Raw genomic sequence first — 57,671 nt, 5'->3', positions numbered from 1 at the left:
CTGGACCTATGCAGTAGGGAAGATTAGCCCAGAGGCTCAGCAGCTGATGGATGTGACTAAGGAATGTCTCTATCGTGGAATTGCGGCTGCTAAGGTTGGCAATCGTATTGGTGACATTGGCGCAGCTATTCAGGAATACGCTGAAAGTCATGGCTATGGCGTTGTGCGAGATTTGGTGGGGCATGGTGTTGGCCCAACCATGCATGAGGAGCCTATGGTGCCGCATTATGGTCGAGCAGGACGCGGCTTGCGCTTGCGTGAGGGAATGGTTCTGACTATCGAGCCCATGATCAATACAGGTACCTGGGAAATTGATACGGACTTTGAGACCGGCTGGGCACACAAAACACTGGATGGCGGCCTGTCCTGTCAGTATGAGCATCAGTTTGTCATTACAAAAGATGGACCTGTCATTCTGACCAGCCAGGGAGAAGAAGGGACTTATTAGAAATCAAAGGCTGGGCAGTTGTCTCAGCTTTTTTGAAGGAGAAGAGAGTGAAGAAATTTTTTGCCAAGATTCGCAACAATCAGTTTTTAAGAGCATTTTTCCGTTTTTATAAAGAGGCAGATAGTGAGCTGACCAGCGTTGCAGTTGCTTATTATTGGCTGATTTCCGTTTTTCCTTTGCTCTTGATTGTCGTCAATATTCTGCCTTATTTCCATATTCCAATTGCGGATTTTCTGACAGCCATCAAGGACATGCTGCCAGAGACTTTATATGATGTTGTAGCAAAAGTCATGCGTGAAGTGCTGACCCAGCCTTCGACTGGCCTGCTGAGCTTCTCAGTCTTGTCGGCTCTTTGGACTTTTTCCAAGTCCATGAATTTCCTACAGATTGCCTTTAACAAAGCCTATGGGGTAGCCAAGAGCCGGGGGCTGATTTCTCATCGCGTCATGAGTCTATTTGTGAGTCTTGGTCTGCAGATTCTCTTTGCCTTGGCCCTCTTTCTGACCATGTTTGGCCATATGTCGCTGGATTTCCTCCGTACTTACTGGAAGCTAGATAGCCAGCTCTATCAGCACTTGCAGCATTTTACCGAGCCCCTGATTTACGCCTCACTCTTTGCGGTTTTGGTTATGCTCTATTATTTTCTTCCTAATGTGAAAATCAGCAAGAAACGCTATGTTCTGCCCGGAAGCGCCTTCGTGCTCTTAACTATTCTGTCTTTGCTGAATATCTTTTCTGTCTACATGGATAATTATTTAAATCACCTGGTTGATGTTCGCTTTTTCAGCTCTATCATTATGGTTGTGATGATGTTTTGGTTTATCATAATTGCTAAAATTTTGATTGTTGGCGCAGTGCTTAATGCCAGTATCCAGAGCTGCTGTGAGTCAGGATTTCAAGTTGAAAGCACAGGCCGCTTTACTTTCAAGAAGAAGGTGTAGATGAAGAAGACTGATGTTGTTTTAGAGTGGAGAAGGATAAATAAGCATGAAAAGTAAAAAAATAACTAAATGGGAGAGTATTGTGATCGCTCTAGTCTTGATTCTAGGATTTGTAGGCTATTATATCTGGGATAATTGTCAAAAGGTACAGTTTCAAGAAAATTATGGTCAATACACCTACTATGTGCCTGAGTATAGACCGAATTATAAATTTTTTGAAGGGGAAAAAGCCATCTTTTATAATTGGGAAGTTGTAAAGTCTGAGGAACAAAGGGAAATGACTGCAGTCGAGTCAGAAGCTGTTCCTAATTATGATAGTATAATGACATTTGGTCATGGTTATTTTGTGAATAGTTATATGAAGTTGAAGAATAATCCAAAACAAAGTTTATATGATTTTAATCGGAATATACCAGAAAAAGGAGAATATTGGAGGTTAGCTGTTTATAAGCTGGTGGGAGAAAAACTAGAAAGAAAAGAATTTGATGTTTTTAAGATGGTGCGTTCTTTTGATGATAATCTTGTTCCTTCTGAAATAGAATCAACCGGAATTTGGATAGATATTTCTCATCAAAAGAAGTATGTTCGAATCCTCCTCCATCCTAAACATTCTAAAAAAGATGAAGATTATAAGGTTCACTTTATTGATTTGGACGAAGGTAAGATTTTACCAGCTAATGAGGTGAAAACGGAAGGTGTATCTAACCAAAACAATTTTGTTTCTTATACGAGTTTTCATGATAATCTAATTAAAAAGGGGGTAATTGTGTCCTATATTGATGCCGGTCTGAGTGAGGACTACCCTCCAGAAAACCTCAAAAAAACAGTTCTTGCTAAAAACTATCCAGATTTATATAAAATCATTCAAGGATATGGTGGACAGGTTACATTCCTAAATGAAACAACAGATGTAGCGTTAGTTAAAAAAGTTGCTGAACTCTTCTTTCCGCCAGGGACTAATGTATTTGAGAACGTGACTATCCCAGCTAAATATTCAGTAGATGGGCAGGAACATGTCATTAATTCAGCGGAAGAATTACAAAAATACTATAAGGAAGAAAACTAGAAAAAGATATTTTTGTCAAATTTAAAGAGGTTTATCCTCTTTTTTCTTTTTAGTTGATTTTATTGCATTTGCAATAAAATATGATATAATAGATTCAAATAAAAATTAAAGGAGGGAATATGTCAGTATTGCGGGAAATTGGGATTATTGCCCGAGCTTTGGATTCTATTGCTAATATTGAGTTCCGTGATATAGAGCTGGCACGGGGACAATATCTTTATCTGGTGCGAATCGCGGAGAATCCGGGAATCATCCAAGAGGAGCTGTCGGAGCTGCTCAAGGTGGATCGCTCAACGGTTGCTCGTTCTGTTAAGAAGCTAGAGGCCAAGGGCTTGGTTCAGCAGAAGGCAGCCAAGGACAACAAGAAGAACAAGGAATGGTTTGTGACGGAAAAAGGGGAAAAACTTTATCCTTTTATCCTAGCGGAGAACGACTACTCTGAGGAGACATCCCTGCGGGGCTTTTCTCAGGCGGAAGTTCAAGCCTTGGAGAAAATGCTGGTACGAGTGCGTGAAAACATCACAGGTGACTGGGAAGCAGTCAAAAAAGGACAAAAAAGAAACTATTAAGATTGAAGAGGTACATCATGAAAGTTACAGTTGAACATGAATTTTGGCGAGTATTTCCGGAAGCTCAGATTAGTGTTTTAGTGGTCAAGGGGCTGGATAATAGTGTGGATGAAAGTAAGGACCCATATTTCAAATCCCTGCTGGATAAGGGAGCGAAGCGAGCTGATGACTTTATCCCAGACGAGAACTTCACTCAAAATGAAGTCATTCAGGAGTGGCGGCAGGCCTTCAGCCAATTCAAGACCAAGAAAGGAGCGCGTTCCTCTATCGAAGCTCTGCTCAAGCGGGTCAGTCAGGGGCGTGAATTTCATCCAATCAATCCTTTGGTCGATATCTACAACAGTGTCTCGCTGTCTTATGCGGTTCCATGTGGCGGTGAGGATTTGGATAAGATTGTCGGAGGTCTTTATTTAGGTAAAGCCAAGGGTGGGGAATCCTTTTTCCCGCTGGGTGCTGAGAGTGACGCACCGGCACTTCCAGAAGAAATCATCTACTATGATGAAGAAGGGGCTGTCTGCCGTTGCCTTAACTGGCGAGAAGCCCAGCGAACTATGCTGACCGAGGAGACCAAGAATGCCATCTTGGTTATCGAGTCCATCAACGAAGAGCAGGCCGTGCGTGCTCAAGCAGCTATGATAGAGCTTCAGACTCTGATTGAGGACTATTTTGGTGTCAAAGGTGAAATCACCCATCTGACGCTTGATAATCCAAGCTTGGAAATTTAGGAATAAAAAAATCTGGATCAGAATTATCTGGTCCAGATTTGCTTTTATAGGGTGAAATAGACTGATTTGTTGTTATTTCTCCTTGTTTTTAAAGACAAAAATCTTACTAAAGACATAGTTGAGAACGATGATCAGTACTTGAGCAATGAAAGTTTCGATGGTATTGACCATTTTGATATTGTTATTGACAAACTGGCCTATGATCTGCGGGAAGCTAGTGACAAAGATAAAAGTCAATAGTAAATTTAAGCCCATAGTAGCCAAACGTGCAGTGAAAAATTTGATAAGTCTAGAAGGCCAGCCACTCCTTGCTTGCTTGAAAACGATAGTATCGTTGGTTACAAAGGCAAAAAGAATGCCAAGAATATCACCTATTATCGTAGCCAGTAGTTCATTTCCCGTCAATTCATAGCAGAGCATCCGACTGACAACGGATACGACAGTTGTTGCCACACCAAAGAAAAGATAGGACAGAACCTCATTGTCAAAGAATTTTTTGATTAAAGTTTTCATAAAGATAGTCTATCATATTTCTAGGATTTATGCTATACTAGTTGGGTTGCCAAATCTGTGGGGGAATCAACGAATGATGCTCCTCTTATGTGACGCAACCCTTGGCGCTTAGCTTCTTTCGCCAAGCATATTACACGCGGTAAAGCCGCTAAAGGAGAAAACATGAAACAAGAAAAACTGACAGTTCGTGATTTGGCTCAGATTGCCATTGTTGCTGCTATTTATGTAGCTCTTACGATTACGCCCCCTTTAAATGCTATAAGCTATGGTGCTTACCAGTTCAGAATTTCTGAAATGATGAACTTTATGGCCTTTTATAATCGGAAATATATCATGGGTGTGACCATTGGCTGTATGATTGCCAATCTCTATAGTTTTGGAATCGTTGATGTCTTTGTCGGTGGTGGGTCCACCTTGGTCTTCCTGTCACTGGGTGTCTATCTTTTCAGTCGCTATAAGAATCAATATCTGATTAAAGGCTTGATTCGTTTGGATCATTTCTATTTTGCAGTATTCTTTTCTATCTCAATGGTGACCATTGCTGCAGAATTGCACTTCTTGCAAGGCCTGCCATTCTTCCTGACTTGGTTTACAACGGCCATTGGAGAATTTGCCTCTTTGATTGCTGGAGCTATCCTTATTAACCAGATCGCAAAAAGTATTGATTTGACAAAATAAGACAGCAGAGAGCGGAATTTCCGCTCTTTTTATATCCTCTTGTTTTTTAGGAAGAATTCGGAACAAATAGAGGAAGATTTTGTGTATTTGTGATAAAATAGAAGTATGAAAGAAAGAATGTCAGAATTAGTAGAATTGCTCAACCGATATGCCCATGAGTATTATACGGCAGACAGGCCAAGTGTATCGGATAGCGAGTATGACAGACTCTATCGTGAGTTAGTGGAGTTAGAAGAAAAGTACTCAACCGATATCCTGCCTGACAGTCCGACACATCGGGTGGGAGGGAAGATTTTAGAAGGATTTGAAAAATATCCACACCAGTATCCTCTCTTTAGTTTGCAGGATGCTTTTTCACGTGAAGAATTACTAGCCTTTGACCAGCGGGTTCGCAAGGAATTTCCACAAGTTTCTTATCTTTGTGAACTCAAGATTGATGGGCTCTCTATTTCCCTGACCTATGAAAATGGAATCTTGGTAGCAGGAGCGACTCGGGGGGATGGTTCTGTTGGTGAAAACATTACTGAAAATCTCAAGCGAGTCAAGGATATTCCACTGACTTTGAAAGAACCGCTGGACATTACGGTTCGCGGAGAGTGCTATATGCCCAAGGCATCCTTTGATGCGGTCAATCAGCTGCGACAGGAAAATGGTGAGCCTGAGTTTGCCAATCCACGTAATGCAGCAGCGGGAACCTTGCGCCAGCTGGACACAGCAGTTGTGGCTAAGCGCAATCTAGCGACTTTCCTATACCAAGAAGCCAGTCCTACTCAGGTTGGCAGCCAAGAAGAGGTCTTAAACAAGCTGGCAGATTTGGACTTCTCAGTCAATCCTACTCATATTCTGGCGGACTCTATTGAATCAGTTTGGGAGTTTATCGAAAAGATCGCTGAGGAGCGGGATAGCCTGCCTTATGAAATTGACGGTATTGTCATCAAGGTTAATGACTTGGCGGTGCAAGAGGAGCTTGGCTTTACTGTCAAGGCACCTAAGTGGGCTATCGCCTATAAGTTTCCGGCTGAGGAAAAGGAAGCCCAGCTTCTGTCTGTTGACTGGACAGTGGGGCGGACGGGAGTGGTGACTCCGACAGCCAATCTGACGCCAGTGCAGCTAGCGGGAACGACTGTCAGCCGAGCAACCTTGCACAATGTGGACTATATTGCAGAGAAGGATATTCGTCAGAAAGACACCGTTATCGTCTATAAGGCGGGGGATATTATTCCTGCTGTCTTGCGAGTGGTTGAGTCCAAGCGGGTGTCAGAAGAGACTTTGGAAGTGCCAAGCCATTGTCCAAGCTGCGAGAGTGAGCTAGTGCACTTTGAAGACGAAGTGGCTCTGCGCTGCATTAACCCGCTCTGTCCAGCCCAGATCAAGGAGGGCTTGATTCACTTTGCTAGCCGGGATGCCATGAACATTACCGGTCTTGGTCCAGCAGTGGTAGAGAAGCTCTTTGCTCAAAATCTAGTCAAGGATGTGGCTGGAATCTATCGGCTAACGATAGAAAATTTACTAGAACTAGAGAACTTTAAGGAAAAATCAGCAAATAAGTTGTATACTGCTATTCAAGCTTCCAAGAAAAACTCAGCTGAACGCCTCTTGTTTGGCTTGGGGATTCGCCATGTGGGAAGCAAGGCCAGTCGGATTTTGCTGGAGAAATTCCATGATATTCCTAGGTTGTCTCAGGCCAGCCAAGAAGAGATTGCGGCTATCGACAGTCTTGGGACGGTGATTGCCCAAAGCCTGCATACCTATTTTGAGCAGGAAGGCTCTCAGATTCTTTTGGCGGAACTGCAGGAAGCAGGTGTGAATCTGGACTATCTGGGACAAAAGGCAGCGGCTGATGCAGCCCTATCAGGTATGACGGTTGTTTTGACTGGTAAATTACAAAAATTGACACGCAATCAAGCTAAAGAAAAATTGCAGAGTCTAGGTGCTAATGTTTCTGGATCTGTTTCTAAAAAAACGGATCTGATAGTAGCTGGCCAAGATGCTGGCAGCAAGCTTGCCAAGGCTCAGGAGTTGGGAATTGAAATTCGGGATGAAGATTGGCTTGATAGCTTATGAGGCTGAAGTATGAAGGAAAAGATTAAACGAGCACGATTGATTTATAACCCGACTTCGGGACAGGAAATTATTAAGAAAAATATTGCGGAAGTGCTGGATGTTTTGGAGGATGTGGGCTATGAAACCAGCGCCTACCAAACCACTCCGGCCCCCCTTTCTGCTCAAAAAGAAGCTGAAAGAGCAGCAAAAGCAGGATTTGATTTGATTATTGCGGCAGGCGGCGACGGTACCATCAATGAGGTAGTTAATGGTGTGGCGAATCTGGATGAACGGCCTAAACTGGCCTTTATTCCAACTGGCACAACCAACGATTATGCGCGTGCTCTCAAGATTCCCATGGGAGACCCAGTAGCGGCGGCTCGCATTATCGAAAAGAATCAGACCATTAAGATGGATATTGGCCGGGCCTATGGTAACAAGTATTTTATCAATATTGCAGCGGCTGGAACCTTGACAGAGCTGACTTATAGCGTACCTAGCGAGGTCAAATCTCGCCTAGGCTACTTTGCTTATGTCGCAGAAGGAGCCAAAAAACTCCCTCGCTCTAAGTTCCGCAAGGTCCGTATCAAGCACGACCACGGTGTCTTTGAAGGGAAGATTTCGCTTATGTTTGCGGCTTTGACCAATTCTATCGGTGGTTTTGAAAAGCTAGCGCCAGACACTAAATTAGACGATGGAAATTTTACCTTGATTTTGGTCAAGACAGCCAATCTCTTTGACATGCTGAGTCTGATGATGCAGGCTATCAATGGCGGTCAGCACGTTGGCGATATCAATGTAGAATACCTCAAAACAAGCAAGCTGCAGCTGGAAGTTTTAGATAAAAAAGGTCCATTTATGCTAAATTTGGATGGAGAATACGGCGGCGATACGCCTGTTGAACTGGAAGTGCTGCACGGTCATTTGGAATTTTTTGCCAATATTGATGAAATCAGTCAGACAGCCCTTTCAATAGAATAATTTTAGATAAGAGATGAAAGAACATGCTAGACTATAAAGTCTTAGTCCATTATCACAATCCGACTGGGGATTATTTCTCCTATGATATGTGGCAGTGGCAAATAAACCAATGGGGAAAGGAAGTAGCTTTTTCCAAACTTGATTATTTTGGTATTCAGGGGGAATTATCATTTCAAACCTGGGAGCCCTTAGATCATGCTCATGTGATAATCAAACGTTCAGACTGGTCTAGCCAGTCCTGTGACTATCATATTGATCTGTTACCTCCTCATCTGGTTACGGAAATTTGGCTGATTGAGGGAGATACGCAGGTTTATTATTCCCTGCAGGCTGCAACGACAAGTCACCAGTATTCACGCCGGCGTCCGCATAACTTTGATATGGCCTTGAGAACAGACTACTTTGATGAATGCTGGGGCTATCAAGGCTGGTTGGGACACCGTCAGACGGACGGCGCACACACTTTCAAAGTTTGGGCACCGACAGCTAGGAAGGTAGAACTAGTAGTCTATGAATCGGCTGACAATCAAGCTCCTGTTTATAAAATTTTCCCAATGAAAAAAGGAGACCGATATTCTCACGACCATAAGGAAAACACCATCGGTGTCTGGTCAGTTGAAATAGCAGAAGACTTGACCGGCAAAACTTATCACTACCATGTTAGCTTTGAATACCGAAATTTTTATACTCGAGATCCTTATACCATTGCGACCAGTCCAGATGGCAAACGCTCAGCGATTCTTGGAGCGGATGAGACAGAGGTAGCTGGTTTTCAGGTCCGACAAGGCAAAGAAGCTTTCTGGCGCTTGGATAATCCAAATCAAGCAGTGATTTATGAGATGCACATTCGGGATTTGACCAAGTCGGAAACTTCTGGCGTGGATAGTCAGATGCGCGGGACCTTCTTGGGAGCCTGTCAAAAAGGCACTACCAATCATCAAGGGCAAAAGACAGGCTTTGACTATATCAGTGATTTAGGCGTTAATGTCGTCCAGCTTCAGCCTGTGTCTGATCGTCAAAAGGACTATGATGAAAATGGAGAGCTAATCTACAACTGGGGCTATGACCCACAGAACTATCATGCTCCGGAGACTAGCTTTTCGAGCAATCCTGCTGACCCAGCGCAGGCCATCCGTGATTTGAAAACGATGATTCAGGCCTACCATGATGCGGGGATTTCTGTGACACTGGATGTTGTCTACAATCACATCTACTCGACCTATGATTCTGCTTTTCAGGCTACAGTACCGGATTATTACTATCGGATGAATCCTAACGGCTCTTTCCAAAATGGAACTGGAGTGGGGAGTGAGACGGCCAGCGAGCACGAAATGTTTCGCAAGTTTATGATTGACTCTCTGCTTTACTGGGTGAAGGAGTTTAATGTAGATGGCTTCCGCTTCGACCTGATGGGAATTCATGACGTAGAAACGATGAATGCTATCCGCCAAGCCATGGATGAGGTGGACCCGCGAATCCTGCTCTATGGAGAAGGCTGGGATATGGGGACGGGCCTGAGACCAGAAGACAAGGCTAAGAAGGACAATGCTTATCAGTTACCGCGAATTGGATTTTTCAATGATACAGAGCGGGATGCGGTCAAAGGAGCCGAGGTTTACGGCGGCATCAAGGCTGGCTTTGTCAGTGGTCAGGCGACGGAGGATATTGTCGCTAAGTCTATCCTTGGCAGCAGTGAGCTAGGCAGCTATCTCAGTCCTGATCAAGTTCTTAACTACGTGGAGGCTCACGACAATTTCAATTTACATGATTTGCTTGCGGAGCTGCATCCCGACGATGATGTTCTGACTCGCACCAAGCGGATTGAGCTGGCAACTGCCATGAACCTGCTCATGCAGGGTATGGCTTTCATGGAGGTCGGACAGGAATTTTCTCGTACTAAGCTTGTAGCTACGGGGGAAGACGACCAAGTCCTGCATAGCGATCGCGAAAGGGCTATGAACAGCTACAATGCGCCAGATCCAGTCAATCAGGTGAATTGGGATATTTTGCAGGACCATCAAGAGAGTATTGATTTTATCAAGAACATCATTCGCCTCAAGACAAGCTGCAAAGCCTTTTCTTATCAGACCTATGAAGATATTTATAAGCATGTCTTTGTCCAATCAGCAGAGCAGGGCAGTGGCTTGATTATCTTTGAAATCAAGGATGACAAGCACTATCAAGTCATTTTTAATGCCAGCGGCCTGCCTTACTATCTGCCGAATGCAGATAAGCTGCGCCTCGTAGTTGGCAATAGCCGTCATAAGAAGCCTTTCTATGTTGAAAATCTGACGGTTTCTGTTTTTGAAGTTATTCAATAAGTTATTAGCTACATGAAAAGCGGCTCTTTGTCAACTGTAGTGGGTTGATGAAAAGTTATAATCTGGAGAGGACTAAATCAGTCCTCTCCTTTTTGATATTCAAAGCGATGAGGATTCTAGTTTTAAAGTTTTCAAAGTTCCGAAATCCGAAAGCATTTCGCTCATTCCTACAGTGGTTTTACCCACTACAGAAATTATAGAGCTACTTTTTCTACCACTTACTTAGGAAATCTTACCACTTACCGAAAAGGGGTAGATTTGCTATTGTCCATTTGTTAGGATAAGGGTGCAAAGGGGAAAATACATCTTAAGGAGGATATCATGAAACCATCATTTTTGAAAAGCGCTGTGGCGCTGGTAACATGTGGCTTGGTGGCTTTTGGAGCAGCGCAAGTTCGAGCTGACCAGCAAAAATTGCCGTCGGGCACGCCTTATGACCAAATCGGTCAGAAAATTGAAAATTTCCACAAGGAACACGAAAAAACAGTCAGTCTGCTCCCTTTGCTTGGTCGCTCTGGCAACACCTGACTTGTGAGCTTATTTTGTCTACCATGCTGCTACTTTTCTTCTTTATCCAAAGCGTCTTAAAACTTAGTAGCTCACAAAGCGACCGTGTTTGGTTTTCTATGGGCTTTGCGGCAATAGGTGCTAGCCTTCTGATTAGCTTGATTGCCCCATTTTTCATGCGCTCCAAATTCCAAGTGAGCAAGAGTAAAAAGGTCTTGACCTACTTAACCAGCAGCGCTTCGCTTATTACAATACTCAATCTCCTCTACTGGTCTCTTTATCAGTGGTGGACGCTCTATTAAAAGAAAGGAAAACGATGACTCATTCTCAAAAAATCGAAACGATGATCCGAAATGGCTCCGACCAGCTCTACACCATCTGCTACCCCAATCCTGACAAGGAAACGATTATCCTGCTGCACGGTGGACCGGGAACGCCTGATGACTTCAAGCTCTTTATCCCTAAGCTCGAAAAAGATTATCAACTGATTGTCTTTCACCAGCGGGGAACGAGGAAATCGCCCTGTCCGAGTGGCGACTACAGCATGGAGGCCTACATTGCAGACATCAACACAATCGCCGACCACTTCAATGTAGATAAATTTCACCTTTTGGGGCATTCCTGGGGTGGATTGTACGCGCAAATCTACGCCAGCAAAATCCCTGAGCGGCTCCTTAGTCTCTTTCTTTCCTCGCCGGGAACAGGCACGGGCAAGCAGTGGAAACAAATGGAAAAGGAAATGATGAATTACAATAAAAATCACTGCACGACTATCGAATGGCTGAAAATGGGAATCTATTCTCTGCTGGGAGGTCTTGGCAGTTCCAAGGCTTCGCAGGCTCTCTATCGTCAGGTTGCTCGCAATTACAATGCCGACTATCCAGCCTTTCATGATGTGAAACTAGACATGAGCAATGTTTCAGTCCAAGCAGGCAATCAGACAAGAAAGGAAATTATGGCCTATCCTCTCTTGCCCCGACTAGAAGATCCTGCTTTTCCTATTACCGTGACTTTCGGTGACAATGATATTTTTGGTGCTAGCATGCACTTTGTCATCAGCCGCTATCCCAGCGCTCAGGTGTTCACCATTAAAAACAGCGGCCACTTCCCATTTCTCCACAATCCAGAAGACTACTTTGCTATCTTGCACCAGCATTTTCAAACTTAGCATGAACCTCTAAAGTTTTCCAACTTTAGAGGTTTTCACTTATCTGCAACTTATCCCTCTTTTTCGGGCTCTTTGTCAACTGTAGTGGGTTAATGAAAAGTTATAATCTGGAGAGGACTAAATCAGTCCTCTCCTTTTTGATGTTCAAAGCGATGAGGATTCTAGTTTTAAAATTGTCAAAGTTCCGAAAGCCGAAAGCGTTTCGCTTGATGACTTTGATGAGGTTGATGAGGTTGTTAGTAGCTTCTAGTTTTGCGTTTGAGTAGGGCAGTTCCAGTGCGTTCAGGATCTTATCCTTGTTTTTCAAGAAAGTCTTAAAAACAGTTTGAAAAATAGGATTTACATAAGAAATGGTATCTTCAATGAGTCCAAAGAAATGCTCAGTTTTTTTCTCTTGAAAATGAAAAAGCAGGAGTTGGTAGAGTTTATAGTGTTCTTGGAGTTCTTGGGAGCAATAGAGAAGCTTTTCTAGAATCTCTCTATTGGTCAAGTGCATGCGAAAAGTCGGGCGATAAAATCGTTTATGGCTTAGTTTACGGCTATCCTGTTGAATGAGTTTCCAGTAGCGTTTGATGGCCTTATATTCGTGTGATTTCCTATCAAACGGATTCATGATTTGGATGCGAAGGCGGTTCATAGCTCGACTTAGATGTTGTACAATGCGAAAACGATCCAGAACGATTTTAGTGTTTGGAAATAGTTTTCTGGCAATATCGTAGTAGGGACTAAACATGTCCATGGTAATGATTTTGACTTGGTTTCGGACCTGTCTGGAATAGCGCAGAAAGTGATTGCGAATCGTTGCTTGAGTCCGTCCGTCTAAGATAGCTATAATCCTTCTTGAATCAAAATCCTGTGCAATGAAGCTCATCTCTATCTGCCGATTGAAACAGTCACTTCCCTGACTGTTTCCACATCCCAGCTCATGTATTCTGGAAGGCAGTTAAGGTCAGTCTTGAACTTGAATTCTTTCAATTTACGAATGACGGTGGAAGTAGAGACAGCTAAGCTTTCAGCGAAGGCTGTCATAGGGACTTTCTCGATTAGTTTTTGAGCGATTTTCTGGTTGACGATGGCTGCGATTTGGTGATTCTTCTTGACTAAGGAAGTCTCTGCGACAGCCATTTTCCTACAGACTTTACAGCGAAAACGTCGTTTCTTTAAGCGAATCAGCGTTTTATATCCCGCACACTCTAGATAGGGAATTTTTGCTTCTTTCTGGAAGTCATATTTAGCCATTTGTCCTTGGCAGTGAGGGCATTTAGGAGCAGGATAATCCAGCTTAGCGATGATTTCTTTATGAGTTCCAGCATCTAGAACATCCAAGATAGTGATGTTAGGGTCTTTTATTCCCAGTAAGTTTGTGATAAAATTGAACTGTTCCATAAGAGTCTTTCTAATGATAGTTTCATCGCTTTTCATTATAGGACTTATGGGACTTTTTTTTCTACAACAAAAGAGGCTCCATCATTCCTACAGCGGTTTTACCCACTACAGAAATTATAGAGCCTGAAAAGCCTTAAGTCCAATGGACTTAAGGCTTTTGCTATCTATGGATTGGCTGTGGAGCTAGAGCTGGAAGAGCTTGAGTTTTCTTGACTGCTGTCTTCGTCGCTGCTGCTAGTTTGGAACTGCTCTGGATGCAGTGCACGATAGCTTGGCGAATTAAAGAGGTCCACAGTGGAGACATTGCCTCGCTTAGAGTAAAGACTGGTTGATTGGTCGCCTTTTTCCTTTTCAATAGCCAACAAGGCCTTCATTGAATTTAGGTAAGAATAGTCTTTAGGGTTGACTTTGCCTAAGTCATTTCCCTTGTAGAAGCGAATCAAGTCGCCGGTCTGAATAGCGTCACTCATCTTAAGCTGGGTATTGGCAGCATTACGAATTTCATCCAGTTCTTTCTTGATGGTTTCGTCAGGATTGGTAATTTCTTCACCGGTTTGGGTGTAGTAGGTCCGTCCGTTGAAGCTAGTGTATTTTGGAGTAACAAAGTTATTGCTGGATCGGAAAGCTGTGATTTGCTGATGCTGAGTTGATAACATATCTTGACCGACCTGAAGGTAGTTTTTAGAGTCAATGCCCAGTAAATGCTCCAATGTTGGCAGCATATCTACTTGACCGGCGTAGGTATCAATTATCTTTCCTTTGTCCATGCCAGGGACTACAACCATGTAAGGCACGCGCTGCATCATGGCATTGTCGTAGTTGGACCAAGTCTCAGAAGTCTTGCCTACAAGAGGGGCCAAGTTAGGATTACGGGTTTGGGAAATTCCAAAATGGTCTCCATAGAGAACGATAATAGAGTTGTCATAGAGGCCAGATTCTTTAAGATAATCAAACAAGGCCTTGACAGAAGAATCTAGATAGTTGGCAGTGGCAAAGTAGCCGTTGATGGTTTCATCCTTGGTCTTAGCCAGAGGGAAGCCAATCTCGTCACCAATCAAGCTAGTCGTGTAAGGATAGTGATTGGAAACCGTGATATATTTAGCATAGAAAGGCTGCTGCAGGTGTTCCAGATATTTGATGGAATCTTTCAGCATAATCTTGTCGTTCAAACCATACTGGAAAGAGTTGGTGTCGTCCTGCTTGGTAAAGTAAGACGCATCGAAGAAATAGTTATAACCCCATTGCTTGTAAGCTGTATTGCGGTTCCAGAAGCTTCCAGTGTTTCCGTGGAAAACAGCGGAAGTGTAGCCGCCGTTTTTGGAAAGAATAAAAGGTGCAGCTTGCTGGGTATTAGTACCACCGTAGTTAACCATAAAGGATCCTTGGTTGAGACCGAAGAGTCCAGTTTCAATCATGGTTTCAGCATCAGAAGTCTTACCAGCCTTGACCTGGTTGAAGACATTAGAGAAAGCCAGAGTCGAATTGGAGTGGTAGAGGGAATTAAGGAAAGGTGTCACCTCGTACTCTTTCCCATCTGCCTGCAGCTTATAGTCAATCAGGAACTGCTGGAAGCTTTCCAGATGGACATAGATAACATTGCGGCCTTTGGCAATCCCGTAATATTCTGGATTTGGTTCCGCATAATGGGATTGGATATATTCTGTTACTGGTTCCAAGTCTTTTTCAGAAGCTTTGGAACGCTCACGATTGGCGGTATATGTCTGGTTAGCACTGTAACCTAGAAAGGCTGGCAAGCCCAGAGCCCGAACGACATAATAGTTGGAAAATCCACGTGACAAGAGCTCAGGTCGGTCAATTTCAGCCAAGAAAAGGTTGGCTGAGAAAAGCATGGCAGACAGGGAGGTTACAGCAAAGCTGGCGCGTTTATTGAAAGGTCGGTCATCCATTCGGATGTATTTCTTAAAGAATAAGAAGGCCAAAATCGGAAAATCAATCAGATAAAGAATATCCCAAGGGCGGAAGAGCTCAAGTGCTGCCTCACCAAGTCCAGCTGAAACGCTGCTAGAAGCCAGCATAGTGTTTACAGTGACAAAGTCACTGAACTCGCGGTAGTAAATGGAGTTAGATACCAGCCAAGCAAAGAGGAGCAGATAGATTCCGAAGGCTAGGCTGTAGAATAATTTGGTTCGTTTTACATAAAGTGCCAGCCCCAGCAGCAAAAGGCTGATAGGGAAAGGGTTGATAATAGCTAAAAATACTTGATAGAAACCTTGAATATCAAGGTTGAAATCAATCGTGTAGGCCCACATGGTTTTTATCCAATAGAGGACCAGTAAAGTCAAGACAAAACCTAGTCTCGTACTCATGAAATTGAGTAAATTCTTGGTTATTTTTTTCACAAAAAGTTACTTCCTTGTCTTATTTCCTAAAAATTTTCTCCTCTAAGTATAACATAATTTCTCCAGTTAAGGAAAATTTGAGCCGCATTTGAGATATTTTAAATCGGCGAAATTGTAATATTTCTATAAAAGCCTTATCCTCTCTATGGAGAGGTTTATAGTCGTTTTGTACTCGTTTGTGAAATCTTTTATTAACTCAAATGTAAAATATGTTTTGAGAATTTTCACAATCTTTGGTATAATATAATTTATGAATAAACTTACTGTTACTCAACAGGCAGAAGAAAAACTGAGAAAGGGCATTCTTTTATTAGATAAAAAGGATTTTGGCGCTCTCTCGCTTCAGAATCAATGTGTGGAGCTACAAAACCATCAGGGAAAGTTTTTAGGCACAGCCTATCTCTCTCCGCAGAATAAGGGAGTTGGCTGGCTGATTTCCCAGAAGAAGGTAGAGCTGAACTCGGATTTTTTTCAAGGCCTCTTTGAGCAGGCTAAGGGCAGACGTTCTACTTATTTCCATTCGGCTGACACGACAGCCTTTCGACTCTTTAATCAAGAGGGGGATGGCTTCGGTGGCTTTACAGTGGATTTCTACAATGATTTTGCGCTTTTTTCTTGGTACAATGACTTTGTCTTTGCTATCAAGGAGCGGATTCTAACAGCCTTTGTTAAGGTTTTTCCAGAGATTCAGGGAGCTTATGAAAAGATTCGTTTCAAGGGTTTGAACTACGAATCGGCTCATCTCTACGGAGCGGAAGCGCCAGAAACCTTCACAATCTTGGAGAACGGTGTTCGCTATCAGGTTTTTCTGAATGACGGTCTCATGACCGGTATCTTTCTGGATCAGCACGATGTGCGTGCTAGTCTGGTAGATGGTCTGGCTACTGGTAAAAGTTTACTCAATATGTTTTCCTATACAGCTGCTTTTTCAGTTGCAGCAGCCATGGGCGGTGCCAGTCAGACAATATCAGTTGATTTGGCCAAGCGCAGCCGTGAGCTGTCTGAAGCTCATTTTATGGCCAATGGTCTGACACTGGATCAGCATCGCTTTCAGGTGATGGATGTCTTTGATTATTTTAAATACGCTAAGCGTCACGTTCTAAGCTTTGATGTCATTGTGATAGACCCGCCTAGCTTTGCTAGAAATAAGAAGCGGACATTCTCAGTTGCTAAAGATTATCATCGTTTGGTTGCACAAGCTTTGGAAATCCTGAATCCTCAGGGAATCATGATTTTAAGTACCAATGCAGCCAATCTTTCCAAAAGTAAGTTTAAACAAGAAATTGAAAAAGGTCTTGCCGGCAGAAAGCACCGCTATCTTGCGGAGTATGGTCTGCCAGCAGACTTTGTCTATAATAAAAAAGACGGGAGCAGTAATTACCTCAAGGTATTTACAATAAAGGTGGACCAATGAAATTAGTCGTTTCTGTAATGCCCAAGAGTTTAGAAGAAGCTCAAGAAATTGATGTATCACGCTATGAAGATGCGGATATTATTGAGTGGCGGGCAGATTTTCTGGCCAAGGATGACATTTTAAATGTTGCGCCAGCTATTTTTGAAAAATTTGCCGGACGTGAGTTGATTTTCACGCTGCGGACCCGTCAGGAAGGCGGAGAAATCGAACTGTCCGATGATGAATATGTAGCTCTTATCAAGGAAGTGGCCGGTTTTTACCAGCCGGATTATATCGACTTTGAATATTTCTCTCACAAGGGGAAATTTGAAGAAATGCTCGAGTTTCCTAATCTGGTGCTAAGCTACCACAACTTCGAGGAAACGCCTGAAAATATGATGGAAATCCTGTCTGAGCTGACTTCTCTGACCCCTAAGGTAGTCAAGGTTTCTGTCATGGCTCACAATGAGCAGGATGTGCTGGACTTGATGAACTATACTCGCGGTTTCAAGACTTTGAATCCTGAGCAGGATTTTGTCACCATTTCCATGGGAAAAGTCGGCAAAATTTCACGCATTGCGGCTGACTTGACAGGTTCCAGCTGGTCTTTTGCCAGTCAGGAGATAGCGTCAGCACCTGGTCAGATTTCTCTGAGCAATATGAAGAAAATCCAGGAGATTTTGAATGAGAATTAATGGCCACACCCGCATGGCTGCTGTGGTTGCCAAGCCAATTAAGCACAGTATTTCTCCTCTTATTCACAATATGGCTTTTGAAAAGACTGGTGTCAATGGTGTCTATCTAGCTTGGGAAGTAGAAGCGAAGGATCTGCAGGCCAGTATAGAAAATATCCGCAGATACGATATGTTTGGTGTCAATCTTTCCATGCCCTATAAGCAGGAAGTGATACCTTATCTGGACGAGCTGGATGTCAGTTCCCGCCTTATCGGAGCGGTCAATACGGTTGTGAATAAAAATGGAATTTTAGTTGGTTATAACACAGATGGCAAGGGATTTTTTAAGAGCTTGCCTTCTTTTGCTATTCGGGGCAAAAAAATGACGATTTTGGGGGCAGGTGGAGCAGCGACAGCGATTATTGCTCAAGCAGCTTTGGACAATGCAGAGGAAATTTTTGTTTTCACTCGACAGGCTTCCTATGAGAAGATTGTCAGAAAGATAGCAGCTATTAGCCGCCAAACCAAGAGTCGTATCCAGGTACTAACTTTGGAAGATACGGATAGCTTGCAGGATAGAATTAACCAATCAGACCTTCTGGTAAATGGGACCAGTCTAGGCATGGATGGCATCAGCATGCCCCTACCTAAACAGATTGAGTTGCCTTGCCAGATTTTAGTTGCGGATGTTATCTACCAACCTTTTGAAACGCCCTTTCTCAAATGGGCCAGAAATCAAAATGTCACAACAATCAATGGACTTGGTATGCTGCTTTATCAAGGAGCAGAAGCCTTTGAGCTTTGGACTGGTAAAACCATGCCCAGTCAGGAAATTTGGCAGTGTTTAGAAGAATTGTATAAATAAGGAGGCGCTTATGAAACTGAATGTGAATCTCCCGCATCATCCCTATGATATTCTCATCAAAAAGGGGTCTTTATCTCAGGCTGGAAGTTGGCTGAGTCAGCTTTGGCAGCCTCAGAAGGTAGTTATCGTCACGGACAATCGAGTGGCTCGACTCTATGCGGAAAAGGTCAAGCTGAGCTTGGAAGCGGCTGGGTTTGAGACTTTTGTCTTTGACTTTTTGGAGGGTGAAGCCAGCAAGAACTTAAAGACGGTCAACAAAGTCTATGAGTTTTTGGTTAAGGTTGGTCTGACCCGCAGTGACGGCATTGTAGCCTTGGGAGGCGGCGTTGTTGGTGATTTGGCAGGATTTGTTGCTTCGACCTACATGCGGGGCGTTCATTTCGTGCAGATTCCGACCAGCCTGACTGCTCAAGTGGACTCCTCTATCGGTGGTAAGACAGGTGTCAATACACCTTGGGCCAAGAATATGGTAGGAACTTTTACCCAGCCTGACGGAGTTCTGATTGACCCAGAGGTCTTGTATACTTTGGGTCAGCGGGAACTAATCGAAGGCATGGGCGAGGTGGTCAAGTACGGCTTGATTGAGGATAAGGAACTCTGGGATGAGCTGTCAGAAATGGATGGCAGTCCAGAGTCTATTTTGGAGCATGCGGAGAGCATCATTTACCATTCCTGTGATGTCAAGCGTAAGATTGTGGTCGAGGACGAGCTGGATAATGGTGTTCGCCTTTACCTGAACTTCGGCCATACTATTGGGCACGCTATTGAAGCGATAGCGGGCTATGGAAAAGTCATGCACGGTGAAGCCGTGGCGATTGGCATGGTACAGGTTTCCCGTGTCGCTGAAAAGAAAGGCCTTATGCCAGCCGGAATCACAGAAAACATCATCCATATGTGTCAGAAGTTTGGCTTGCCGGTGGATTACCAGCCTTGGAATGAGAATGCTCTTTATCAGGCCGTAACCCATGATAAGAAGGCTAGAGGCAACTCTATCAAGCTAGTACTGGTGCCCGAGCTAGGGTCGGCTAGTATTCACCAGATTCCGTTGGAAGAGATGAAAGAATTTCTGAAGAAATGAGTGCCAGATGGAGTTTAAGACGATTGGACAGTTTGAATAAAAATAGACAGGTTGTCCATATCTTTCCGTCCCAGAAATAGGAGAAAATGTATGAGATACTTAACAGCAGGAGAATCCCACGGACCACGTCTGACAGCTATTATTGAGGGAGTGCCGGCTGGTCTTCCTCTGACCGCTGATTATATCAATGCTGAGCTCAAGCGACGCCAGGGTGGGTACGGACGCGGTGCCCGCATGAAGATTGAAAGCGATCAAGTCGAGATTACGTCTGGGGTTCGTCATGGCTTGACCATGGGCGGCCCGATTACCCTCAATGTTACAAATCTGGATCATCAGAAGTGGCTGGAGATTATGAGCGCGGCAGATGTGGATGAAAAGAAAAAAGGGCTGCGCAAGATTACCAAACCACGCCCTGGACATGCGGACTTGATTGGTGGTATGAAATACCGCTTTGACGATTTACGAAATTCCCTTGAGCGTTCTTCTGCCCGCGAAACGACCATGCGTGTAGCAGTTGGAGCAGTAGCCAAGCGTTTGCTGGAAGAAATCGGTGTGGAGGTAGCCAGCCATATCGTAACCTTTGGTGGTATTGATATTGATGTGCCGAACAATCTGACTGTAGGAGAAATCAAGGAAAGAGCTGCCCAGTCAGAGGTTTCCATTGTCAATCCCGATCGCGAAGAAGAAATCAAGGCCTACATTGACCAGATTAAGAAAGACGGGGATACCATCGGTGGTGTCATTGAGACTGTCGTTGGTGGTGTGCCGGTCGGTCTGGGCTCCTATGTCCAGTGGGACAAGAAGCTGGATGCCAAGATTGCTCAAGGAGTCGTGTCCATCAATGCTTTCAAGGGAGTCGAGTTTGGTGTGGGCTTTGAAGCCGGCCGTCTCAAGGGCAGTCAAGTCATGGATGAAATCCTCTGGTCTGAGGAAGATGGCTTCACTCGCAGGACCAATAATCTAGGCGGCTTTGAGGGCGGTATGACCAATGGTCAGCCAATCGTGGTGCGAGGTGTTATGAAGCCCATTCCAACCCTTTACAAGCCTCTGATGAGCGTGGATATTGAGACCCATGAGCCTTATAAGGCGACAGTAGAGCGGAGCGATCCTACGGCTCTGCCAGCGGCGGGTGTTGTCATGGAAAGCGTGGTGGCAACAGTTTTAGCCACCGAAGTTCTGGAGAAGTTCTCTTCGGACAATCTGGAAGAACTAAAGGATGCGGTAGCCCGCCATCGGGAATTTGTCAAGAACTTTTAGAAGAAAGGAGTGGGCATGGAGAGAAAAACAGTCTATATCGCAGGTCTGGGACTGATTGGAGCTTCTTTGGCTCTGGGCATCAGGCGAGCTCATCCTGAGATTGAAATTCTCGGCTATAACAGAAGTGAAGAATCGCGTAGAGTTGCCTTGGAACGTGGAATGGTAGACCGGGTAACGGATGATTTTGCCGCCTTTGCTCCATTGGCTGATGTGATTATTCTGGCTGTGCCCATCAAGCAGACCATAGCATTTATCAAGAATCTAGCGGAGCTGAACCTGAAGGAAAATGTTATCATCTCAGATGCTGGATCGACCAAGGCTGAGATTGTGGTAGCAGCAGAAAAGTATCTGAAGAATAAGCCCGTCCGCTTTGTCGGAGCTCACCCGATGGCTGGAAGTCACAAGACCGGAGCCAAGGCAGCCCATGTCACTCTCTTTGAAAATGCCTATTATATTTTCACGCCCTCTAGCCTGACCAAGCCTGGTACGCTTGAGGAAATGCAAGACTTGCTGAGTGGTCTTCACGCCCGCTTTATCCAGGTGGACGCAGCCGAGCACGACCGAGTGACCAGTCAAATCAGCCATTTTCCGCATATCCTAGCCTCCAGCCTGATGGAGCAAGCGGCAGCTTATAGCCAAGAGCACGAGCTGACCCAATCTTTTGCAGCCGGTGGTTTTCGAGATATGACACGGATTGCGGAGAGCGAGCCTGGTATGTGGACCTCTATTCTCTTGACAAATCCTCAAGCTATCTTGGAGCGGCTGGAAGATTTTAAAAACCAGTTAGACAAGGTTGCCGCAGCGATTGAGGCAAAGGACGAGACAGCTATCTGGGAATTTTTCGACCGAGGACGGCAAAGCCGTAAGCAGATGGAAATTCATAAGCGAGCCGGTGTGGACAGCTTTTACGACCTCTTTATTGAGGTGCCTGACGAAGAAGATGCGATTTTGGGTATTTTAGAGCTTCTGCGCGGAATTTCAGTCGTCAACATTCGTATCAACGAGGAAAACCGTGAAGATATTAACGGTATTCTGCAAATCACCTTTAAAAATCACCAAGATTTGGAAAAATCTGCTAAAATAGTAAGAGAAAATACGGATTACCTAGTGTCCGAAGACTAATATAGATTGGAGAACTCTATGTCAAATATTTATGATTTAGCCAATGAACTGAGCAGAAATCTGCGCGATTTGCCTGAGTATAAGGCAGTTGCAGAAAGCAAGGAAGCAGTGGATGCTGATAGCGAAGCGAAGGCTATTTTTACAGATTATCTGGCTTTCCAGCAGGAGTTGCAACAGCTGGCTCAGACTGGTCAGGTACCGACTCAGGAAGTGCAGGATAAGATGACTTCCTTTGGTGAGAAGATTCAGGGCAATGCTGTTCTTTCTGAATTCTTCAATAAGCAGCAGCAACTGTCCATCTATCTGGCGGACATTGAGCGTATCATCTTTGATCCGGTGCAGGATTTGCTTAAGTAAGCTAATAAAAAAAGAAGAATCTGGGCTGAATACTTGGATTCTTTTTGCTTCAGCTAGGATTCCAGAAATTTTAAGAATTTCTGGTCTTTTTATGATAAAATAAGAAGCAACAAAGGAAAGTACGAGGTCACCTATGAAATTATCAACCAATGTAAGAGGCCTGAAAGGGCGTATCCGCGTACCTGGAGATAAGTCTATCAGTCACCGTTCCATTATTTTTGGCAGTTTGGCCAAGGGAGTTACTACAGTTCGTGACATTCTGCGTGGGGAAGATGTGCTGTCTACCATGCAGGTTTTTCGCGACTTAGGCGTGCAGATTGAGGACGATGGAAATCTAGTCAAGATACATGGCGTAGGATTTGAAAGTCTGCAAGCACCGAAAAATAAGCTGGATATGGGCAATTCTGGAACGTCTATCCGTTTGATTTCTGGTGTTTTGGCTGGTCAGGATTTCGAAGCGGAGATGTTTGGTGACGACAGTCTATCCAAGCGGCCTATGGATCGGGTGACCATTCCTCTGCGGCAGATGGGAGTCGAGATTGCTGGTCGGACTGAGCGTGATTTACCACCGCTCAAGATGAAGGGCAGCAGGGAACTGCAGCCTATTCATTATCAGTTGCCAGTGGCTTCTGCTCAGGTTAAGTCTGCCTTGATTTTTGCTGCCATACAGGCTCAGGGAGAGTCAGTCATTATAGAAAAGGAAATCACCCGTAATCATACAGAAGATATGATTGTCCAGTTTGGTGGACAGATTGAGGTCAAGGGCAAGGAAATTCGCATTCAGGGTGGCCAGGAATTCACTGCCCAAGAAGTGACGGTCCCAGGAGACATTTCCAGCGCAGCTTTCTGGCTGGTGGCTGGATTGATTGTACCGGACTCTAAGATTGTCTTAGAGAATGTCGGCATCAATGAAACTCGTACAGGGATTCTAGAAGTGATAGAGGCCATGGGCGGACAGATGACGCTGTCAGATGTTGATCCAGTAGCCAAGTCTGCAACCATTACCGTTGAGACTTCTGAGCTTAAGGGCACTGAGATTGGCGGCGAGATTATCCCGCGCTTGATCGATGAGCTGCCGATTATTGCTCTTCTTGCGACGCAGGCTCAGGGACGGACTGTCATTCGTGATGCAGAGGAGCTCAAAGTCAAGGAAACCGACCGGATCCAGGTAGTAGCAGACGCTCTCAATAGCATGGGCGCAGCTATTACCCCGACGGAAGACGGCATGATTATCGAAGGGAAAACACCTTTACACGGTGCTCAAGTCAATACCTTTGGTGACCATCGTATTGGGATGATGACGGCAATTGCTGCTTTGTTGGCTCAAAGTGGTCAGGCGGAACTAGAACGATCTGAAGCTATTAAGACTAGCTATCCAAGCTTCTTCAGCGACTTGGAGGGCTTGATGCATGGCTAAGATATTGCTGGGCTTTATGGGAGCCGGAAAATCCACAGTGGCCAGAGCCTTAGCCCAAGACTTTGTCGATATGGATGAACTGCTCTGTCAGCGGTTGGGCATGTCTATCAAGAGCTATTTTGACCAGCATGGTGAAGCGGCCTTTCGGTCTGCTGAAGCCCAGCTCTTGGCTGAGTTGATTGATACGGACTTGGTCGTTTCAACTGGCGGTGGTGTAATCGTCAGCCCAGAAAATCGCAGATTGCTGGCTCAGAATGCTGACAATATCTACCTGAAAGCAGATTTTGAAACGCTCTATCAGCGAATCCAGCAAGATGCTGAGCAGGAGCGGCCCCTGTTCTTAAACCAGAGCAAGTCAGACTTGCAACAGATTTTTGAGCAGCGTCAGGCCTGGTATGAGGAAGTGGCGACCCAGATTGTCGATACGAGGCTCAAAAGCCCGCAGGAAATTATTGAGGAAATTCAATGAAAATAGCATTTTTAGGTCCCAGAGGCTCCTTTTCTCACCATGTAGCCCAAGCTGCCTTTCCAAGCCAGGACTTGGTGCCTTATCAGAATATCACTGAGGTCATGAAGGCTTATGAGGCTAGAGAAGTGGATTACTCGGTTGTTCCGGTGGAAAATTCCATTGAGGGCAGTGTCCATGAGACGCTGGACTATCTCTTTCATCAGGCGGACATTCAGGCGGTGGCTGAGATCGTCCAGCCCATCAAGCAGCAGCTCTTGGTGACGGATTTAGAGAAGCCGATCGAGAAGATATTTTCTCATCCGCAGGCTATTGCCCAAGGGAAAAAATACATCCGCCAGCATTATCCGCAGGCTGCCATTGAGGTGACGGCTAGTACGGCCTATGCAGCTCGTTTTGTGGCAGAGCATCCTGAAAAGAATTTTGCGGCTATTGCCCCGCGCACGGCTGCAGCAGAATACGGGCTCAAAGTAGCAGCCAGTGATATTCAGGAAATGGAAGAAAATTATACCCGCTTCTGGATTCTAGGTCATGAGGTTCCTAAGCTTCAACTGACCAAGACGGGAGACAAGCAGACACTGGCTTTAACCTTGCCGGACAATTTGCCAGGTGCCCTCTATAAGGCTTTGTCGACCTTCGCTTGGCGTGGGATTGACCTGACCAAGATTGAGAGCCGACCTCTAAAAACGGCTCTGGGAGAGTATTTTTTCATTATTGACATTGACAACGAGCAGAAAAAATTGGCGGATTTTGCCTATCAAGAGTTGACAAGTCTTGGAATTACTTATAAAATTTTTGGTAGCTACAGTGTGTTTCTGATTCAGGACCAGTAGCAGTAGATTGGAGAAGAGATGAAGAAACCAGAAAATCTTAGCCATCATGAACAGCTCCGCTTAGATTATCTTTATAAAAATTATTATTATCTAAACGATAAAGAAAAGAAAGAATTTGACTATCTGAGACAGAAGTCCAAGGGGATTGGCAGTTCAGCCAGTGTGCCTAGCCATGAAGAGCAGCCGCATACAGTTAGTGACGCCTATGAACAAGAGCCAGTGGAAATGGATTCTTCTGGCCTCTTGCCCAAGTACCCTGAGCGTTCTTCTCGCAGCAGAAAGCAAAAGAAGGAGCCGGAAGCTCTGGCAGGAGCTGGTCTGGGACAAGACAAGCCCAAGAAACCCCGCAAAAAAATCCGCTTGAAACGGATTCTGCTTTGGGCAGGGATTTTCCTGCTGATGGTCTTGGGCGGCATGATTTTCATGTTTGTCAAAGGCTTGACGACAGCTCACACTGGCAATTCTAAGCCAGCAGAAACGGAATTCTTTGACGGCAAGGATACTAAGGACGGAGTGAATATCCTCATTCTCGGAACAGATGGCCGGGTTGGTGACGACTCGACTGAGACGCGGACTGACTCTATTATGGTCTTGAATGTTGGTAATAAGGACCACAAGGTAAAATTGGTCAGCTTTATGCGTGATACTCTTATTCACATTGACGGCGTCAGCAATGAGTACACCGATCCGTCGCAGGCCGATTACTATGACCAAAAGCTCAATTCTGCCTATACGATTGGGGAGCAAAACCACAACCGCGGTGCAGACTATGTCCGCCAGATGCTCAAAGATAACTTCGATTTGGACATCAAATATTATGCACTGGTGGATTTCCAGACCTTTGCGACAGCTATTGACACCCTTTTCCCAAATGGCGTCAGCATGAATGCCCAGTTCTCAACGATCGATGGGGAGAAAGTGACTGAAGTTGAAGTGCCAGATGACCTGAACATGAAAGACGGTGTGGTGCCTAATCAAACAATCAAGGTCGGTCAGCAGCAGATGGACGGTCGGACCTTGCTCAACTACGCTCGCTTCCGTAAGGATGATGAGGGCGACTTTGGCCGAACCCGACGCCAGCAGGAAGTATTGACAGCGGTCTTCCAGCAGGTCAAGGATCCGACCAAGCTCTTTACTGGATCAGAGGCCCTTGGTAAGGTCTTTGCCTTGACTTCGACCAATGTGCCATACAGCTTCCTTTTGACCAATGGTCTCTCTATGGCTGGAGATTCCCGCAACGGGGTTGAGCGCCTGACGATTCCGGAAAATGGCGACTGGGTGGATACCTATGACATGTACGGTGGCCAAGGGCTCTTGATTGACTTTGAAGCCTATAAAGAAAGACTGCAGCAAATGGGTCTTAGATAAGATATATGATATAATGAAAGGTAGGACGATGTCCTGCCTTTTCTTTTGGGAAATAGCAGAGCGATAAAGCAGAAAGAGAAAAATATGTTAAAAAAGAATGATATGATTGAAGTTGAAATAGTGGATTTGAGCCACGAGGGAGCAGGGGTGGCCAAGGCAGAAGGCCTGGTTTTCTTTGTGGAAAATGCCCTGCCGGGTGAGCTCATCCGTATGCGTGTGCTCAAAGTCAACAAAAAAATTGGCTTTGGCAAAGTGGAGGAATTTCTCCGTACTTCAGACCAGCGCAATGAAAATCTTGATATGGCCTATCTGCGTACGGGGATTGCTGACTTGGGGCATTTGAACTACCCAGCCCAGTTAGACTTCAAACGTAAGCAGGTCAAGGACAGTCTCTATAAGATTGCTGGCTTGTCCAATATTGAGGTGCCGCTGACACTTGGTATGGAGCAGCCGCTGGGTTACCGCAATAAGGCTCAAGTGCCTGTCCGCCGTGTCAATGGCCAGCTGGAAACAGGATTTTTCCGGAAAAATTCCCATGACCTCCTACCGATTGAAGATTTCTATATTCAGGACCCAGTCATTGACCAAGTTATCCTCTTTACACGCGACCTGCTGCGTCGCTTTGACCTCAAACCTTATGATGAGCAGGAAAAGACGGGACTCATTCGCAATCTAGTTGTTCGCCGTGGCCATTATTCAGGGGAAATCATGGTAATTCTGGTCACAACCCGACCTAAAATTTTCCGAGTAGAGCAACTGATGGAGTGCTTGACAGAGGCTTTTCCAGCTATCAAGTCCATCATGCAAAATATTAACGACCAGCCGGGCAATGCGATTTTCGGAAAAGACTGGCGAACGCTTTATGGTCAAGACTATATCACCGACCAGATGCTGGGACATGACTTCCAGATTGCTGCGCCCGCCTTTTACCAGGTCAATACAGAGATGGCAGAAAAGCTCTATCAGACAGCTATTGACTTTTCCGAACTAACCGCTGATGATGTGGTGCTTGATGCATACTCGGGTATCGGGACTATCGGTCTATCAGTTGCCAAGCATGTCAAGCAAGTCTATGGTGTGGAAGTGATCCCAGAAGCGGTCGAAAATAGCCAAAAGAATGCGGCAATCAACGGCATTACCAACGCCAGCTATGTCTGCGCTCCTGCTGAAGAAGCCATCCAAAACTGGCTTAAAGAGGGCATCCAAGCGGATGTCATCGTAGTCGATCCACCACGAAAAGGCCTGACCGAGAGCTTCATCAAAGCCAGCGTTAGCATGGAGCCCAAGAAAATCACTTATATCTCCTGCAATGTCGCCACCATGGCGCGTGATATCAAACTCTATCAAGAATTAGGATATGAGTTGAAGAAAGTACAGCCGGTGGACTTATTTCCTCAAACGCATCATGTTGAGGCGGTATCGCTGCTTGTACGAGCTGAGGTATCAGCGAAGTAGAAGTAGATGCTCCGCCCATGGGATAGGACTCGTAGAATGAGGAGGGAAACCGACGAGATGATACGGAAAATCTGAACCGCTGAGTGTGTAGCTTTGCTGGTGAAAACGTAGGAACATTTTAGAGAAAGTAATTCAAAAATCCTTGTTTGTAAATTTTTGACAGTTCAAAGTATTAGTAATCGAAATAGGTTAATGCGAGTATGAATGAAATTATTATAAGCAATCTAAAGAAAAATTTTCGTGGTAAAGTTGTATTGGACATTCCTAGCTTTGAATCGCATTCAGGAGAGATTGTTTCTATAGTGGGCACCAATGGTGCAGGTAAATCAACTTTCATAAAAATTATCTCTGGCTTAATGTTACAAGACGCAGGTGATGTATTTGTTTTTGGCAGTAAGAATACTTCGAAAGATATTCATAACAATGTCAAGCTTGTACTAGAAAGCGGTAGAGGCTACTATGAATATCTGACGGCAAATCAAAATATTGATTACTTTTTACATCTGAATAAAAGTTCGCGTGATCAGGTTAAGGATGAATTGGAGGATTTATTTAATAAACTAGCTTTCCATCCCTATGTTGATGTCTTGGTGTCCGAATTGTCACAAGGAACGAGACAAAAATTGTCTTTGATTATTGCATTACTTTGTAAGCCAAAAGTATTGTGTTTAGATGAGCCAACCAATGGTCTGGATGTCATTGCCAAAAAGCAGTTTGCGAAATTGTTACTAACTCTCAGCCAAGAAAAAGGAACCATTGTTCTCATGACGACTCATGATATCTATTTTGCAAAAGAAATATCAACAAGAATTTGTATCATGCGTAGCGGGAGAATAATACAGCAAGGTAGTTTCTCAGAAATCTTTGGGAAAAATACTAGGTGGGTTAAATATAGAATTGGTATTTCAAACTCTGATAAAGATGCTTTTGAGAGATTGTTTCCTGATTTATCTTATCAAGTAGAAAATAAAAGATTGATTGTTGAAGTGAAAGATAGTCAGGTAAAAAATAATATCTTTAATAATTTTGAGATGATATTTTTTGAAGAAGTTGAAGAAAGCATCGAAGAAATATTGTATGAGGTTATCAATGATGATTAAAGAAATAAGAAGGGAGTTAAAGAGACAGCTGCAAGAGATGATGCAGTTTAAATTCAATTTATTTTTTTCAAATTTTGGAATTTTGATAATGGTTTCAGCTTATCTTCAATACTTTAAAGATACGCAAAGTAAATTTTTATTGTTATGTTTATTATTTACTTGGTATTTTACGAGTCATAGTATTACGCACCCAACTTTTTTTATTGAGGATGACCTTTATGATAGAACTTTGATAAGTGTAATCCAGAGCAGTAAGAGTGTTTTTCATGTCTTAATGTTTAAAATTATTGTTCAGATATTGGTGGATCTAGTTAAAGCCATACCTATATTTATCGTTTTATCCACGCTTAATGATATTGATTTTCCGGATAGTATTTTAAAGTTAGTTGGAAACCTGGCTGCATGTATGCTAACTGTTATTAGCATATATGGTTTGGGTTTTTTCCTATCAAGTCTCTGCTTCATTTTTAATCGTACTTCTAGCATTACATCGTTAATTTCTTATTTCATGCTGTATTTTACTGGCATACTAACACCGCTAGGTGGTTTATTTGGCTTTATAGGAAAGCTTTTCCCTTACTATGCCTTGAGAAATTTTATTATTTCTCCGTCCTACCAGAGTATCTTTTTTATTATAGTCTATTGTGCAGTATATTGGTCAGCTGGAACTTTCCTATTTTTCACTTTATTGAACATTGCTAAAAAAAGAGGGAGCCTTTTCCATGTTTAGTGAATTAAGAAGATATTTCAATTATAGAGTTCGATACACGTTTGATAGTATTTGCGAAGTGATTTATTCCATGATTTTTATTACAGGAATCATTATTATTTTCAATAGTGATAAACCGATAAATCTACTCTATTTTTTTATTTATTATTCTATAACTAATGTGATATTGCTTGCTAATGAGGAGTTGGAATTTGAAATTCGCACTAATCAATATACAAATATCAAAACAACTAGACGGACACCAATGATGATTTATATTGCTAGATCAACAACTTATTTTATTTGGTCGACACTCATTTTTTTGATTTCAATCATTCTATCGCATCTGTTTTTTAATGGAAAATTTTTTATGCCCTCATTACATTTAGTGGATTTGATTTTGATGTCAATACTTAATTATGCTGTATTTTTTGTCTTATATACCATGGCAATTAAGTTAACAGAACGCTTTAAACGAGTATCCGTCCTATTGAATTTATTTAATACCATAATGTTATTTTATTCTGGACTAGTATTTCCTGCTCCCTTTGTTAGCTATGCAGATGTGTTGGATATATTTTTGAATAAAAAATAAAAGTAAATTGATATGTTTAGAACTAGTTATTTAAGTCTTTTTCGAAAGATTATAAAGTAGCAGCCCTACGTTTAATGGTTTCATTCAAATATTCAGGCTCCTATTTTATCCCCGTTTAGATAAAAAAAGACCATCTAAGTTGGTAAATAACTTCAGGAGGTTTATACACTATGCTTAGATCCTATGTGACTAAAAAGTATTTATTCTTCTATTTTGTTGCGATTATGATTACTTGGCTGGAGGCTGTCATTACACCAGCTTTGATTCAGTATATTGTCTCTAGTTTTACCAATCACCAGTTGCATTTGCTGTGGCAGGTCTTGACTTGGGGGATTGTGGGGAATTTGATTCTCTTGCTAGGTTTGGCGGGGAAACGCTATTACTATGCACGAGTGCTGACGGACTTCAAGTTGGGGATTAAGCAGGCTATCTTTCAAACTTTCTTATATAGCCGTCGGATAGCAGATGAAGAGGTTTTGTCCGACCTGGAAAATGATGTGAAACAGCTAGAAGATAACTATATTGAGCCGACTGTCATTATCATTTCTTCTTTGGGATTTACAACCGTCTCCATCTCTTATGCTCTCTGGACAAATTTCTATCTCGGCTTGCTCTTTATCATTTTTTATTCGATACCTGTTCTTTGTAGTAGCATAGGTTCCAAGCGCTTGGATGCGATTACTAAGCAGAAGTCCCTAGCTAACCAAGGCTATGTCTCCCAAGTGACCAACATGATTGCGGGTGCTCGTTCCATACGGCATTATCAGGGACAAAGCATGTTTTACAAACTGTTTTCCAAAGATTTACACAAGGCTTTAGAGCAAGAAGTCGCCTATGAAAAGCAGCGGACGCTAAACAGTCTCCTTATCAATGGGATTGATGCTTTTTGTTCGGTTGCGCCGATTGTCATTGGTGGTTTCATGACCTATTATAACTACCTATCTGCAGCCAGCTTTGTTGGGATTTACCTAGTATCGCACAATATCGGCTACCAATTTCAGGAGCTATCTTATTTTATCAATACTAGAAAATCAGCCAAGTCTCTCTGTGATAAATATCAAAAACTGCTGGGAGAGGAGTTGACAATGCTTTCTGTTCTTGAAGGTTCCATCTTTCCTATCCAGCTAGAGCAGGTTAGTGTAGAGCGTGATGGTCAAGAAATCCTAGCCCCTTGCGACTTTACCATTGAGGAAGGAGAAAAGATTGCCATTATCGGAGAAAGTGGGTCTGGGAAAACAACCTTATTGAACCTAATCTATGGAGAAATCAAGCCTAGTCAAGGTCGGATTCGCTACCATGGACAAGAGCTAAGCTCGGATGAACTTTATCAGGCAGGAGCCTACATTCTCCAGTCCAGTCATGTCTTTGATGGATTGACACTAGAGGAAAATATCGCTTTGGGACAAGAATTGGATTCCGTTAGGATGGAGGAAATCCTGCAGCAAACCGGTCTGAAAGCTCTCCAAGGCAAAACATCCAGTAATCAAACCCTGTCAGGTGGTGAGAAGCAGCGCTTGGAAATTGCCCGTGCTCTCTATCACAATCGCCAATTTATCCTAGCTGATGAAGTCAAAGCCAATCTGGACCTTAAAAACCAAGAGAAAATCAATCAACTTCTCTTCTCTCTCCCACAAGCAATCGTAGAAGTGATTCATCACTATAGCGAAGAGGACTTGAAGTGCTATGATAAGGTGATAAAACTGGATAGATAGGTGGAGGCATAGATTTCAAAAAGGAGTGGCAGAGGCCGCTCTTTTTGTGGATTGGAAAATAAGATGATTAGCTTTTTTTCTGTTTAGTGAACAATTTATGGGATAATATACTTTAAAAATTTGTTGACAGATTATAATCTTAGCAGTATACTAAAACTGTCCAATTAGGACGTTTTCAAGGGTAACTAATAGCCACCTATATATTCTTGGTCTTAAAACCAGAAAGGAGGTGAGAGCTATGAACTTGACTGTCTTGATTGACTGGAAGTTCGTTGTTGCCCTTGGTGCAACTGCAGTTGGCATAATTTTCGCTATGAAAATTGATGAGTCTGCAGTTGAGAGAGTTTCGATTCATGCGATTGAAGCTAGTAAGGAGTACGCAGTTTCTATTAACAGTAATTGTTGACTCCTATACTTAAAAAGGGCACATAATCTTATGATTATATGCCTTTTTAGTTTGATATAAATATTTAATGGTGAGAAATAAAATGAAAAGAATTAATTGTAGAGATATTTATAAAGAAGAAACTGAAAGATTCATAAAATCACTTAAACGTTTCAGAGAAGCGTGGATGAGCTCACATTCAAACTGGAATGAAGAACTTTTTCAATATGCGGATGATGATTACTATTTTTATCGTTTTTGTGTTGACAGACAAGAAAATACCACCGAGCAGTTATTGATTAATATAATTTGTCGGGTAATGATAGAATATGAGGTAGCTATTGAGGATTCTGGAAATTCTCCTTTTAACTTCATACTCTACTATAATAATAAAAAAATTGGGTTTAGATTTAACGATTTTTACGACTATGGAGATGTTAACAAAATTGTTGAGGAACTTAATCTTGATGGGGCTGTAATACTTAGAACTTGGAAAGTTTCTGATAGATCGGTTGACTGGATATCACATGAGAACAAACAGTACGAGGAGGATGGACTAAAATTAAGAGCAGTATCCATTCATGACTTTTATAAAAACCAATTTGGAGAAGAAGAATACAGAGCATTCATTGCTTCAATAGATGATTATTTAAAGGCTACGAGAGAGATTACAGGTTATCAGTCTATAAGTTTTCTTTCTACTATGAATCTTGCTTCCCTAAAGCTATTTGAGGAAAAGATTCTTGCTGAGTGGGATTATAAAAACTACAGATACCAGATTATTGACGTGAACAATGAATTAGTTCGAAACTATTTATATATTTCACATGATAACACTATTAATGATAATTTTGAAGATATGGAAAAAGCTTATGTAGCAGGTGAACTGTATAGGACAATGGTTGGTGCTAATGAATATGCCGAGAGTTTTATTACATCAGAATGGCTTTATTATTCCCTAAAAGAAAAAAAGAACTTTGATTATACGTCGGTTATCAGTGGATATTTGAAATCCATTGAACAGTTATTGTATCAGATTGTAATGCTGAACATCGATAACAATTGTAAGATAGCCATTAAAAATAATTTACTAAAAAAGGTATATAATAAGAATATCACAGCTTATGAGTCAACTGGTAAAGGTTTTAAGAAGCTTTTAGTAAAAAGAAATGGTAAAGGTTATGAATTTACGCAATATCCTTATATAGACTTTACTAGTCTTCAGAAAGAATATATGGATAGTTCAATTGGGGCATTTGAACACTTCTTACGAAATAATAAGAATATTTTTTCAAACCCACAAAAAGCAAAATTGATTGCTGATATGATTAGTTGCTTTAGAATTGAATGTCGTAACGGTTTCTTCCACACGCATAATCTTAATGATTGGAATTTGGTTGATAAAACGCGACAGAATGCTATTTATCTATATTTCACTCTTTTAGGATCTTGCATAATTCCTGAAGAGAAAAAATATGAGTTAGCAATCCTGGAATATGATGAATTTGACAATCTTTGCAGGAAAATTCGTGGATTCAAACATTACAGTGAGAATTTTATTTTTGAATATGATGATGGCAAAAAACAGAAAGTAATATATGACTTCCTCAATAACACCGCTGAATTTAATGATGATGGTATAGAACACTATGAAAGACTGTTATTTTATAAAGTGGAATCTTTTGAGGGTGCACTTGAGAAGCTTGATGAAGGGATTAGAGAAAATCAGAAACTTTATCTTACAAGAGATAACTTGCCAAGAAAAATCTATGTAGTTCATAAAAAAATGCGAAATTTTGAATTGGAAGAACTGTTATTCTGAAGGCAGCTTGAGCCTCATAAAGATTTTTAAACAGACTTCGAAATTAACACTTACGTTTAATAGTTTAATTCAAATCTTCAGAGGGATATCATTTTGTTTCATAGTATTGGGAATAACAGTCAAGACATGTTGAGTGTGTAGCTCTGCTTGTACGAGCTGAGGCATCAGCGAAGTAGAAGTAGATGCTCCGCCCATGGGATAGGACTAGTAGAATGAGGAGGGAAACCGACGAAATGATACGGTAAGTCTAAACTGCTGAGTGCGTGGCTCTGCTCTTTCGATCTGAGACAGTCGAAAAGTAGAAGGGGATGGTATTGGTATCAATCAATGAGTAACAAAGTAACAGCATGATTCGAAACATTTGCTTGTAATTTGCGGAGGAACATCAATATGGATGGAATAACAAAAGATACTATAAAAACGGCTAAACTAATAAAACAATTATGGCCCGAATTGACCGATAAAGAAGCTATTGATGAAGTAAAAGAATATACGAATGGCAAAAATACTGTAATCTTTACTGAAGTTGAAGGTGACACAATTGTTGGTCTAGCACTATGTTCACTCAGATTTGATTATGTTGAAGGTTGTAGATATAGTCCTGTTGGATTCTTAGAAGGGATTATTGTCGACGAGGAATATCGTTTAAAGGATATTGCTAAAAATCTCTGTACAAAATGTGAGGAATGGGCGAAAAATAAAGGATGTAAGGAATTTGCAAGTGACTGTACTTTAACGAATACGGATTCTATAAGATTTCATCTCAATATTGGATTTCAGGAGGCAAATAGAATTATTCATTTTAAGAAGAAATTATAATTTCAGAACGTGGTCAAAATTTATGTATCTTTAGGAAGTGTGAAAGAATGGACGGACTACGAATTACTTTTCATTAGTTAAGAATATAGTAATGTTGTAAAGTTAATCGAGGAGTTATTGATGGATTTTATTGGTAAGATAGCCATAAATAAAGGATGGTCAGATGATAAAAAATATTGTGTTACAGACCAGAACAATCAAAAATATTTATTGCGTGTTTCTGATAAAGAGAAGTTTGATTCTAAGAAAATTGAATTTGATATGATGGAGAAAGTTGCTTCTCTTGGAGTTCGTATGTGTAAACCGATTAAATTTGAACTCTGTGGTGACGAAGTGCATTCTATACACGAGTGGATAGACGGAAGAGATGCAATGGATACCATTTTAACTTATTCAGAAAACCAACAATACACATACGGTGTAGAAGCAGGAAGAATGCTTAGAAAGATTCATACAATTCCTGCTACAGAAGTTTGTGAAGACTGGGAAATCTTTTTTAATAGAAAAATTGATAATAAAATCTCCAAATACAAAGAATGTCCCGTCCAATATGAAAGTGGTCAAATCTTTATTGATTTTTTGAATGAAAATCGTGAACTGCTAAAGAACAGACCCCAAGTTTTCCAACATGGAGATTATCATATTGGGAATTTCATGATTGGAGAAGATCTTGAGATTTATGTAATTGACTTTGATCGTTTTGATGTTGGAGATCCTTGGGAGGAGTTCAATCGTATTGTGTGGTCAGCTCAAGTATCTCCCTCTTTTGCATCAGGTATGATAGATGGATATTTTGATGACAAGGTTCCAGATTTATTTTGGAAACTTCTTGCCGTTTACATTCTAAGTAACCTAGTTGGTGCTCTTCCATGGGCTATTTCTTATGGAGAAGAAGAAGTATCAGTAATGCAAAATCAAGCTAAGGAAATTTTAGAATGGTATGATTATATGAACCAATTAGTCCCAAGTTGGTATAAGAACAAGAATAATACTGAATAATTTAAACATTGGAATATCAATTTGGAAAAAGAAAAGAATTAAATGAAATCTCAAAATTGAAACTACTATTAAGCCTTGTCTCCAAGGCTTTTTAATATTCCCTGCTATACCTCCTATTCCCAAACTTGAACAATAGCTTGCAATCATTTTTTTAAAATAGTATACTAGGGCTAACTATGGAATCGTTTGCATAAAGTTGCGATGAGTTTAAACAGTGAAATCTAGGAGTTGAAAAGTATGGAATTAACAGCTATTTATCACAGACCGGAGTCGGAGTATGCCTACCTTTATAAAGAAGGTAAAGTGCATATCAGAATTAGGACTAAGAAAGAGGATGTAGAGAAAATCGTTTTGCACTATGGGGATCCTTTTATTTTTCTTGAGGATTCTTATGAAGATGTGAAAGAGATGGTCAAGGTGACCTCTGATGCCTTATTTGATTATTGGCAAGTAGCTGTCTCTGTGCGCTTTGCTAGGCTCCAGTATCTTTTTGAGCTTGAGGATAAAGAAGGTCAAAGCATCTTGTATGGAGATAAAGGTTTCACTGACAATAGTCCAGAAAACCTTACTTTGGAGGGCAATGGTTTTAAACTTCCTTATATTCATGAGATTGATGGTTGCCAGATTCCTGAATGGGTTTCAAAAACGGTCTGGTATCAGATTTTTCCAGAACGATTTGCTAATGGAAATGCTGAACTTACACCAGAAGGAGCTCTAGATTGGGATTCGTCTATCACGCCTAAAACTACGGATTTCTTTGGTGGAGATTTACAGGGGATTATTGACCATCTGGATTATTTGCAAGGCTTAGGGATTACAGGACTTTATCTTTGCCCTATCTTTGAATCTCCAAGTAATCACAAGTACAATACGACAGATTACTTTGAAATTGATCAACACTTTGGGGACAAGGAGACTTTCCGTCAACTGGTGGAGCAAGCTCATCTGCGTGGCATGAAGGTCATGCTGGATGCAGTTTTCAATCATATTGGCGATCAATCCACTCAATGGCAGGATGTTCTCAAGCATGGTGAAAATTCAGCTTACCAAGACTGGTTCCACATTCAGGAGTTCCCAGTGACGAATGACAAACTTGTGAATCCCAAAGAACTGCCTTATCATACCTTTGCCTTTGCCAGCTATATGCCTAAGTTAAATACGGCAAATCCTGAGGTGAAAGACTATCTCTTAAGCGTTGCGACCTATTGGATTGAACATTTTGATATTGATGCTTGGCGGCTGGACGTGGCCAATGAGGTCGATCACCAATTTTGGCGTGATTTTCGGAAGGCAGTTTTGGCCAAAAAGCCTGACCTTTATATTCTTGGAGAAGTTTGGCATACCTCTCAGCCTTGGTTAAATGGAGATGAGTTTCACGCGGTCATGAACTATCCTCTATCCGATAGTATCAAGTACTACTTTTTGAGCAGGAGCAAGAAGATCAGTCAATTCATATCTGAGATTAACTGCCAGTCCATGTACTACAAGCAGCAGATTTCTGAGGTCATGTTCAATCTCTTGGATTCGCATGATACAGAGCGGATTTTGGCGACTGCCAAGGGTGATATCCAGCTTGTCAAATCCGCACTCGCCTTTCTTTTTTTACAAAGGGGGACGCCTTGTATTTATTATGGGACTGAGCTAGAATTGGGCGGAGGTATGGACCCGGATTGTAGACGGGTCATGCCTTGGGACCAGGTTTCCAATGACAATGATATGTTTAATTTTATGAAGAACTTGATTCAGCTTCGCAAGGAAACTGCGGACATTATTCAGCATGGGAAATTTACCCTAGAAGAAATCGCTCCTGATGTGCTGGCTTTAGAGTGGGAACACAATCATCAAGTAATCCGAGCTGTTTTTAATCAGTCCAAAGAGAATTATCTATTAGACAGAGATTCAGCTGATTTGGTGAGTCATTGCCAAACTGATGACCAGCAACTTGTCATCTTACCAAAGGGGTTTGTAGTTTACTGTGATGAGTCTAAAAAGTAATGGAGTAGAAACAAAGGAACTCGGACAAACAGGCTCTTTGAACCTTCTTTTTTAAAGTGGTAGAATTTTTTCATGGTGGTGTAAGATGAAATCAAAAGAACTTCTGAAGAAAAAGTTGATTAATCTAGCTAGTGGGGAATTGGCAGCTGTTTTAGTATTTTGGATGAATTTTTTCTTGCTTAAAAAGTGGATTCTTACTACTAAAGCCTTCATTTCTCTTTCTTTCTCTTTGTTTCTGCTAACTTTTATCTTGATACAAGGCTCCGTTTTTTGGTGGATTTTAATCAAGAGGATTTCCAATCCAGGATTTGCTGAAAAGTATACGGGAAAGATTTACAAGATATTGAAGAAATTGGATTTTATTTTACTAGCTACGGGAATTTTTGTGATATTATTTAATCACGGAGAGTTTTCTACGTTTATCATTTCTTTTTCGATTTGGATGTTTGCTCTTATAGAGTGGGTAAATTACTTTCTATTGCAATTGTCATACAGCTTGAATCCTGCTGTTTTATGGAGATACATTAGAAATAGGAAATTGAAAAAGAGTAAAATAGCAAAGGAAATTGAGAAAATCTTATAAACGCTGATGATTTGCAAAATGATTTCCAAGAACCGAAAGATGCAAAGGAGTGCAATCTTATGCCCAGACCGAAAACTAAAGAAGATTTGATGCTAGCTGCTAAGGAAAACTTTGAGAAGTTACAGACTCTCATTTCCAAATTGTCTGATCAAGAGTTAAATACGCCTTTTGATTTTTCTTGGGATGAAAAGAAGAAAGAAGCCCATTGGAGACGAGATAAAAATCTAAGAGATGTTTTGATTCACCTCTATGAATGGCATCAGCTCTTGTTGAATTGGGTGCATTCCAATCAAAAGGGGCAAGAGCAGCCCTTTCTTCCTGCACCCTATAACTGGAAGACTTATGGAGAGCTGAATCTGGAATTTTGGCAGAAGCATCAAAATACTTCTCTAAAAGAGGCAACTGAGATCTTTCATCAGTCCCATCAAGATGTTTTGGACTTAGCTGACACATTTACAAATGAAGAATTATTTTCAAAAGATGTCTATAAATGGGTCGGAGGGACTGTACTAGGTTCCTATTTTGTAAGTGCAACTTCTAGCCATTATGACTGGGCTCTGAAAAAATTGAAGGCACATCAAAAAAATTGTAAGGCAAAATAGTATGTAGAAGACAAGAATTGGAGAGAAATAAGAATGAAGAAATACAGCAAAATAATCATGTCCTGCGCCTGCCTGACTTTGGCTTTTGGACTGGCGGCATGCGCTAGTTCCCAGAAAAATAATCAAACAAGTCAAACTACATCGACTTATTCAAATCTAAACAGTAAAAAGAGTGTCGAAGAAGTTAAGAATTTGTTAGCTGCGAACTTGGATAAAGACAGTGTCGATAACTTTCTCAATCTAGTCAATGACTACAATGGCCTTGTCGGCTCTACTGGATTAAGGGGTGATTTCACTAAATTCACCAAAACCGAATATGACGTAGAAAAAATCAATCCTCTATGGCAGGCAAAAAAAGGGGATTTTATCGGGACAAATTGTCGGATTAATACTTATACTTTGCTGAAAAATAGCATCGACATCCCTCAAATAGAAAAAGATGACGAACTTTTGTTCATAGATAATGATTCGATTGACAAGGGCAAGCTCTTTGATGCAAAAGATAAGGAAGATTTTAATATTCTGTTTTCAAGAGTCAAGACTGAAGCGACTCAAGATGTCAAAGTCCATGCTAAGAAGATGGAGGAATACTTCAAACAGTTCAAGTTTAATGAAAAGGCTCGAATGCTTTCAGTCATTGTCCACGATAATCTTGATGGTGATTCTCTCTTTGTAGGGCATGTCGGCGTCTTGGTTCCAGATAAAGATGGCTATTTATTTATCGAAAAGCTGACCTTTGAAGAGCCTTACCAGGCAATCAAATTTGCCAGCAAAGAAGACTGCTATAAGTATTTGCAGACCAAGTATAAAGACTATACAGGGGAAGGTTTGGCCAAACCCTTTATCATGGACAATGATAAGTGGGTAGAGGGTAAGTAGTGTGCTTCAGTTAGTATTAAGAAAATAGAACTGGGAGATTTAGGGTATGGAATTAAAAGATTTTACAGAAAAAGAGCAAGAGCAGATTAATCAAGGACTCAGCACCGCAGAAATTTCCGATAAGGAAGCAGCCAAAAAGATTCTTGCACTTGTGCCTAAAGAATGGATTAAGAGGATTCCTTTCTTCGTGAGAGGGCATGCGACGACCAAGACGGTTGAGAGAGTTGCTAAGCAATATCCTGAACTATTCGCTGTTGCTAAGCAGCAAGGCGAACTTCCTGACAAGGAAAGAGAGGAATTGCGCGTGATTATGACAAGCATTTTTGAAGAAAAGATGAATAAGCATAAGATTAAATGAGTTCTTACTTTGAAAGAAGTAAGAAGCTTTAGAAAGCCACTGGAAGCAGTGGCTTTTTCGTTTTTTATAGACATGATGAGGCTAGTTATTAAAGCTCTATTTGGACGTTGAGTTCTAATTGGGCTTTGGGACTATTCTCCATGAGAATTATCGTTAAAAATGGTATAATGTTCCTATATTTTCTAGAGGAAAAGGCAGGCTATGAAATTACTTTATACAGATATTCGCCATTCTTTGACCAAGGTTTTAGTGGCTGAGGCTGAGAGCTTGGTGGCGGCTGGTAAGCGAGTCTTTTATATTGCGCCAAATTCGCTTTCTTTTGAGAAGGAGCGGGCGGTTTTGGAGTTCCTAGAGAACAAGGCTTCCTTTGCCATTACGGTGACGCGCTTTGCCCAGATGGCGAGATATTTTGTCCTTAATGATATTCGGAAAGGGCAGAGCTTGGACGATATTGGTCTGGGAATGCTGATTTATCGGACCTTGACAGAGCTGGATGATGGAGATCTTAAGGTCTATGGCCGGATTAAGAAGGATGCCCAGTTTATCCAGCAGCTGATGGATCTATACCATGAACTGCAGACGGCCCAGATGTCCTTTGCGGATCTGGAATTTCTTGAGGAGCCTGAGAAGCGGGAGGATCTGGTCAAGATTTTTACAGCGGTAACTGCTGCTCTGAATAAGGGCGATTTTGATTCGTCTTCTCAGATTGCCGCTTTTGCCCAGCATATTCTGGCTGGCGACACTGATGAGGAGCTGGCAGATTTGGCCCTGGTCATTGATGGCTTTACTCGTTTTTCTGCCGAAGAGGAATACCTGGTCGGTCTCCTGCATCGAAAAGGTGTGGAGATTGTTATTGGGACTTATGCCAGCCAGAAGGCTTATCGAGCAGCCTTTCGTGAGGGCAATCTCTATCAGGCCAGCGTGGATTTTTTGAGAAAGCTAGCCGAGGACTATCAGGCCAAGCCTGACTATATCTCTCATGCAGAAGCAGAAGATGCCTTTGGACGGATTTCTAAGGTCTTGGAAAGTCGTTATGACTTTTCAGAATCAACGGTTAGTCTTAGTGAGACAGACCGCTCGCAGCTTCAGATTTGGGCTACTATGAACCAGAAAGAAGAGCTTGAGTATGTGGCTAAGTCCATTCGGAAGCGGGTTCATGATGGTGTGCGCTATAAGGATATTCGTCTGCTTTTGGGAGATGTGGAAGCCTACCAGCTTCAGCTCAAGACTATTTTTGACCAATATCAGATTCCCTACTATCTGGGTCGGAGTGAGTCGATGGCGCAGCATCCGCTGGTCCAGTTTGTCGAATCTTTGGAGCGGCTAAAACGCTATAATTTCCAACTGGAAGACCTGCTCAATCTCTTAAAGACGGGGCTCTATGGCGATTTGACTCAAGAAGAGCTGGATCATTTTGAGCAATATCTGCGCTTTGCGGACATTAAGGGGGCAGGCAAGCTAGCCAAGGATTTCACGGCCAATAGCCAAGGGAAATTTGACCTAGACCTTCTTAATCATATTCGTCGTCGGGTTATGACTCCGCTGCAAGACTTTTTCAAATCCCGTAGTCAGACGGCGTCTGGTCTCTTAGCTAAGTTTACGGAGTTCGTCCAAGCAGCCCGTTTGTCTGACAATTTGACGGCTCTACTACAGGGAGAAAGTCAGCAGGAGCAGGAGCGCCATGAGGAAGTCTGGAAGGCTTTCAGTCATGTCTTAGAGCAGTTTGCTCAGGTCTTTGCAGATAGCAAGGTCAAACTGGATGATTTTCTGGCCTTGGTCTTGTCAGGTATGCTTTTGTCCAACTACCGGACGGTACCGGCGACAGTAGATGTGGTCAAGGTCCAGTCTTATGACCTGATAGAGCCTTTAGCAGCTCCTTACGTCTACGCGATTGGACTGACCCAAGAGCGTTTCCCGAAAATCGCGCAAAACAAGAGTCTGCTTAGTGATGAAGACCGGGCTCGGCTCAATGATGCAACGGATTCTCAGGCGGAACTCCAGATTGCCAGCTCAGAAAATCTCAAGAAGAATCGCTATACGGCTCTGTCGCTGATGAATTCTGCTACCAGAGAGCTGATCTTGTCTGCGCCAGCCTTAGTCAATGAAGTAGAGGACAGCATGTCGACCTATCTACTGGAATTGACTGCAGCTCCGCTTTCTTTGCCTATCATTGTCAAAAAGCCTCAAGCTTCCAGTGATGATATTGGCAGCTACCGAGCTCTGCTTTCTCAAATCATCGAGCTCTACCAAGAGGAGATTGATCGAGAGTGGACAGCGGAGGAGCAGACTTTTTGGGCGGTGGCTGTGCGGGTTCTCCGCAAGAAATTGGCAGCAGAAGGCATCAGCATTCCGCAAATCAGCAAGGAACTGAAAACGGAGACGCTGCAGCCGGAAACTCTGCAAGTCCTTTATCCAAAAGATCAGCCTCTCCGACTTTCTGCGTCAGCTCTAAACGAATATTTCCGGCATCAGTATGCTTATTTTCTCAAGTATGTTCTGCGCCTGCAGGAAGAGTGGACCATTCATCCCGATGCTCGCAGTCATGGGATTTTCCTTCATCGGATCTTTGAAAAGGTCCTGCAGGATGATTCGTCGGCTGATTTTGACCGACGTTTAGCGCAGGCTATGGAGGAGACCAGCCGAGAGACCGAGTTTGAGAGCATCTACAGTGAGTCGGGACAGACTCGTTTTGCCCGCCAGCTCTTGCTAGATACGGCGCGGGCGACCGGCCGGGTGCTGGCTCATCCGACTGGGATTGAGACCATTGGTGAGGAGACAGGCTTTGGCTCAGCTTCTAAGCCTTTCCTGACCTTGGAAAATGGCAGAGCAGTGACCGTGAGCGGTAAGGTGGACCGGATTGACCGTTTGACCAAGACCGAGAGTCTGGGAGTGGTGGACTATAAGTCTGGCGATATTAAGTTCAGCTTTGAAAAGTTCTTTAATGGACTGAATTCTCAGCTGCCGACCTATCTGGCAGCGATTGAAGAGTTAGCAGACTATCAAGAGGATAAGGGAACATTTGGTGCCATGTATTTGCAGATGACCGATCCGATTGTGGCGCTTAAAGATACCAAGACCTTGGCGGATGCAGTCAATCAGTCTATGAAGCCATTGCAGTACAAGGGGCTATTTGTGGCTGATGCTGTCAAGGAGCTTGGTCCGCTCTATGAAAAAAATAAGACCAACTTGCTGAGTCAGGGAGACTTGGACTTGCTGCTGGCCTACAATACTTATCTCTACAAAAAAGCTGCAGAAGGCATTCTATCAGGCCATTTTGCAGTCAATCCTTATACAGAGAATGGGCGAAGCATTGCTCCTTATGTAGAGCAGTTTAAGGCCATTACTGGCTTTGAAGCCAATCTCCATCTAGGACAGGCACGGCAGCTAGAAAAGCTGGATGCAAGCAAGTTTGATAGACGGCCGACTGGTGAGAAGTTACGCCAGGCCTGGCTAGAAAAGATGAGGGAGGAGATGGAAAAATGAAGAGAATTCCTTTTTTAACTGCAGAAGAAATTGCTCTTAAGCAAGCCCAAGAAGCTGCTTCGGACAAGCCACAGAAAAAGACTGCAGAGCAGATTGAGGCCATCTACTCCTCTGGCCAGAATATTCTGGTCTCCGCATCGGCCGGCTCGGGTAAGACTTTTGTCATGGTCCAGCGGATTATCGACCAGATTCTAAGAGGTGTTGCTGTCAGTCAGCTCTTTATCTCAACCTTTACCGTCAAGGCGGCAGGCGAGCTAAAAGAGAGGTTGGAGAAGGAACTGGGGCAGGCCTTGAAAGAGGCCGAGAGTCCTGAACTCAAGCAACATTTGGCCCAGCAATTAGCTGATCTGCCCAATGCCGATATTGGTACCATGGACGCCTTTACCCAGAAAGTGTTTAGTCGCTATGGTTACCTGCTTGGTTTGGCACCGAACTTTCGGATTCTCCAGTCTGCCAGTGAGCAGCTGATTCTGCAAAATGAAGTTTTCAGTCAAGTGTTTGACCGTTACTATGACAGCGAGCGTCAGGCTTTGTTTAGCCGTTTGGTAAAGAACTTTACTGGTAAGCGCAAGGATTTATCAGGCTTCCGGGATCAAGTTTATCGGATTTACAGCTTTCTGCAGTCAACCAGCAGTCCTCAGCGCTGGCTGGAAGAAACCTTCCTCTATGGCTATGAGCACAGCGACTTTGCAGCAGAGAGAGTGTGTGTATTCGGTCAAATCAAATCAGCCCTTTGGGAGCTGGAAGCTTTCTTTTCTGCCCATCTGGAGCATGAAGGAAGAGAATTTGCAGGTGCTAAATATCAGGAAAATGTCCAAGATGCTTTGACCGTCTTGGCAGGCCTGAATGAACTGTCCTCAATAGACGAAACCGCTCAGATTCTCAAGCAGATCGTGGCACTTTCTCAACTGTCCAATAGCCAGGCCTTTACAGCTCGGGTTGGTAAGAATGCAGACGAGCTCAAAAAAGAAATGGCCAAGGATTACAATGAAGCCAGGAAGCCTATGATTGAGCGGCTGCGAAGCTTTGACCAGCAGCTTTATCAACTGGACTTTATTGAGCAACACCAGGCTGAGTGCCTGCCTCTAGTTGAGCTTCTGCGGGATTTTGTGGCGGACTTTGCACAGGCTTATTTGGAGCGTAAGAAAGCAGAAAATGCCTTTGAATTTGGTGACATCAGCCATTTTGCTATTGAGATTTTAGAGAGATTCCCAGAGGTGCGTCGCTTTTATCAGGAACGCTACCACGAGGTCATGGTGGATGAGTATCAGGATACCAACCATACGCAGGAGTGCATGCTGGACTTGCTTTCCAGAGGGCAAAATCGCTTTATGGTGGGCGATATAAAGCAGTCTATCTACCGTTTCCGTCAAGCTGACCCGCAGATTTTCAGTGATAAGTTTAAGGCCTACCAAGAGGATAGCAGTCAGGGCAAGCTAATCGTCCTTAAGGAAAATTTCCGGAGTCATCTTGAGGTGCTGGAAGCGACCAATGATGTTTTTAAACGCCTAATGGATGAAGAAGTCGGGGAAATTGACTATAATGAAACCCACTATCTGGTGGCTGGCAATCCAGCTAAACGTGAGCCTAATCTAGCTAACCGCGCTTCCTTCTTAATCTATGAAGGCTCTAAGGAGAGTCCGGAAGAAGAGGGTGATGAAGGCTTGCCACAGGCAGTATCAGCTGGGGAAGTGGACCTAGTCATCAAGGAAATCATCCGCCTGCATAATGAAGATGGAGTGGCTTTTAAAGATATTACGCTGCTGACGGCTTCCAGAACCCGCAATGATTTGATTTTAGCTGCCTTTGAGCAGCACCAGATTCCGCTGGTACCAGATGACGGCGCAGCAAACTATCTGCAGTCGGTTGAGGTATTGGTTATGCTGGATACCCTGCGGACCATCAATAATCCGCTGAATGACTATGCCCTGACCGCCCTTCTCAAGTCTCCCATGTTTGACTTTGGTGAGGACGAGCTAGCTCGGCTGTCCTTGCAGGCCAGTCAAGAACGTTCTCAAGAAAATCTTTATGAAAAATTGCTCAATGCCCTTGAAGGAAGAGGTTTGAACCCTACTTTAGTCACCCAGAAACTGCAGAAAAAGCTACAGCATTTCCATGAGACCCTACAAAGCTGGCGGACCTATTCCAAGACGCACTCCCTGTATGATTTGATTTGGAAGATCTATCAGGATCGTTTCTACTATGACATGGTGGGGACTCTGGCCAATGGTGCCCAGAGACAGGCCAATCTCTATGCCCTCTCTTTGCGGGCCAATGAGTATGAAAAGTCTAGCTTTAAAGGCCTGTCTCGCTTTATCGGGATGATTGACCGTATCTTGGAAAATCAGCATGATCTAGCCAGTGTGCCAGTGGCGGCACCTAAGGACGCTGTTCGTCTCATGACCATTCATAAGAGTAAGGGGCTGGAGTTCAAGTATGTCTTCCTGCTCAATATGGACAAGGCCTTCAACCGTCAGGATAGCAGCTCTGCTATTATCCTTAGCCGGACCAATGGAGTTGGTATCAAGTATGTAGCGGATGTATCGGTGTCTGTGGAAGACCCCTATGCGCCGAATCAGCTGCGCATTTCCATGGATACGCTGCCTTATCAGCAGAATCTAGCGGAGCTGCAGTTGGCCAGTCTGTCTGAGCAGATGCGTTTGCTTTATGTGGCCATGACGCGGGCTGAAACCAAGCTCTATCTGGTCGGCAAGGGCAGTCAAGAAGCCTTGGATAAGCGTCAGTGGGGCAAGAGCCAACAAGGGCGTTTGTCTGTCAGTCTGCGCAGCCAGCTCAGTAATTTCCAAGACTGGCTCTATGCCATTCAGGCTGTTTTTTCCGATGAGAATCTCGCCTACGAGACCCGTTTTGTCACTGATGAGGAGCTAACTTCCGAAGAGATAGGGCGAATTAATGAACCTGTGCTCTTTCCAGCGGATGATTTGGCGGATAATCGGCAGTCGGACGATATCCGTCGGGCTCTGGATATTTTAGAAAGTGTGGATCGACTGAATAGCCAGTATCGCTCTGCCATTGAGCTGCCTAGTGTGCGAACTCCAAGCCAGATTAAGAAGTTTTATGAGCCGATCATGGATACGGATGGCCTGGATATCATGGATGAGCGAGCAGCTTTTCGGCCTCAGCCTAACTTTGACTTGCCTGATTTTGGCAAGAAAGCCAAAGTGACTGGAGCGCAAGTAGGCAGTGCTGTTCATGAACTCATGCAGCGGATTCCTTTGGATAGCAGTCCCAGCATGGCTGTACTTCGTTCTGCTTTAGCTCAGGTTCAGGCCGATGAAGCGGTTAAAAAGCAGATTCAGCTGCCTAAGATTTCATCTTTCTTCGAGACGGATTTGGGACGACTCTTGATTGAGAACAGTGACAGAGTTCGTCGAGAAGCACCTTTTGCCATGCTCAAGAGGGACGAAATCAGTGGTCAGGAATTTGTTTTGCGGGGGATTTTGGATGGTTACCTGCTATTTGAAGACCGGATAATTCTCTTTGACTACAAGACGGATAAATACAAGGATTCGTCTGAGTTGATTGCTCGCTACTGTGGCCAGCTAGACTTATATGCTCAAGCTCTCAGCCGTTCTTATGGCATTTCGCAGATTGAAAAATATTTGATTTTGCTAGGCGGTGAGCAGCTGCAGGTGGTTAAGGTGAATTGATTATTTTGTCGTGTCCAGAAAGGAAGGAAGCCTGTGGAACAGTTAGAACGTATTCAAAAAATGGAAAAGCACCTGAATAAATATTCTCAGGTCTTAGCAAGTGCTCAGGAAGCTTTAGCTGAGCTGGAGCGCTGCCAGTCAGATTATATCCAGTTGAGGGACTACTATACTGGTCAGGAATTTTTTGATGATTTAGAATTCTCGAATGGACCGGATTTCCCTGAAAATATAGCTTGCGGTGTCTTAAGTGAAGATGCTGTCTATGACCTGATGGGGGAGCATTTTGAAACAGCGATTAATCTGTTGGATTTGTCTAGTGCCATGCTGAAAGAACGTTAATACATTTAGAAAGAAAAAAATATTTAATTTTTTTTCAATTTTCCTCTTGCTTTTTAATAAAAATTCATGTAGAATATTCAACAATAAATTGAAAGCAATGAGAGAAAAAGTCTAAGACAAGAAACAGAGAGTGCCTAATGGTGAGATGGCATGCAATCCTTAGACGACACATTCTTGAGTGCGGATGCGAAATCAGTCAGCAGTCTGAGACTAGTGTCCGACGGCTGATTGCCGTTATCAATCTGGAGTCCCGTACTCCCAGAGAGTCCTCAGGCGACTGAGGGCTGAATAAAGGTGGAACCGCGTGTCAACGTCCTTGCAAAGTTTTTTTGCGAGGGCTTTTTATTATATTTAAATCAGAAGATTCCCCTATTTTCCTTTAGCAAAGCGGTAAAGTTCGTCTTTCATTTATTAGAAGTTCTAAAAGATAATCAGAGTCAGATAATGGCTAGTGCGTGAAAGAGAGGTGGCAAGATGGTTAAGCTAAAAGGTCTCAGGCAGATCAATCCCTATGTAGCAGGGCAGCAACCCAATGATCCAGACATGATTAAGCTCAATACCAATGAAAATGCTTATGGGCCAAGTCCTAAGGTGGCAGAGGCCCTGCAGAACTTTGATGACCAGGAGTTGCGAAAGTATTCCAGTTTGGACCAGACGGAGCTTTGTCAGGCTTTGGCGGCCAACTTGGGTGTATCGCCCGATCAGCTCATTATCGGAAACGGAAGTGACGACATCTTGTCCATGGCTTTTCTGGCCTTCTTTAACAGTGGCGAGTCGGTCTTATTTCCAGACTTGACCTATGGTTTTTACAAGGTCTGGGCTGACCTCTATCACGTGCCTTTTCGCGAAATCCCTCTGACAGATGATTTTGAGGTCCATCCGTCAGATTATTTTGGAGACAACGGCGGCATTATCCTAGCTAATCCTAATGCTCCGACAGGGATTTATCTGCCGCTGGAACAGTTGGAGGAAATTCTGGCGTCCAATCAAGATGTGGTCGTGGTGGTGGACGAGGCCTATATTCACTTTGGCGGTCAATCTGCCCTGCCTCTTCTAGAAACCTATCCCAACCTCTTTATCACACGGACCTTTTCCAAGGATGCGGCCTTGGCTGGTCTGCGGGTGGGCTACGGCCTTGGCCATCCAGACTTAATAGCTGTCATGAAAGCTGTCAAGGATTCTATCAATCCTTACTCGGTGGATCTGTTAGCAGAGAGCTTGGCTCTTGCTGCGGTGCAAGACTGGGATTATTATCTGGAGACCGGTAGAGCCATTCAAGAGACCCGAGATTGGTTCGCTGGAGAATTGGCTGCGCTGGATTTCCAAGTCCTGACAAGTCAGACTAACTTTGTCCTAGCCCAGCCTAGTGGAATTTCTGCAGCAGAGCTTTTCCAGCAGTTAGAGGAGCGTCGGATTTATGTGCGGTATTTTCCAAAAGCAGAACGAATCAAAGACTTTCTGCGCATCTCTATCGGACGGCGAGAGGAGATGGAAACAGTCCTGGCAGCTATCGAGGAAATTTGCAGCAGCTGAGAGTTTGACTCAGAGCCAACCAATGTAAGAATAGAGTAAGAAAGGAAAGCAGCCTATGAATAAAATCACCCTTCCGATTGGCATGCATGACAAGCTTTTCAAGAGGGCGCGTGTGACTTACGAGATTGAGCGGGACATCAGTGATTTCCTGATGGCTCAGGGCTTCAATCGGATTGACACACCGACTTTGGAGCACTTCGAGGTCTTCAGTGACTATGTGGAGCCCCATCATTATCATCTTTTCGATAAAAAAGGCGAGCTACTGGTTCTACGGCCAGATGTGACCAGCCAGATTGGTCGGGTTATTGCTTCGACCAGGGTGCATACGCCTACCAAGTTTTCCTATTCGGGCAAGGTCTTTCACTATCAAGAAGAGCTGCGCGGTCTTGCCAACGAGCTCAGCCAAGCTGGTATTGAGATTATCGGCTATCCAGCTCGCAAGGCGGTGCTTGAGGCTATCAAGACAGCCAAGCAGTCGCTGGATTTAGCGCAGGTTAAGTCTTATCAGTTTGAGTTTTCCCATGCAGCAATCCTGCAGACAATCCTAGAGAGTCTGGCCTTGGATTCGCAGGAGGAGGCCCAGCTGCTTGATTATATTCGCAAGAAAAACAGGACGGGACTCTTTGAATTCACCCAGACCAGACCTAGTGAATTTGATGATTTTTTGCAGGAGCTGCCCTATTTGTTTGGTCCTAGCCAACAGGTTTTAGCTAGGGCTAGAGAAATAGTTGACAACGAGCAGATATTGACGGCTCTAGATGATGTGGAGCAGGTTCTGCAGAGTCTATCAGGCTTGCTGGATCAGACGACCATGGACTTGGGGCAGGTAGCGACCATGCCTTACTATACCGGCCTGACCTTCAAGGTCTTTGGCGACCGAGTACCAGATGCTTTTCTATCTGGTGGTCGCTATGATCAGCTTTTCAAGCGCTTCGGGGCAGCAGAGCTGACAGCTATCGGCTGGTCCCTAGACATTGACAGTGTCTATCAGGCCATTCATGATGACCTACCGGACGAGGGTGGAAAGGAAGGTGATGGCAGATGAGTCAGATTACCATTGCCCTGACCAAGGGGCGGATTGAGGAAGATACGGTCAAGCTCTTGACCCAGGCTGGCTTTGATATGTCCTTCATGGCAGACAAGGGGCGCAGCTTGATTTTTGAAAGTCCAGACAGTCGCTTTCGCTTTCTCTTGGTCAAAGGGCCTGACGTGACGACCTATGTGCGCCACGGAGTTGCTGATCTAGGCATTGTCGGCAAGGATATTCTCTTTGAGCATCCGACTGGCTATCTGGAGCTGCTGGATCTGAACTTTGGCCTTTGTAAATTCTCACTGGCCTCGGTGCCCAGCTATGACCCTCATGATCACAAGCGCAAGCGGATTGCGACCAAGTATCCGACAGTGGCGACTGATTATTTTAATCAAAAGGGGGAAGATGTGGAAATCATCTCCATCCAAGGTAGCGTGGAGATTTCACCGGTGCTGGGTCTGGCGGATGCCATTGTCGATATTGTGGAGACAGGGCATACCCTGTCAGCTAACGGCCTGCTGGTTTTTGAAGACATTTGTCGGGTGTCAGCCCGGCTCATTGCTAATCAGGCTTCCCTGAAAAATAACCCGGATATCATGCCTTTTGTGGCAAAGATTGAATCCCTAGTAGGAAGAAGAGAGGTGGCTTTTAAATGACAATTATCAAACGTTTAAGCGGAAGTAACGAAGAAATTTCACGGATTTTATACGAAGAGCAGCTGCAGCTTAGTCAGCAGAACTTAGATGTGGAAGAAGCGGTGGCTGAGATTATAGAAACGGTCAAACAAGACGGTGACCAAGCTTTAAGAGACTATACCATGCTTTTTGATAAGGTTGAGGTGGCAGACTTTGAGATTGGGCAGGAGCTGATTGATCAGGCTTTTGAGGAGATTGATCCAGAGGTCTTGGCCGCCCTGAAAAATGCCCAAGCTAATATCGAATCCTACCACCGCCAGCAGTTGGAGACTGGTTTTGAGGACAGTCCCAGTGAGGGCGTTGTCCGTGGTCAGTTGATTAGGCCGATTGAGCGGGTCGGCACCTATGTACCTGGCGGCACCGCAGCTTATCCATCCTCCGTCCTCATGAATGTTATCCCGGCTAAGATTGCCGGTGTCAAAGAAATCATCATGATTACACCACCCCAGGAGCACTTTACCCCAGCGATTTTGGTAGCCGCCAAGCTAGCTGGTGTGGATCGGATTTTCCAAATTGGTGGAGCCCAAGGTGTAGCAGCTCTGGCTTATGGTACTGAGACCATTCCCAAGGTAGATAAGATAACGGGACCAGGCAATATCTTTGTGGCTACGGCCAAGAAGATGGTTTATGGTGTCGTGGGAATTGACATGATTGCCGGACCTTCTGAGATTGGAGTCATTGCGGATCGTTCAGCCAGTCCAGTCTATGTGGCAGCTGATCTTCTGTCTCAAGCCGAGCACGACAAGCTGGCTCGGGCTATTCTGGTGACTGACTCGGAGGAGCTGGCGGACCAAGTCGAAGCAGAGCTAGACAGACAGCTGAAAGAGCTGCCGCGGGAGGAAATCGCGCGTGCTTCGATTGAGAACAATGGTCGCATCATCCTTGCCCCTTCTAAGGAAGCCATGTTTGAGCTTATGAATCAGGTGGCACCGGAGCATTTGGAAATTGCCATGGATGATGCTTACAGCTATCTGGATCAGGTTGAAAATGCTGGCTCTGTCTTTCTGGGACACTATACCAGCGAGCCGATTGGTGACTACTATGCGGGAGCCAATCACGTTTTGCCGACTACCAGCACCAGCCGCTTTTCATCAGCTCTGGGAGTCTATGACTTCATCAAGCGCATCCAGTACACCCAGTACAGCCGCGCTGCTGTAGGGGCGGCTGACAAGGATATTACCAGTCTGGCCTATGCAGAAGGCCTGCAGGGACATGCCAAGGCCATCGAAGCCCGCAGACAGGAAAAATAAAAGGAGTTGCCATGAGACAAGCTGAAATCAAGCGAAAAACACAGGAGACTGATATTGAGCTGGCTGTGAATCTGGACCAACAGGAGCCGGTAGCTATCGAGACCGGTGTCGGATTCTTTGACCATATGCTGACCCTTTTTGCCCGCCACAGTCGGATTTCTCTGACGGTCAAGGCTGAAGGCGACCTTTGGGTGGACAGCCACCATACGGTTGAGGATGTGGGTATCGTGCTGGGGCAGGCTCTGTGTCAGACCTTGGGAGACAAGACCGGCATCAACCGCTACGGCACTAGCTTTGTGCCTATGGACGAAACGCTGGGTATGGCCAGTCTGGACCTATCCGGCCGCTCCTATCTGGTCTTTGAGGCGGATTTTGATAATCCCAAACTTGGGAATTTTGACACCGAGCTGGTAGAGGAATTTTTCCAAGCCCTAGCCTTTAATTTGCAGATGAATCTGCACCTGAAAATCCTTCATGGCAAGAACAGTCACCATAAGGCGGAAAGCCTCTTTAAAGCGACTGGCCGAGCTCTACGGGAGGCTATTACGATAAATCCAGAGATTCATGGAGTTAACTCCACCAAGGGCTTGCTCTAGCTTGCCCTTCTGAGTGAAAGGAGTTGATGTAGAGATGATGATTGTTATTGATTATGACGCGGGAAATACTGCCAATGTTCTCCGTGCTCTAGCTCATGTCGGAGTAGAAGCGCGCCTGTCAGCTGATCCGCAGGAAATTTTGGACGCAGATGGTTTGATTTTACCAGGAGTCGGTGCTTTTCCTACTGCCATGCAGGAGTTGGAAAAGCGAGGGTTGGTTTCCGTTATTCAACAGGCTGTGGCCGATGGCAAGCCTCTCTTGGGCATTTGCTTAGGCATGCAGCTCCTGCTGGAGTATGGATTGGAGAATGGTCAAAGCTCTGGACTGGGTTTGATTCCTGGTGTTTGCCGTCGGATTCCGGACCAGGCTGGTCTGCCTGTGCCTCACATGGGCTGGAATGACTTACAAATCCGTCAGTCGTCTGCTTTGACAGCTGGTCTTGAGGGCCAGTCAGTCTATTTCGTCCATAGCTACTACACAGATGTTTCGGAGGAGTACTTGGATGTGACGGCTGATTATGGGAGACCTATCCCAGCAATGATTCACCGAGGATCGGTCTTTGGCTGCCAGTTTCACCCAGAAAAGTCTGGTGCTGTTGGCCTTGGTATCCTAGAGAAGTTTAAGGAGTATGTCTATGAAAATACTGCCCGCTATTGATATCAAAGACGGCCAGGCCGTCCGCCTTTTTAAAGGGGATTTTAGCCAGAAGACGGTAGTCAATCCCGATGTTTTGGAGCAAGCTAAAGTTTTCAAAGAAGCCGGCGTTACCATGATTCATGTGGTTGACTTGGACGGAGCCTTAGAAGGTCGGGCGGCCAATCGAGATTTGATTGCTCGGATTAAAGCGGAGACTGGCCTAGCCATCCAAGTCGGGGGCGGCATCCGCAGTTTGGAGCAGATTGAAGATTACCTGGCAGTTGGCATTGACCGTGTCATTATTGGCTCTATGGCTGTTAAGAATCCTGAATTTGTTGAGGCCGCGCTAGAGCGCTTTGGAAGCAGAAAAATCGTAATTGGCATTGATGCGAAAGCAGAGCTGGTTGCAACTGAGGGTTGGTTGGAAACCAGCAATCAGGACTATATCAGTCTGGCATTGGCCATGGAAAAAATCGGCGTCCGCCTCTTCGTCTATACGGATGTGAACCGAGACGGGACTCTGACTGGCCCCAATATCCAGCATTATCAAAAATTGCTAGCAGCTCTCAAGCATGCTCAAGTCATTGCCTCTGGTGGCATCCAGTCAGCGGACGATTTAGAAGAGCTGAAAAAACTGGGTTTGGCTGGAGCCATTGTGGGCAAGGCCTATTACAGTGGACGAATTAGCCTAGATCAGATCAAGAAAGCAGAAAGGGGATAGACATGCTGAAAAAACGAATCATTCCCTGTCTGGATGTCAAGGACGGTCGGGTGGTCAAGGGCATCAACTTTGTCAATCTGACTGATGTGGGCGATCCAGTCGATGCGGCCAAGGCTTACTATGAAGCTGGCTGCGATGAGTTGATCTTTCTGGACATCACCGCCACCCATGAGGAGCGGGACACGACGGTCGAGATGGTCCGGCGCGTGGCGGAGCAGGTTTTCATTCCCTTTACCGTCGGGGGCGGCATTCGCACGGTTGAGGACATGAAGCGGATGCTGCAGGCTGGTGCGGATAAGGTTGCAGTTAATTCCTCAGCACTGGCAAATCCTCAGCTTTTGGCTGACTGCGCTGAGAAATTCGGCAGCCAATGCGTGGTACTGGCTGTGGATGCTAAGAAAGAAGCGGATGGCAGCTGGCATGTCTATCTAGCTGGTGGCCGCAAGGACAGCGGTCGCAATCTATTAGACTGGGTCCAAGAAGCTGTCGGTCTTGGAGCGGGGGAAATTCTTTTGACCAGTATGGACAAGGATGGGACCAAGTCTGGTTTTGACTTGCCAATGCTGGAATCTGTCTCCCAAGTGGTTTCCGTTCCTATCATCGCCTCTGGTGGTGCTGGCAGTAGCCAGCATATCCTAGAAGTTTTTGAAAAGACTGCAGCGACAGGTGCCTTGGCCGCTTCGATTTTCCATTATGGTCAGGTCTCCATCGCAGAGACCAAAAAAGCCATGCTGGAAGCTGGATTGGAGGTGCGCATCTGATGACAGAAGTAAAGTTAGATTTTCAAAAGCAAGGCGGTCTCATACCTGCCATTATCCTAGACCACACCAGCAAAGAAGTCCTTATGCTGGCCTATCTCAATGAAGAAGCCTACCATCTGACCCGCACCAGCGGTCAGATGTGGTACTGGAGCCGGTCACGTCAGGAGCTTTGGCATAAGGGAGCCACCAGCGGCCACTACCAGACTGTCAAAAAAATCACAGCTGATTGCGACCTAGATACCCTGCTGATCGAGGTAGACCAGCTGGGAGCAGCCTGCCACACCGGTGCCAAATCCTGCTTTTTCCATTCAATCTGGGATGAAGAAGACGGCAAAACTGACTAAAGCTCCTTTGCTTTACTTTTGTACTTGGTTAATACAAAAATAAAACTAAGAAGTTAGTATCAAGCCACCAGCCCGCCATTGGAAAGAATTGTATTTTATAGTAAAATAAGGACAGTAACAAGGAGATACTATGCTAGAAACCCTCTATCAAGAAGCCCTCAAACGCAAAAAAGAGCCCAAGGAAGGCTCTTATACCAGCTATCTCTATGACAAGGGGCTAGACAAGATTCTCAAAAAAGTCGGTGAAGAAGCGACAGAAGTGGTCATTGCGGCTAAAAATGTTGACAAGGACGAGATGGCCAATGAGACAGCTGATCTGCTCTACCATCTGGCGGTCGCTCTCGTCGAGACTGGCGTCAGTCTGGAAGAGGTAGAGGCCGTCCTCCAGGCCCGTCAGGGCAAGCAGAGCCGGATTCACGACCGACCTGAAATTGACCATTACTAAAGGGACACAAGATTTGCAGAAAGGCGGTCCAGCATGCGCGACAACCATCTTCATACCTATTTTTCCTATGATTCTGAGGCAGATTTCTGTGACTATCTGGACCATTACGAGGGCGAGATTGTCACCACAGAGCACTATGATTTGTCCAATCCCTACCCTTACGAAGCTGCCTCACCCCATGATGATGTACCTGACTATGTGGCCTATTCAGCAAAAATAGCAGAGCTGAACCAGCAATATGGCAACCGCATCAAAAAGGGCATTGAAATTGGCTATTACGCTCCGCGTAAGGAGGATATCCTAGCTTTCCTAACGGAAAAGGAATACGACCTCAAACTATTGTCTGTCCACCACAATGGCTGTTTTGACTATCTGGAAGAGCCAGTCTTGCAGCTGGATAAGATGGAGCTGATTCCCCGCTACTTGAGAGAGTTAGAAGAGGCTATCGAGGCTGTGCCAGCAGATGTACTAGCTCACTTTGACTATGGTTTTCGAAAATTTGCGCTTACCGTAGAGGAGTTAAAAAATTTTGAACCAGAGCTGCGACAGCTTTTCCAGAAGATGATTGATCATGGTCTGGCCTTTGAGCTCAACTGCAAGTCCATGTATCTATATGGTCACGAGGAACTCTATATCTATGCTCTCTCTCTAGTTAAGGAGCTGGGCGGTCAGCGCTTTTCAGTGGGTTCAGATGGCCACAAGCTAGATCATTTCCGATTGCAATTTGACCGAGTTGCCAAAATCTTAGCTGAGGCTGGAATAGGCGAAGAGCAGTTGATCTAGAAAGAGAAATCATGACCGAGATTAGGCCCTTAAAAAAAGAGGAAATCCCGCTCTTAGAAGAATTTCTTTACCAAGCTATTTTTATTCCCTCAGGTCTAGAGCCGCTGCCCAGAAGTATCTTGAAGGAACCAGAACTAGAGATGTATATCAAGGACTTGCTCAAGGCCAAAGGCTACCCAAGTGTCTCCCTATCCGTTTCCAAAGACAATCCCGCCGTTGCCTTTTATCAAAGACTGGGCTTTGTAACGGTTGAAGAGAGGGAAGATGATTATTTGATGCTGTGCCGATTGTAATAAGAAGAAGAGCAGTCTCTTGACTGTCTTTTTTCCTCTTTTAAACTTATGATATTAATGTAATTTTTCCTTTATTTGTGATAAAATAAAAGAAGGAATGATGGACCCTTTGGTGCTCCATTCCTATCATCAGAATCTTTTCTGTCTACCGTTTAAGACTTTCCAGGTACCATTGAGGATTTTATATCTTTTTGGAATCTTGCTTGTGGTATGCTAGAGCAAAGGAGGTAGACAAATGGCTACAATCGTTATTAAAGACGGCAGCACTCTTCGGAAGTTGGATCTCTCATCAATTTTCTATATCCAGTCCCATCCTCAAAAGCCGCATTTTGTCCTTATTGTGACCGGAAAAAGAAATTACAATCTCAGGGCTTCTCTGACTGAACTAGCAGAAAGCTATCCTAAAGATCTGTTTCGTTGCAATCGTCAAACTCTTGTTAATCTAGCTAAAGTTAAGGGTTTTGACAGGGAGCATAAAACCTTGTTCTTTGAGCAATCTAGCTTAGGAGAACTTGTCTGCTCTAGACGAAGTTTTGCCAGT

General features: G+C 43.8%; 55 protein-coding genes and 1 riboswitch (2 of these 56 cut by a window edge). Of the genes, 52 read left to right on the top strand and 3 right to left on the bottom strand.

The genetic code is table 11. From position 1 onward, the window contains the following. The 5 genes from PCY71_RS03130 to PCY71_RS03110 all read left to right on the top strand — a co-directional run. On the top strand, positions 1-448 hold the 3' portion of the coding sequence (locus tag PCY71_RS03130; protein WP_002900015.1) for a methionyl aminopeptidase. 410 nt of this gene lie to the left of the window's left edge; only the last 448 of its 858 coding nucleotides appear in the window; its start codon lies off the left edge, out of view; it ends in the stop codon at positions 446-448. Between the two features lie 32 nt (positions 449-480). Next, entirely contained in the window at positions 481-1,389 is a 909-nt protein-coding gene (locus tag PCY71_RS03125) for a YihY/virulence factor BrkB family protein (protein WP_180949277.1), read from the top strand. Positions 1,390-1,435: 46 nt separating this feature from the next. Beyond that, positions 1,436-2,455, top strand: coding sequence for a hypothetical protein (locus PCY71_RS03120; protein WP_101771542.1), 1,020 nt, complete (start codon positions 1,436-1,438; stop codon positions 2,453-2,455). A 119-nt stretch (positions 2,456-2,574) separates the two neighbouring features. After that, positions 2,575-3,024: a MarR family winged helix-turn-helix transcriptional regulator gene (locus tag PCY71_RS03115; protein ID WP_101771541.1), complete on the top strand. Its 450-nt coding sequence runs from the start codon at positions 2,575-2,577 to the stop codon at positions 3,022-3,024. A gap of 17 nt (positions 3,025-3,041) precedes the next feature. After that, a complete protein-coding gene (locus tag PCY71_RS03110; protein WP_002917013.1) occupies positions 3,042-3,749 on the top strand; it encodes a B3/4 domain-containing protein in 708 nt (235 codons plus the stop codon). A 72-nt stretch (positions 3,750-3,821) separates the two neighbouring features. Here PCY71_RS03110 and PCY71_RS03105 read toward each other — a convergent pair whose 3' ends face one another. Then, positions 3,822-4,262, bottom strand: a complete 441-nt coding sequence (locus PCY71_RS03105) for a GtrA family protein (protein ID WP_101771540.1) — start codon at positions 4,260-4,262, stop codon at positions 3,822-3,824. Positions 4,263-4,290: 28 nt separating this feature from the next. Next, a riboswitch (PreQ1 riboswitch) is annotated at positions 4,291-4,427 on the top strand. Here PCY71_RS03105 and PCY71_RS03100 point away from each other — a divergent pair. From PCY71_RS03100 to PCY71_RS03075, 6 genes are all read left to right on the top strand, one after another. Beyond that, positions 4,425-4,940, top strand: a complete 516-nt coding sequence (locus tag PCY71_RS03100) for a QueT transporter family protein (protein WP_101771539.1) — start codon at positions 4,425-4,427, stop codon at positions 4,938-4,940. (Overlaps the previous riboswitch by 3 nt.) A gap of 105 nt (positions 4,941-5,045) precedes the next feature. Further along, entirely contained in the window at positions 5,046-7,004 is a 1,959-nt protein-coding gene (gene ligA, locus PCY71_RS03095) for an NAD-dependent DNA ligase LigA (RefSeq protein ID WP_301412444.1), read from the top strand. A 9-nt stretch (positions 7,005-7,013) separates the two neighbouring features. Continuing rightward, a complete protein-coding gene (locus PCY71_RS03090) occupies positions 7,014-7,964 on the top strand; it encodes a diacylglycerol kinase family lipid kinase (protein WP_048774193.1) in 951 nt (316 codons plus the stop codon). Positions 7,965-7,987: 23 nt separating this feature from the next. Continuing rightward, positions 7,988-10,285 carry a type I pullulanase gene (gene pulA, locus PCY71_RS03085; protein WP_048774191.1) on the top strand — a complete coding sequence of 766 codons (2,298 nt, stop codon included), beginning with the start codon at positions 7,988-7,990 and terminating at the stop codon, positions 10,283-10,285. Between the two features lie 321 nt (positions 10,286-10,606). Further along, a complete protein-coding gene (locus PCY71_RS03080) occupies positions 10,607-10,813 on the top strand; it encodes a hypothetical protein (RefSeq protein ID WP_048774188.1) in 207 nt (68 codons plus the stop codon). Between the two features lie 295 nt (positions 10,814-11,108). Then, positions 11,109-11,960 (top strand): alpha/beta hydrolase, encoded by an 852-nt coding sequence (locus PCY71_RS03075; RefSeq protein WP_048774186.1) that lies wholly within the window; start codon positions 11,109-11,111, stop codon positions 11,958-11,960. A gap of 100 nt (positions 11,961-12,060) precedes the next feature. Here PCY71_RS03075 and PCY71_RS03070 read toward each other — a convergent pair. Next, positions 12,061-13,346 (bottom strand): ISL3 family transposase gene (locus tag PCY71_RS03070; RefSeq protein ID WP_275043514.1). Its coding sequence is split into 2 segments (ribosomal slippage): positions 12,061-12,836 and positions 12,836-13,346, totalling 1,287 coding nucleotides; the frame shifts between segments, so codons are not numbered across the junction. A gap of 164 nt (positions 13,347-13,510) precedes the next feature. Then, complete coding sequence (locus tag PCY71_RS03065) at positions 13,511-15,706, bottom strand: LTA synthase family protein (RefSeq protein WP_048771452.1); 2,196 nt, start codon at positions 15,704-15,706, stop codon at positions 13,511-13,513. A gap of 250 nt (positions 15,707-15,956) precedes the next feature. Here PCY71_RS03065 and PCY71_RS03060 point away from each other — a divergent pair, with 250 nt between their 5' ends. From PCY71_RS03060 to PCY71_RS02860, 41 genes are all read left to right on the top strand, one after another. Beyond that, positions 15,957-17,120, top strand: a complete 1,164-nt coding sequence (locus tag PCY71_RS03060; RefSeq protein ID WP_048771454.1) for a class I SAM-dependent rRNA methyltransferase — start codon at positions 15,957-15,959, stop codon at positions 17,118-17,120. Beyond that, entirely contained in the window at positions 17,117-17,794 is a 678-nt protein-coding gene (gene aroD / locus PCY71_RS03055; protein WP_048771456.1) for a type I 3-dehydroquinate dehydratase, read from the top strand. Before PCY71_RS03060 ends, aroD begins: the two co-directional genes overlap by 4 nt. Then, a complete protein-coding gene (locus PCY71_RS03050; protein ID WP_048771458.1) occupies positions 17,784-18,638 on the top strand; it encodes a shikimate dehydrogenase in 855 nt (284 codons plus the stop codon). Before aroD ends, PCY71_RS03050 begins: the two co-directional genes overlap by 11 nt. Before the next feature lie 10 nt (positions 18,639-18,648). Continuing rightward, positions 18,649-19,716, top strand: a complete 1,068-nt coding sequence (gene aroB / locus PCY71_RS03045; protein WP_048771461.1) for a 3-dehydroquinate synthase — start codon at positions 18,649-18,651, stop codon at positions 19,714-19,716. 90 nt (positions 19,717-19,806) lie between these two features. Next, the gene (gene aroC, locus PCY71_RS03040; protein ID WP_048771464.1) at positions 19,807-20,973 is read left to right on the top strand and encodes a chorismate synthase; all 1,167 of its coding nucleotides are present in this window, start codon (positions 19,807-19,809) and stop codon (positions 20,971-20,973) included. Positions 20,974-20,988: 15 nt separating this feature from the next. After that, positions 20,989-22,095, top strand: a complete 1,107-nt coding sequence (locus PCY71_RS03035) for a prephenate dehydrogenase (protein WP_048771467.1) — start codon at positions 20,989-20,991, stop codon at positions 22,093-22,095. Between the two features lie 18 nt (positions 22,096-22,113). Further along, positions 22,114-22,452: a YlbF/YmcA family competence regulator gene (locus PCY71_RS03030; RefSeq protein ID WP_009659474.1), complete on the top strand. Its 339-nt coding sequence runs from the start codon at positions 22,114-22,116 to the stop codon at positions 22,450-22,452. A gap of 133 nt (positions 22,453-22,585) precedes the next feature. Next, on the top strand, positions 22,586-23,869 hold the full coding sequence (gene aroA / locus PCY71_RS03025; protein WP_301412443.1) for a 3-phosphoshikimate 1-carboxyvinyltransferase: 1,284 nt from the start codon (positions 22,586-22,588) through the stop codon (positions 23,867-23,869). Next, the gene (locus tag PCY71_RS03020) at positions 23,862-24,338 is read left to right on the top strand and encodes a shikimate kinase (RefSeq protein WP_101771527.1); all 477 of its coding nucleotides are present in this window, start codon (positions 23,862-23,864) and stop codon (positions 24,336-24,338) included. The genes aroA and PCY71_RS03020 overlap by 8 nt, the downstream gene beginning before the upstream one ends. Continuing rightward, positions 24,335-25,168 (top strand): prephenate dehydratase, encoded by an 834-nt coding sequence (gene pheA, locus PCY71_RS03015; RefSeq protein ID WP_101771526.1) that lies wholly within the window; start codon positions 24,335-24,337, stop codon positions 25,166-25,168. Before PCY71_RS03020 ends, pheA begins: the two co-directional genes overlap by 4 nt. An 18-nt stretch (positions 25,169-25,186) precedes the next feature. Further along, complete coding sequence (locus PCY71_RS03010; RefSeq protein ID WP_101771525.1) at positions 25,187-26,536, top strand: LCP family protein; 1,350 nt, start codon at positions 25,187-25,189, stop codon at positions 26,534-26,536. Between the two features lie 84 nt (positions 26,537-26,620). Further along, positions 26,621-27,991, top strand: coding sequence for a 23S rRNA (uracil(1939)-C(5))-methyltransferase RlmD (gene rlmD / locus PCY71_RS03005; protein ID WP_301412442.1), 1,371 nt, complete (start codon positions 26,621-26,623; stop codon positions 27,989-27,991). Between the two features lie 200 nt (positions 27,992-28,191). After that, a complete protein-coding gene (locus tag PCY71_RS03000) occupies positions 28,192-29,091 on the top strand; it encodes an ABC transporter ATP-binding protein (protein ID WP_002909392.1) in 900 nt (299 codons plus the stop codon). Then, entirely contained in the window at positions 29,081-29,821 is a 741-nt protein-coding gene (locus PCY71_RS02995) for an ABC transporter permease (protein WP_002909393.1), read from the top strand. The genes PCY71_RS03000 and PCY71_RS02995 overlap by 11 nt, the downstream gene beginning before the upstream one ends. After that, complete coding sequence (locus tag PCY71_RS02990) at positions 29,814-30,395, top strand: ABC transporter permease (RefSeq protein WP_002909396.1); 582 nt, start codon at positions 29,814-29,816, stop codon at positions 30,393-30,395. The genes PCY71_RS02995 and PCY71_RS02990 overlap by 8 nt, the downstream gene beginning before the upstream one ends. Positions 30,396-30,565: 170 nt before the next feature. After that, the gene (locus PCY71_RS02985) at positions 30,566-32,107 is read left to right on the top strand and encodes an ABC transporter ATP-binding protein (RefSeq protein ID WP_048771487.1); all 1,542 of its coding nucleotides are present in this window, start codon (positions 30,566-30,568) and stop codon (positions 32,105-32,107) included. 238 nt (positions 32,108-32,345) lie between these two features. Next, positions 32,346-32,513 carry a hypothetical protein gene (locus PCY71_RS02980; protein WP_002918774.1) on the top strand — a complete coding sequence of 56 codons (168 nt, stop codon included), beginning with the start codon at positions 32,346-32,348 and terminating at the stop codon, positions 32,511-32,513. Positions 32,514-32,595: 82 nt separating this feature from the next. Further along, a complete protein-coding gene (locus PCY71_RS02975) occupies positions 32,596-34,314 on the top strand; it encodes a hypothetical protein (protein ID WP_048771495.1) in 1,719 nt (572 codons plus the stop codon). Between the two features lie 390 nt (positions 34,315-34,704). Next, the gene (gene aac(6') / locus PCY71_RS02970) at positions 34,705-35,133 is read left to right on the top strand and encodes an aminoglycoside 6'-N-acetyltransferase (protein ID WP_301412441.1); all 429 of its coding nucleotides are present in this window, start codon (positions 34,705-34,707) and stop codon (positions 35,131-35,133) included. Between the two features lie 120 nt (positions 35,134-35,253). Next, on the top strand, positions 35,254-36,132 hold the full coding sequence (locus tag PCY71_RS02965) for a phosphotransferase (RefSeq protein ID WP_002918778.1): 879 nt from the start codon (positions 35,254-35,256) through the stop codon (positions 36,130-36,132). A 237-nt stretch (positions 36,133-36,369) separates the two neighbouring features. Continuing rightward, positions 36,370-38,127, top strand: a complete 1,758-nt coding sequence (locus tag PCY71_RS02960) for a glycoside hydrolase family 13 protein (protein WP_002909399.1) — start codon at positions 36,370-36,372, stop codon at positions 38,125-38,127. 85 nt (positions 38,128-38,212) lie between these two features. After that, a complete protein-coding gene (locus PCY71_RS02955) occupies positions 38,213-38,710 on the top strand; it encodes a hypothetical protein (protein WP_002909400.1) in 498 nt (165 codons plus the stop codon). A gap of 59 nt (positions 38,711-38,769) precedes the next feature. Then, entirely contained in the window at positions 38,770-39,312 is a 543-nt protein-coding gene (locus PCY71_RS02950) for a ClbS/DfsB family four-helix bundle protein (RefSeq protein WP_048771501.1), read from the top strand. 33 nt (positions 39,313-39,345) lie between these two features. Continuing rightward, positions 39,346-40,191 (top strand): DUF4300 family protein, encoded by an 846-nt coding sequence (locus PCY71_RS02945; protein ID WP_048771504.1) that lies wholly within the window; start codon positions 39,346-39,348, stop codon positions 40,189-40,191. Positions 40,192-40,237: 46 nt separating this feature from the next. After that, positions 40,238-40,549: a hypothetical protein gene (locus PCY71_RS02940; protein WP_002900070.1), complete on the top strand. Its 312-nt coding sequence runs from the start codon at positions 40,238-40,240 to the stop codon at positions 40,547-40,549. A gap of 201 nt (positions 40,550-40,750) precedes the next feature. Next, on the top strand, positions 40,751-44,032 hold the full coding sequence (gene rexB, locus PCY71_RS02935) for an ATP-dependent nuclease subunit B (RefSeq protein WP_301412440.1): 3,282 nt from the start codon (positions 40,751-40,753) through the stop codon (positions 44,030-44,032). After that, positions 44,029-47,703, top strand: coding sequence for a helicase-exonuclease AddAB subunit AddA (gene addA / locus PCY71_RS02930; protein WP_301412439.1), 3,675 nt, complete (start codon positions 44,029-44,031; stop codon positions 47,701-47,703). Before rexB ends, addA begins: the two co-directional genes overlap by 4 nt. A 33-nt stretch (positions 47,704-47,736) precedes the next feature. Continuing rightward, positions 47,737-48,042, top strand: a complete 306-nt coding sequence (locus PCY71_RS02925; RefSeq protein ID WP_002909406.1) for a DUF4298 domain-containing protein — start codon at positions 47,737-47,739, stop codon at positions 48,040-48,042. Positions 48,043-48,516: 474 nt separating this feature from the next. Further along, entirely contained in the window at positions 48,517-49,575 is a 1,059-nt protein-coding gene (gene hisC / locus PCY71_RS02920) for a histidinol-phosphate transaminase (RefSeq protein ID WP_002909407.1), read from the top strand. 55 nt (positions 49,576-49,630) lie between these two features. Further along, on the top strand, positions 49,631-50,620 hold the full coding sequence (locus tag PCY71_RS02915; RefSeq protein ID WP_301412438.1) for an ATP phosphoribosyltransferase regulatory subunit: 990 nt from the start codon (positions 49,631-49,633) through the stop codon (positions 50,618-50,620). After that, on the top strand, positions 50,617-51,261 hold the full coding sequence (gene hisG / locus PCY71_RS02910; protein WP_008809347.1) for an ATP phosphoribosyltransferase: 645 nt from the start codon (positions 50,617-50,619) through the stop codon (positions 51,259-51,261). Before PCY71_RS02915 ends, hisG begins: the two co-directional genes overlap by 4 nt. Then, a complete protein-coding gene (gene hisD, locus PCY71_RS02905; protein ID WP_002909411.1) occupies positions 51,258-52,550 on the top strand; it encodes a histidinol dehydrogenase in 1,293 nt (430 codons plus the stop codon). The genes hisG and hisD overlap by 4 nt, the downstream gene beginning before the upstream one ends. Positions 52,551-52,561: 11 nt before the next feature. Continuing rightward, the gene (gene hisB / locus PCY71_RS02900) at positions 52,562-53,146 is read left to right on the top strand and encodes an imidazoleglycerol-phosphate dehydratase HisB (RefSeq protein WP_002900081.1); all 585 of its coding nucleotides are present in this window, start codon (positions 52,562-52,564) and stop codon (positions 53,144-53,146) included. Positions 53,147-53,180: 34 nt separating this feature from the next. Further along, complete coding sequence (hisH, locus tag PCY71_RS02895) at positions 53,181-53,804, top strand: imidazole glycerol phosphate synthase subunit HisH (protein WP_032908768.1); 624 nt, start codon at positions 53,181-53,183, stop codon at positions 53,802-53,804. Continuing rightward, on the top strand, positions 53,782-54,504 hold the full coding sequence (gene hisA / locus PCY71_RS02890; protein ID WP_002900083.1) for a 1-(5-phosphoribosyl)-5-[(5-phosphoribosylamino)methylideneamino]imidazole-4-carboxamide isomerase: 723 nt from the start codon (positions 53,782-53,784) through the stop codon (positions 54,502-54,504). Before hisH ends, hisA begins: the two co-directional genes overlap by 23 nt. A 2-nt stretch (positions 54,505-54,506) precedes the next feature. After that, positions 54,507-55,265 (top strand): imidazole glycerol phosphate synthase subunit HisF, encoded by a 759-nt coding sequence (gene hisF / locus PCY71_RS02885; protein ID WP_002900084.1) that lies wholly within the window; start codon positions 54,507-54,509, stop codon positions 55,263-55,265. After that, the gene (gene hisI, locus PCY71_RS02880; RefSeq protein WP_301412437.1) at positions 55,265-55,609 is read left to right on the top strand and encodes a phosphoribosyl-AMP cyclohydrolase; all 345 of its coding nucleotides are present in this window, start codon (positions 55,265-55,267) and stop codon (positions 55,607-55,609) included. The genes hisF and hisI overlap by 1 nt, the downstream gene beginning before the upstream one ends. 130 nt (positions 55,610-55,739) lie before the next feature. After that, the gene (gene hisE, locus PCY71_RS02875; RefSeq protein ID WP_301412436.1) at positions 55,740-56,054 is read left to right on the top strand and encodes a phosphoribosyl-ATP diphosphatase; all 315 of its coding nucleotides are present in this window, start codon (positions 55,740-55,742) and stop codon (positions 56,052-56,054) included. A 33-nt stretch (positions 56,055-56,087) separates the two neighbouring features. Beyond that, the gene (locus tag PCY71_RS02870; RefSeq protein WP_301412435.1) at positions 56,088-56,837 is read left to right on the top strand and encodes a PHP domain-containing protein; all 750 of its coding nucleotides are present in this window, start codon (positions 56,088-56,090) and stop codon (positions 56,835-56,837) included. Between the two features lie 11 nt (positions 56,838-56,848). Continuing rightward, positions 56,849-57,130: an N-acetyltransferase gene (locus tag PCY71_RS02865; RefSeq protein ID WP_301412434.1), complete on the top strand. Its 282-nt coding sequence runs from the start codon at positions 56,849-56,851 to the stop codon at positions 57,128-57,130. Between the two features lie 235 nt (positions 57,131-57,365). Further along, positions 57,366-57,671 carry the 5' portion of a LytTR family DNA-binding domain-containing protein gene (locus tag PCY71_RS02860; protein ID WP_125336986.1) on the top strand. 36 nt of this gene lie beyond the right edge of the window, so the window shows 306 of its 342 coding nt (coding positions 1-306); the start codon lies at positions 57,366-57,368; the stop codon falls past the right edge of the window.

The organism is Streptococcus sp. SN3, from assembly GCF_030439905.1.
Note: the sequence above shows the minus strand (reverse complement) of the source record. Positions and strands in the feature narration are given on the sequence as shown.

Bases quoted from the DNA above. Each gene is read 5' to 3' on its own strand.
- PCY71_RS03110 (WP_002917013.1), top strand. From the start codon at position 3,042: ATGAAAGTTACAGTTGAACATGAATTTTGGCGAGTATTTCCGGAAGCT.
- hisC (WP_002909407.1), top strand. From the start codon at position 48,517: ATGGTTAAGCTAAAAGGTCTCAGGCAGATCAATCCCTATGTAGCAGGG.
- aroB (WP_048771461.1), top strand. From the start codon at position 18,649: ATGAAACTGAATGTGAATCTCCCGCATCATCCCTATGATATTCTCATC.
- PCY71_RS02985 (WP_048771487.1), top strand. From the start codon at position 30,566: ATGCTTAGATCCTATGTGACTAAAAAGTATTTATTCTTCTATTTTGTT.
- PCY71_RS02945 (WP_048771504.1), top strand. From the start codon at position 39,346: ATGAAGAAATACAGCAAAATAATCATGTCCTGCGCCTGCCTGACTTTG.
- hisG (WP_008809347.1), top strand. From the start codon at position 50,617: ATGAGTCAGATTACCATTGCCCTGACCAAGGGGCGGATTGAGGAAGAT.
- PCY71_RS02960 (WP_002909399.1), top strand. From the start codon at position 36,370: ATGGAATTAACAGCTATTTATCACAGACCGGAGTCGGAGTATGCCTAC.
- PCY71_RS03115 (WP_101771541.1), top strand. From the start codon at position 2,575: ATGTCAGTATTGCGGGAAATTGGGATTATTGCCCGAGCTTTGGATTCT.
- PCY71_RS03060 (WP_048771454.1), top strand. From the start codon at position 15,957: ATGAATAAACTTACTGTTACTCAACAGGCAGAAGAAAAACTGAGAAAG.
- PCY71_RS02965 (WP_002918778.1), top strand. From the start codon at position 35,254: ATGGATTTTATTGGTAAGATAGCCATAAATAAAGGATGGTCAGATGAT.
- PCY71_RS03030 (WP_009659474.1), top strand. From the start codon at position 22,114: ATGTCAAATATTTATGATTTAGCCAATGAACTGAGCAGAAATCTGCGC.
- addA (WP_301412439.1), top strand. From the start codon at position 44,029: ATGAAGAGAATTCCTTTTTTAACTGCAGAAGAAATTGCTCTTAAGCAA.
- ligA (WP_301412444.1), top strand. From the start codon at position 5,046: ATGAAAGAAAGAATGTCAGAATTAGTAGAATTGCTCAACCGATATGCC.
- PCY71_RS03010 (WP_101771525.1), top strand. From the start codon at position 25,187: ATGAAGAAACCAGAAAATCTTAGCCATCATGAACAGCTCCGCTTAGAT.
- PCY71_RS02915 (WP_301412438.1), top strand. From the start codon at position 49,631: ATGAATAAAATCACCCTTCCGATTGGCATGCATGACAAGCTTTTCAAG.
- PCY71_RS03100 (WP_101771539.1), top strand. From the start codon at position 4,425: ATGAAACAAGAAAAACTGACAGTTCGTGATTTGGCTCAGATTGCCATT.
- aroA (WP_301412443.1), top strand. From the start codon at position 22,586: ATGAAATTATCAACCAATGTAAGAGGCCTGAAAGGGCGTATCCGCGTA.
- PCY71_RS02975 (WP_048771495.1), top strand. From the start codon at position 32,596: ATGAAAAGAATTAATTGTAGAGATATTTATAAAGAAGAAACTGAAAGA.
- aroC (WP_048771464.1), top strand. From the start codon at position 19,807: ATGAGATACTTAACAGCAGGAGAATCCCACGGACCACGTCTGACAGCT.
- hisF (WP_002900084.1), top strand. From the start codon at position 54,507: ATGCTGAAAAAACGAATCATTCCCTGTCTGGATGTCAAGGACGGTCGG.
- hisE (WP_301412436.1), top strand. From the start codon at position 55,740: ATGCTAGAAACCCTCTATCAAGAAGCCCTCAAACGCAAAAAAGAGCCC.
- PCY71_RS03105 (WP_101771540.1), bottom strand. From the start codon at position 4,262: ATGAAAACTTTAATCAAAAAATTCTTTGACAATGAGGTTCTGTCCTAT.
- PCY71_RS02995 (WP_002909393.1), top strand. From the start codon at position 29,081: ATGATGATTAAAGAAATAAGAAGGGAGTTAAAGAGACAGCTGCAAGAG.
- rexB (WP_301412440.1), top strand. From the start codon at position 40,751: ATGAAATTACTTTATACAGATATTCGCCATTCTTTGACCAAGGTTTTA.
- hisD (WP_002909411.1), top strand. From the start codon at position 51,258: ATGACAATTATCAAACGTTTAAGCGGAAGTAACGAAGAAATTTCACGG.
- PCY71_RS02865 (WP_301412434.1), top strand. From the start codon at position 56,849: ATGACCGAGATTAGGCCCTTAAAAAAAGAGGAAATCCCGCTCTTAGAA.
- pheA (WP_101771526.1), top strand. From the start codon at position 24,335: ATGAAAATAGCATTTTTAGGTCCCAGAGGCTCCTTTTCTCACCATGTA.
- PCY71_RS03075 (WP_048774186.1), top strand. From the start codon at position 11,109: ATGACTCATTCTCAAAAAATCGAAACGATGATCCGAAATGGCTCCGAC.
- PCY71_RS02950 (WP_048771501.1), top strand. From the start codon at position 38,770: ATGCCCAGACCGAAAACTAAAGAAGATTTGATGCTAGCTGCTAAGGAA.
- PCY71_RS02940 (WP_002900070.1), top strand. From the start codon at position 40,238: ATGGAATTAAAAGATTTTACAGAAAAAGAGCAAGAGCAGATTAATCAA.
- PCY71_RS03120 (WP_101771542.1), top strand. From the start codon at position 1,436: ATGAAAAGTAAAAAAATAACTAAATGGGAGAGTATTGTGATCGCTCTA.
- pulA (WP_048774191.1), top strand. From the start codon at position 7,988: ATGCTAGACTATAAAGTCTTAGTCCATTATCACAATCCGACTGGGGAT.
- PCY71_RS02870 (WP_301412435.1), top strand. From the start codon at position 56,088: ATGCGCGACAACCATCTTCATACCTATTTTTCCTATGATTCTGAGGCA.
- hisA (WP_002900083.1), top strand. From the start codon at position 53,782: ATGAAAATACTGCCCGCTATTGATATCAAAGACGGCCAGGCCGTCCGC.
- PCY71_RS02980 (WP_002918774.1), top strand. From the start codon at position 32,346: ATGAACTTGACTGTCTTGATTGACTGGAAGTTCGTTGTTGCCCTTGGT.
- aroD (WP_048771456.1), top strand. From the start codon at position 17,117: ATGAAATTAGTCGTTTCTGTAATGCCCAAGAGTTTAGAAGAAGCTCAA.
- hisB (WP_002900081.1), top strand. From the start codon at position 52,562: ATGAGACAAGCTGAAATCAAGCGAAAAACACAGGAGACTGATATTGAG.
- hisH (WP_032908768.1), top strand. From the start codon at position 53,181: ATGATGATTGTTATTGATTATGACGCGGGAAATACTGCCAATGTTCTC.
- PCY71_RS02990 (WP_002909396.1), top strand. From the start codon at position 29,814: ATGTTTAGTGAATTAAGAAGATATTTCAATTATAGAGTTCGATACACG.
- PCY71_RS03035 (WP_048771467.1), top strand. From the start codon at position 20,989: ATGGAGAGAAAAACAGTCTATATCGCAGGTCTGGGACTGATTGGAGCT.
- rlmD (WP_301412442.1), top strand. From the start codon at position 26,621: ATGTTAAAAAAGAATGATATGATTGAAGTTGAAATAGTGGATTTGAGC.
- PCY71_RS02955 (WP_002909400.1), top strand. From the start codon at position 38,213: ATGAAATCAAAAGAACTTCTGAAGAAAAAGTTGATTAATCTAGCTAGT.
- PCY71_RS03090 (WP_048774193.1), top strand. From the start codon at position 7,014: ATGAAGGAAAAGATTAAACGAGCACGATTGATTTATAACCCGACTTCG.
- hisI (WP_301412437.1), top strand. From the start codon at position 55,265: ATGACAGAAGTAAAGTTAGATTTTCAAAAGCAAGGCGGTCTCATACCT.
- PCY71_RS03080 (WP_048774188.1), top strand. From the start codon at position 10,607: ATGAAACCATCATTTTTGAAAAGCGCTGTGGCGCTGGTAACATGTGGC.
- PCY71_RS03050 (WP_048771458.1), top strand. From the start codon at position 17,784: ATGAGAATTAATGGCCACACCCGCATGGCTGCTGTGGTTGCCAAGCCA.
- PCY71_RS03000 (WP_002909392.1), top strand. From the start codon at position 28,192: ATGAATGAAATTATTATAAGCAATCTAAAGAAAAATTTTCGTGGTAAA.
- PCY71_RS03020 (WP_101771527.1), top strand. From the start codon at position 23,862: ATGGCTAAGATATTGCTGGGCTTTATGGGAGCCGGAAAATCCACAGTG.